Genomic DNA, 44,302 nt, shown 5'->3' with positions numbered 1-44,302 from the left:
ACCCGCGACACCCTTGTCTCTGGCTAGCACTTCCTACTGCAGAGCGTGTTCGGGACTCTAACCCTATAGTCGATTGCCATGCCCGGCGCACCAAAAAACAAAAAGGCGAATATTTCCATTCACCTTTTCAATATAATTTTAAGAATCACCTATCTGTGTAATCCAATAATTTGTGCAATCATTTATTAGCAATATTGTTCAAAAGCACCGATCAGGTTGTCAGCAATCATTTGTGCTGGTCTGCCCTCAATCTGGTGACGTTCAATCATGTGTACCAATTTACCATCTTTAAACAAAGCCATTGCTGGAGAAGACGGAGGGAAAGGCATCATATAATTTCTAGCCTGATCTACTGCTTCTTTTTCCATACCTGCAAAAACAGTAACCAATTTATCAGGATGTTTTTCGTGTGCTGCTGCTGCGCGGGCTGCCGGACGTGCGTTTGCTGCTGCACAACCACAAACAGAATTTACAACCACCAATACAGTTCCTTCGCCTTTAATCGCCTGATCTACGTCTGCTGCATTTTTTAACTCTTGAAAACCAACGTTGGTTAATTCCTTACGCATTGGCTCTACTAAATATTCTGGATACATTATCTTAGTTTTTTATTTACAATATCAATAGTACAAAAATAAGAAAATCGAATGGCATGCACCATCCGATTTATATTTTTAAGGTAAAATTAATAACCTATTTCATTCCTTTGATAAAATTATCAAACATTTCAGGGTTGGTAATCGCTCCCGCTATAATCAATATAAAGATCACAATAAATAATGCACTTAAAATAGTCGCAATCATTCCGCAGATCTTGCCTGCTTTTGCGTTTTTATATGACGACTCGGTATATAAACCCGGATTAAACTGATATTTCTTCATATCACCAGCACCTAATATCCAGGCAATTACACCAAATATCAACCCAAATATGCCGTAAAAACAACATGCGGGGATAGCTATAATACCCAATACAAGTGCAGCTGTAGCATTTGGCAAATTCTGCTGACCAAAACCTCCGCCTCCAAACTGTCCAAATGGTGGTGGCTGTTGAAAAGGCGGCGGGGTTACCGGCCCGTTCCCCAGGGGCTGAAATGGTGCAGGTTCTGACTGTTGACCTTTAGAAAGATCAATAGGTTTATTTTCTTGAGGGGTTTCCTGTTCTTCTGACATATATGTTTAGATCAATTGGTGAGTGTATATTTTGTAAATGTAATTGATTAAAATAATTACTGCAACCCCTGCAAAAACGATTTTGATCAGCTGCGCCCCAAATTTAAAGTCCAATTTTAAGTGAATCAAAGTAAATAATACCAGAAAAATAAGCGGGATTGTTGCAGGATAAAACTTAAATGATGCGGATAAATCACCTTGAAACAAAGCCAAAACGGAGCGCTGCAGGCCACAGCCCGGACAGTCAATCCCGAAATGAGTTTTAAATGGACAACTAAAAAGATGTTCGCCCAACCATTCTAAAAAGGTTTTATGCGGTCGGGCCATTTAGGTCAATTATTTTTCCTTGGCCATCTTTCCAGGCTTTATATCTTTCCAGATCTTTAAGCACCTGCCTGTATACCAGATTTAGAACGTATATGTCATCAATGAATCCCAGAACAGGCACAAAATCAGGAATTACATCAATTGGGGATAGGAAATAAATCAATCCTCCTAAAATGGCAATGATCGATCTTTTAGGGATTTCGGTATAATCGCCATTTACATAATCTTTAGATACCGCAAAAAGCAGAACCAGTTTAGTCCAAACACCTTCTAAATCTCCCTTATTGGTAACCGCCTTACCTAAAGCATCTTTGATGGTATTGCTAGCTTTGGTTTTATCACTTAAAATCACTGAGGCTTTGCTTTGCGATTTCTTAAAGAAACCTAATATTTTTTCCCTGTTCAACTTCATGGTTTAGCATATTACAAATTAACGGCCAAAAGCATCATAGTTGTGTTCCGCATATCTGGTACACGGCCTGATACTTTTTCATCTAGTTTTATTAAAGCGCTTCAATAACTTTTTGTCAAAAGCGATGGCTATCAGTTTATCATTTAGTACATCCTCCTCGTAAAGCTGTTTCTTTTTTGGATCAAATACAAACCGGGCTAGAATAGGCATTCTATCTGCATAACTTTCGTGGAGGTTAAAATTAAAAGTTTTGGAGTATCCCTGTGATGGGTCGGTTTTAGGATTGGGGCTGCTCTCAAGCATAACACCATAAGAGGTACCACCATTTTTAACAACTCTTTCGTAGAGCCCTTTGGTAAGCTGTTTACAACGAGGAGAGGTTTCTACAATTTTATAGGCAATCTGTGCTTTGTAGCTTTCTTTTACCTGGGCTTTTGATTGGTATATTGATGATCCTACAATAAAAATAAGAAGTAAAATATTTTTCATAATTGAGTAGCGTTATTCTTCGATTACTGATAAAAATTCATCGATTGTTAGCACATTAACTTTAGGAAATTCTATTTGCTTCAAGATTTTAAAGTGATGGTCATTTGTTATAATATAATCAACGTTACTACACACATAAGCATCAACATATTTATTATCATCTAAATCAGATAAAATTAGTTTCCACTCAAAATAGATGTCAACTTTTTCTACATTCTTAAGATTTAGCAACAACTCTGCAACATTACTTGCTATGAGAAAATTTGTTTTTTGTTCTAAAATTTCGACGTATTCTGAAAGAATGTTATTACTGAATGAAAATATCCACTAATTAAAGCATCAAAAATCGGCCTATATTTTGATTTTTTAGGAATTGAGACAAGAAGTACATTGATATCTAGTACAACTTTCATTAATGTTATTTTTTTCTCAAATGTTCATTCTTCCAAGATTCAATTGTACTTTCATCCCAATTGTTATCATCCCAGAGTTTATCCATCTCGTCGGATGCGGATTTAGCAAAGTATTTTGCCAACATCTCTTTAATATCATTTAGTTGAGCATCAGGCAAATTATACTGAAATAATTTCAATAGCTCTAACTGAACATTTGTTAATTTACCTGTAGCTTCCATACTTTTATTATGACCTAAAACAAATATAATCAATATATGCTAAGAAGATTTCATCATCTCCAAAATATCATCTACATACTTACGCTCATTTGCTAATCGGGGAACTTTATGCTGCCCACCTAATTTATCTTTCGCTTTTAACCAGTTGTAAAAAGTATTGGCGGGGGCATTATGTACTTTAGGACGGGCCAGTGCCATATCTTTAAACCGTTTGGCATCGTAATCTGAGTTTACCTCGCGCAGGGTTTGGTCCATCACATCCACAAATTTTTCAAAATCATCGGGCTGCTTATCAAATTCTATGATCCATTCGTGTCCGCCCGCCTTTTCATCCTTAAAGTAAATCGGCCCTGCGGTATAATCTTTTATTTCAGCACGTGTTTGCTGGCAGGCTTTAGTTAAGGCCTGTTCTGCATTGTCAATAATTACTTCTTCGCCAAAGGCATTGATGAAATGTTTGGTACGCCCGGTAATTTTTATCCGGTAAGGGGAAAGGGAGGTAAACTGAATGGTGTCGCCGATCATGTATCGCCATAAACCACCGTTTGTAGAAATAACTATTGCGTAATTTTTATGCAATTCTACCTCTCCTAGCAACAGCGCCCTAGGATTTTCGTCTCCTATATTTTCCATCGGCACAAATTCATAGAAAATCCCATAATCAAGCATCAGCAACATTTCTTCCGAATAATCCTGATCCTGAATGCCGAAAAATCCTTCTGATGCGTTATAAGTTTCCAGATAATACATTTCAGCGGAAGGAATCAACTGTTTAAACTGTTCGCGATAAGGCGCAAAATTTACTGCCCCGTGAATATATAATTCAAGGTTAGGCCAAACTTCCAATAAATTTTGCTTTCCGGTAAGTTCGAGTACTTTTTTAGCCAATACGATGGTCCAGGTTGGTACGCCTGAAATACTGGTTACGTTTTCATTAATGGTGGCTTCTGCCATTCTATCCATCTTGATTTCGTAATTGTCCATCAAAGCGATAGACATGTCGGGTGTGCGGTAATATTCTGCCCAGATAGGAAGGTTTTTGATCAGCACAGCAGATAAATCACCATAAAAACAATCTTCGTTTAACTGGTTAACCTGATGGCTCCCACCCAAAACCAAACCTTTTCCGGTAAACATCTGGTTATCGGGACGGTTATTACAATAGATGGAAAGCATATCCTTTCCCCCTTTAAAGTGGCATTCTTCCAATGACTCCTCAGAGACAGGGATAAACTTACTCCTGTCGCTGGTGGTACCCGATGATTTTGCAAACCATTTAATATCAGACGGCCAAAGGATGTTCTGTTCGCCATTAAGCATACGCTCAATGTAAGGTTTTAGGGTATCGTAGTTCTGGATCGGAACGCGCTGCTGGTATTGTTGCGGCGTTAAAATTGATTTATAATCGTACAGTTTGCCCCATTCCGTATTTTCAGCACTGTCAATCAAACTGTGGAACCACTCTTCCTGAACATCGTGCGGATATTTCATAAAAAGCTCGATCTGGTGAATCCGCTTTTTCATTAACCAGGTAAAAATTGAATTTACAATTGCCATTTTTAAATGCTAAAATTAACGGGCACGAAGCTGCCACAGATTTGCACACCTGCCCCTTGGTTAAATGGGAATACACGGAGATTTTTATACACAGTAAGCTTTATAGTTTTTGGTTTAACATTGCGATTATGCAACATGTTAATTTAAATTTTGTTTGCTGAATCTTATTAAACATCAAATTTCTTACGTTTCAATACAAAATTCGATCCCAAATATACTTTTCTCACCATTTCATTTTCAGCAAGCACTTCAGGAACGCCCTGCTCCAGGATTTTCCCCTCAAAAAGCAAATAAGCCCTATCGGTAATGGACAGTGTTTCCTGCACGTTGTGATCGGTAATTAAGATCCCTATATTTTTATGTTTTAATTTAGCTACAATGCTTTGGATTTCCTCTACCGCAATGGGATCTACCCCGGCAAATGGCTCATCCAATAAAATAAAATTAGGATTAGCGGCCAAAGCGCGTGCAATTTCAGTACGGCGGCGCTCACCTCCTGACAATAGATCGCCACGGTTTTTACGTACTTTGTGTAAGCTAAATTCGTTAATCAGTTCTTCAAGTTTATCGCGTTGCTCTTCCTTTGTCAATTTGCTCATTTCCAAAATGGCCAGGATATTATCTTCTACGGTAAGTTTTCTAAAAACAGATGCTTCCTGGGCTAAATAACCAATTCCTTTTTGCGCCCTGCGGTACATCGGATCTTCAGTAATATCTTCTTCTTCTAAAAAGATACGCCCCTCATTCGGTTTAATTAAACCAACGATCATGTAAAAAGAAGTTGTTTTCCCTGCCCCGTTCGGACCTAAAAGCCCCACAATTTCCCCTTGGCTTACGTTAAAGGAAACGTTGTTTACAACAGTACGCTGTTTATATTTTTTAACCAGATTTTCGGCTTTTAGTATCATACTTATTAGCTAAACCTTACAGGTTTTTAAAACCTGTAAGGTTTCAATTAATTAACTTTTATTCCTTTAATATTTAACTGCAAGCGTTTTTTATCACGCCACACATTTTCTTCTAACGTATAACAAACGGAAAACGGCACCCTGGGTTGTAAAAGATTTTGAAATTCTGCCAATCCAAATGCAATGCCCTCAAAAATAGGCGAATTTTGTTGTTTTATATTAATTTTTAGATGATTTTGGCCAACAGCCATGGCATGCTGTGCAAGATATACATTATGGGTAACAAATATTGGCGCCATATTTTCCGGCCCGAAAGGCCCCATCTGCGATAAAACCCGAAAGAATTTACCGTCGATCTGTGCCAGTTCAATTTCGGCATCAATCCTGATCATGGGTGTCAGCAACTCTTCTGTAATACTCGCCGATACAATTTCTTCAAATTTATCGGCAAAGGCATTTACATTTTGTTCCTGCATGGTTAAACCAGCAGCAAATTTATGTCCGCCATACTGATCTAATAAATGTGCACAACCGCTTAAAGCTTCATACAAATCAAAACCTACTACCGATCGGCACGAGCCAGCTACATGTCCGTTAGACTTGGTAAGGACAATGGTCGGACGGTAATATTTTTCTGTCAGGCGCGAAGCTACTATTCCAATGACGCCCTTGTGCCAGTTTTCGTTAAATACTACCGTGGTTTTTCTATTGATGAGGATTTCACTTTCCCCAATTAAAGCCAAAGCCTCGCGGGTAATGTCTTGATCATAGGTTTTGCGTTCGGTATTTTTAAGGTTGATGAGTTCACTTTGTTCTAGGGAATTGCTATCTACCTGGCAAAGCAGCATGGCAACGGCATGTTTGGCATGATCGATCCTTCCGGCAGCATTAATCCGCGGACCTAATGTAAAAACCACATCGGTAATAGTGTAATTTTCGGTTTTGCCCGAAACCTCCATCAAAGCCCGTAAACCTTCGCAAGGATTAGCGTTCAATTTTTTCAGCCCGTAATAAGCTAAGATTCGGTTCTCGCCTACTACAGGCACAATATCTGCCGCAATACTTACCATCACCAGATCTAAATATTGCAGATAAGTTTCTTTTGGAAGCTGATGTTTTTGTGCATAAGCCTGCGCCAGTTTAAAACCAATTCCACAGCCGGCTAGTTCTTTAAAAGGATATGCGCAGTCAGAACGTTTAGGGTCCAAAACGGCTATGGCCTGTGGAAGTTCATCTCCGGGTAAATGGTGATCGCAGATAATGAAATCGATCCCCAGGCTATTGGCATAATCAATTTTATCGGTCGATTTTATACCGCAGTCTAATGCAATGATAAGGGAGAACCCATTTTCATTGGCATAATCAATTCCGGCAGTTGAAATGCCATAACCTTCCAGATAACGATCTGGAATGTAATATTCTAAATTTTTAGTGAGCTTTGAGAAGAAACTATAAGCGAGTGCAACCGAAGTGGTGCCATCCACATCATAATCTCCATAAATCAATATCTTTTCGTGGCTGGCCAATGCGGTTTCGATACGGGCAATAGCAACATCCATATCCTTCATTAAAAAAGGATCATGAAGATGATTAAGATCTGGTCTGAAGAAACTTTTCGCCTGATCAAAATCACAGATATTCCGCTGCACAAGAATCTGTGCCAATGAACGGTCTATGTTAAGTTGTTCTGCTACTTTTGCTACTGTATCATCATCACAATCTGATGCCAGCACCCATCTTTTTTCCATTTTATACTGTCTCCGAACAGTAAATATACATTTTAATTGGATATGATGGCGCTAAACTTGAGTGCGATGCCTTACAAATCATTTAAATACAAAAAGTTAGATTTCACTTCAAATAGTGAAGATTGTTTAATCATGTCATGCTGAAAAGCCCTATCAAAATTGATTAGACCTGCCCTTATGATAAATACTAATGTTTAGATTGTTACCTTTGTACACACATCTAAAAGATTTATATTTTGCAAGTTCACACCCTATTCGAAGGAACCTATTCTGTTGACGCATCAAAGAAATTTTTGCCTTTCGATTCTGCTATACACAGTTTTAAAGACAGGCCTGCTTCATTATTCATTAATGTTCAGCCTTTTTTAGTTGAACTGAAAAACGACCTCGTACTTTTCGATACAGGTTTAGGTTTTAGTGATGACCATGGCGAACTGATTTTACACAAAAATATCCGCAATGCAGGTTTCGATCCAACTGATGTGACCAAAGTTTTAATGTCGCACTTGCATTACGACCATTCTGGCGGGATGATCCACAAACAAAGCAATGATAAAATAGAACTGAGTTTTCCTGATGCTGAATATGTAATTAACCGGGGCGAATGGGAAACGGCTTTCAGCAGCACTTCGTCATCTTACCATACCGATATTTTCGATTTCGTACAACGTAATGCACAATTGAAATTTGTGGAGGTGGATGGCGCTTTGGATGAAACTATTGCATACGAATTTACCGGTGCCCACTGTCCGAACCACCACGTTTTTCTTTTAACAGAAGGTAATCAAAAAGTATTTTTTGGCGGTGATGTTTTACCTGAACCAGAAGAGCTGGTTAAAAATTTTATCGCCAAATACGATTTCGACGGTCGCAAGGCAATGGAATTACGGAAAGAGTTTGGTAAAAGAGCAGCTGAAGAGCATTGGGAATGTTTATTCTATCATGGCAAAAGTGCAGCAACTGGTTTTGTGGATGTTATTGAAGGTGGATTTCGGATAAGATAGGTCTATTCGTTTTTACCGCAAAGCACGCAAAGAAGGAAGCGCTAAGCGCGCAGAGTTAACTTTTTACCACAAAGGGCCATGGAGAAAGACACAAAGTAAACAGAGTTAGGTGCATATTTAGTATTATTAATAAACTCTGCGCTTCTCTGTGCAAAACTCAGCGTCCTCTGTGGTTAACCTTAGCGTGATTTGCGGTTAACAAAAAAAGCCCCGGCAATCGCCGAGGCTTTCCTTTTTCCGAGACCGGAAATTATTTTTTAGCTACCAATTTAACAGACAATTCGAAGTTATCGTCAATTGCTTTGTCGCCAATGCTATCGAAGAATGATTTTGAACCGTATTTGATATCGTATTTAGTTCTGTCTACAATGATTTTACCAGCTAAAGCTGAAGCTGTTCCGTCTGCATTAACAGATACAGTTGCAGGGAAATTTAATGGTTTAGTGATACCTTTGATGGTTAAATTACCGGTTACGGTTACGTTAGCACCTGAACCTGCAACTTTAGTAATAACGAAAGTTGAAGTTGGGAATTTAGTTGTACCAAAGAAATCATCTGCTTTTAAGTGACCTTCTAATTTAGCACTGCCATCAGCATCTTTAATTGAAGTCATATCGATCACAAAAGTACCACCAGTTACGCTTTTACCGTTAACGGCTAATGTACCTGACTGTAAAGCCACTGTTCCGTTGTGAGAACCGGTTACTTTTTTACCAATCCAGGTAATGGTTGATTTTGCTACATCTACAGTATAAGTTACTGGTTTAATAGTTGTAAAAGCTGATAAAGAAACAACTGCAACTAATAAAAAAATTGAAGAGATTTTTAATTTCATTTTCTGGTTTTTTAAAATTTGATACAAATATAGATGAACAACCCATCTCTTGTTGTTGACCTATGTTAAGTTTTTTCAGTAATAATCGTATTATTTAAATCATGCTATTGACCCCGGTTATCTTTAAGGGTTTAATCGATCAAGAAAAAGTGGAAATGGACGATCCAGGCCACCACTATTCACTCTAAACCTGACAGCAGCGAAAATCCTTTTTTTTGGCACTTACCGTGAAAGATTGCTTCGTCGTTCCTTCTCGCAATGACGACAAAGAAGAGCAAACACCACAAAAAGATTGAAGTGAATGGCAGAGCTGCAGCCGCCGATGGAAAACCGACATTCATTTCCCAAAAAAAATCTGCAAGCTTTATGAAAAAAATTCATAGAACTTGCAGATGATTTATCTCAATAGAGCGCTTCGTTGCCCCTCCTCGCAATTAAGATCGGGAGTAAGTAAGGTGATGGAAAGGAAAACCTTTAACCCTCTACCTTCCCGCCTTCTACCTCACTAAGGAACTATTTCTTCCAAATAACTCTCCACCGGAGGACATGCGCAGATCAATGATCTATCACCATGGCTATCGTTAACCCGACCAACCGATGGCCAGAACTTGCGTTCTAACACATAAGGAAGCGGGAACGCAGCAACTTGACGGCTATAAGCATGCTCCCAATTGTCAGCAGTAATTACTGAAACAGTGTGAGGTGCATTTTTTAGCGGGTTATCCGTTTTATCGAAAGTTAAATTCTCTACCTGATCTATTTCATTTTTAATCGCGATCAATGCATCACAAAAACGGTCTAACTCATGTTTAGGTTCCGATTCTGTAGGCTCAACCATTAAAGTACCCGCAACCGGAAACGAAACCGTTGGTGCGTGGAACCCATAATCCATTAAACGTTTTGCAATGTCAGTTACTTCAATTCCAAAAGCTTTGAAAGCACGGCAATCTAGAATCATCTCATGTGCGCAACGGCCCTGAGCGCCTGAATAAAGCACCGGATAGTGCTGCTCTAAACGTGCTTTCATGTAGTTCGCATTTAAAATGGCATATTTGGTAGCATTCGTTAAACCTTCAGCACCCATCATCGCAATATAGGCGTGAGAAATGATCAGGATAGAAGCCGAACCCCATGGCGCAGACGAAACTGCAGAAATAGATTTTCCTTTGTCGATATCAACCACAGCATGACCTGGAAGATAAGGAACCAGGTGTTTAGCCACACCGATTGGGCCCATACCAGGACCACCACCACCGTGAGGGATACAGAACGTTTTGTGCAGGTTTAAGTGACAAACATCGGCACCAATATTGGCCGGACTTGTTAAACCCACCTGCGCATTCATATTAGCACCATCCATATAAACCTGTCCGCCGTTAGCGTGAATGGTTTCGCAGATTTCGATTATGCTTTCTTCAAACACGCCATGAGTAGATGGATAAGTTACCATTAAACATGATAAGTTGTCTTTATGTAATTCTGCCTTAGCTTTTAAATCTTCAACATCGATGTTACCATTTTCTAAAGATTTAACCACCACAATTTTCATATCGGCCATTGCAGCGGAAGCAGGGTTTGTTCCATGTGCCGAAGCCGGGATTAACGCCACATTACGGTGAAAATCGCCCCTATCGTGGTGGTAAGCGCGGATAACCATTAAACCAGCATACTCACCCTGGGCACCCGCATTTGGCTGTAAGCTCATAGCCGCGAAACCGGTAATTTCACTTAACCACTTATCCAGTTCGTTAAAAACAGAATAATAACCCAATACCTGATCGGCCGGGGCAAATGGATGAATGCGACCGAAGTGAGACCAGGTAACCGGAATCATCTCTGCCGTAGCATTTAATTTCATGGTACAGCTACCCAAAGCGATCATCGAGTGGCAAAGCGATAAATCTTTTGCTTCTAACGATTTGATATAACGCAACATTTCATGTTCAGAGTGGTGCGAGTTAAAAATCGGGTGTGTTAAATAAGCAGAAGTACGTTGCAGAGGGGCTGGAATAACCGTTTCTACATTCTCAACAACCTCTACCTGATCTCCAGCAATGCCTTTTGCTCTTGCAAAGATTTTAGCAATTAAAGTAATGTCTTGAAAAGTAGTGGTTTCATCAACCGAAATGGTCACCGTATTACCCACATAATTTAAGTTGATTTCGTTATCTAAACAATAAGCATGGATACCACCTTTTAAATCGCCCAAATCGAAACGGATGGTATCGAAATAAGCTGAATTTAGTTGCTCATAACCTAAATTTTTAAGGGTTGATGCCAAACTGATGGCTAAACCGTGTGTGCGCTCGGCAATGGCTTTTAATCCTTTCGGACCATGGTAAGCGGCATAGAAACCGGCCATGATAGCCAATAATGCCTGTGCGGTACAAATGTTTGAAGTAGCTTTATCTCTACGGATGTGCTGCTCGCGCGTTTGCAAGGCCATACGTAAGGCATAATCGCCATGGCTATCGATGGTTACACCGATAATACGACCAGGGATATTACGCTTGTATTCTTCTTTAGTTGCAAAAAATGCAGCGTGCGGTCCACCAAAACCCATTGGTATACCTAAACGCTGTGTTGTACCCACTACTACGTCAGCACCCCACTCGCCCGGAGGCGTTAATAAGGTTAAGCTTAAGATATCGGCAACTACGGTTAATTTAATATTTCGACCGTGTAAAGCTGATGCGAAAGCTTCATAATTGAAAACTTCGCCATTTCCTGCCGGATACTGAACAATTGCACCGAAAAATTCTTCGGAAGCAGTGAAATCTAGATGGCTGCCGATTACCAGCTCGATACCATAAGGATTGGCACGTGTTTTTAAAATATCGATGGTTTGAGGGAAAAGTAATTCAGAAACGAAAAACTTTTTCGCTGCCTGGTTTTTGCGCAAGCTGTATTGCATAAACATGGCTTCAGCTGCAGCTGTACCTTCATCCAGTAAAGATGCATTCGCAATTTCCATCCCGGTTAAATCGATAACCATGGTTTGGAAATTTAATAAGGCCTGCAAACGACCCTGTGCAATTTCTGCCTGATATGGCGTGTATTGTGTATACCATCCCGGGTTTTCGAATACGTTACGTAAAATTACACCTGGAGTAATGGTATCGTAATAACCCTGACCGATAAAGCTTTTGAAAACTTTATTCAACAATGAAGTTTGTTTTAAAGCACCAAGATATTCAGTTTCTGATTTCGCTGCCGGCAAATTTAGAGGCTGTTTTAACCTGATTGCCGTGGGAACAGTCTGTTCAATCAGCTCGTCGATAGAATTTACGCCAACAGTTTGCAACATTTCGGCTGTATCAGCCTCATTAGGAGCAATATGACGATTTTGAAAATCTTCCTTGTAGTGGATATTTAAGCTCATGCGGTATGAATAATAAATTTGCGTGCAAAGGTAGCAAAAATGAAGCTGTATTTCACTATCAATCAGTGTAAAAAAGGCGTCTTATTTACACCTAAAAGCGACAAAACAGATAGGATTTATAAGTAAAAAACCAGACGAAATGCATATTCAGTTTTAAGCTGTTTTTTTGATTATTTGGAAAGCGATGGCTGTGCTAAATTTATTTTGTTCCCGCCATCCGCTACAATCTTTTTGCTGCTTTTTCTTGCTGAAGTAAAGCATCTGAAGCAAAAAGGATTTCCACTACTGTTGGGTTTACAAATAAAAGGAACTGCAAAAAAAAGCCAACATGCTGGGCTAAAATTTCAAACTAACTATAGAAAACAAAAATTAAAATACTCATTTTCAACTATTTAATAAAAAAACCAAATGTAATTCATATATACATTGTTATACTATGTACTTTGTTATACCTTTACATTATGAACGAAGATTTTATTCATAAATGGATATCTCAGGTTAAAAAGGGAACCCTATCCTTTATTGTGCTCAATGTTTTAAAGGGCGGAAAGGCTTATTACGGCTATGATCTGATCAATGAGATAAAAAAGATTACGGAAATTGAAATTGCCGAAGGAACCCTATATCCGCTTATGAACCGACTTAAAGATGAAAAACTGATCATCTCGGAATGGGTTGAGCAAGAATCGGGCATCCCCAGAAAATATTACAGCATTACACCAGAAGGAAAAAACACAGTAACCAAAATGGCAGAATATTGGCATAACCTGAACAACGCTGTTTTAAAAATTACGATATGAAATTAAAAGAAATAGAATTTAACGATCAATCGGCAGAGCGGATTTATAAAGATTATCTGTATAGAATAAGAAAAGAGGTTAAAGGCCTTAATCAGCAAAACCAGGATGAAATATTGATGGAGCTGAATAGCCATATTTACGAAAACCTACAGGAACATTCCACCGGAAATGAAGTAGAAAAACTACTTAATATCCTTGAAAAATTAGGAAGACCCGAGGAAATACTCAAACCGTTGGTGGCTGACAAAAAATTGGCAGAAGCCACTAAAACATTTAATCCCATACATGTTTTTAAAGCTTTATTGCTCAATTTAACCAATGGCATATCGTACATCATATTTTTTATCCTGTACCTGTTTCTGTCTGGTTTTGTGTTTTTAATCGGTGCTAAAATATGGAACCCATCACAGGTAGGCTTTTTCTATAAACCAGGTAAGGTTTTTATAATTGGGCTTTCAAAAGGTTTGGTAAACCCTGTCGATGAGCTTCTAGGCAACTGGTTTATTCCAGCAATGGTTGTCTCCGCCGTTGCGCTTTACCTTATTATCACTCTACTCCTTAAATTAAAAAGAACCATTAACAAATAATATCATGATCAAAAAATTACCACTCTTTATATTTCTGATAATCCTAACCCATTTCAGCTTTTCACAATCATTTGATAAAGCCAAACTGGATGCTTATTTCGACACGCTTGGCAAATACAACAAGTTTATGGGAAGTGTAGCCATTGCTCAAAACGGCCATTTGATTTATAACCGCACGATGGGTTTTGCAAACATTGAAGAAAAGCAAAAAGCTAACGAGAACACAAAATATAGAATCGGATCTATTTCTAAAACCTTTACCGCGACGCTGATTTTTAAAGCCATTGACGAAAAGAAGCTCAGCCTTGATCAAACTATTCAGAAGTTTTTCCCAGACATAAAAAATCTCGATAAAATCACCATTGCGCACTTACTTTATCACCGGAGCGGTATACATGATTTTACAGATGATCAGGAGGAATTTTTGAAATGGCATACACAAGCCAAAACCGAAAAAGAAATGCTTGCCATGATCAGCAAGGGTGGTATTGATTTTGAGCCGGACACTCAATCTGATTACTGCAATTCGAACTATTTACTGCTATCTTATATTCTTGAAAAAACGTTTAAAATGCCTTATGCCCAAATATTGGACAAGTACATCGTTAAACCCCTCGCCCTGACCAACACTTTTTTAGGCAAAAAGATCAATTCTAAAAATAACGAAGCCAGCTCGTACCGTTTTGAAGGGGATTGGAAATTAGCAGATGAAACTGATATTTCGATTCCACTCGGTGCCGGAGGGATTGTTTCAACCCCGATTGATCTGGTAAAATTCAGCACAGCATTATTTGAAGGAAAAGTGATTTCTCAAAATAGTTTAGTTCAGATGAAAACCGTTAACGGCAAATACGGCATGGGTATTTTGGCTATTCCGTTTTACGATAAGGCAGGTTTTGGTCATTCGGGCAGTATAGATGGTTTCAGCGCTACATTTTCATATTTCAGCGATGGAAATATAGCCTATTCTTTAACCAGTAATGGTACGAACTTCAACAATAATTCCATTTCACTGGCCGTGTTAAGTGCTGTTTTTAATAAGGATTATCAAATTCCCGATTTTAAACCAGTTAAGCAAAGCACTACAGAATTAAATAAATATTTAGGCACCTGGGCATCAACGGCAATCCCGATAAAAATCACCATTACGAAAGACAATACAACTTTAATCGCGCAGGCCGCAGGCCAACCTGCAATAAGATTAAGCTCCAAAGGTAACCATGAGTTTATATTCGAAGATGCAGGCATCATCCTATCTTTCAACCCTACAGAAAACCAAATGATCCTGAAACAGGGTGGCAAAGAATTTAAGTTCACAAAAGAATAGATAGATTACCCCATCAATAGGCAGGTTAGTTTAATGCGGACTAATCTGCTTATTTCTGCACTTTCCATCCTTCATCTTTACTTAACTTTAATTTATAGGTTTTGGTAATGAAGTTGCTGTTTTTGTTTGCATCCTTATCAAAAGGTTCGAAATCAGTAGTGGTCATTTTAAGTGATACTGTCACCTTTGCTGTGCTGGAGTTTACCTGCGCAAAATCAACCGGTTTCTCGTCAGATAAAACATATTCTACCACTTTTACCGTTGCCCTGTCGCGATCCTGTTTCAACACCAGTGGACTCGCTTTATCGGTTAAGGTAATCTGGTAAACAAAACTGCTGTCTTTAGAAAGAAATTTCTTTTTGGCTTCTTTTAAGCTTAAGGTAACCAACCCTTTGCTGGCCAAAGATTTATATTTCCCCAGTTCGAACATATCGTTCGTACTGTTAAATTTCATCTCACCAAATTTAAACCTGGTGGTTTTATATTCCGGATTGGCTTTTAAGTAATTGGTAATGACTTCAGCTGCCTCATCCTGGTTAATGGTGGTTTTGGTTTTACACCCAGCCATGCCGATAATGATAAGGGATAAGATATAAATGGTTGTTTTTTTCATATGTAAATGCTATATGCTTTTTAAAGGTATTTATTTTTTTGCAATACAACTAATATAAACTATAGAGCAAACCAAGTGCTCACAGAGAGAAGAGTGCTCATTAAGCAATCTATATATACATAAACATTCAAAGTTTGTTTTTTGTTACTATCCTGGCCTTAGCTTTGTGTCCTCTGTGCCTAACTCCATGTTCTTTGTGGTAAAAAATAAAATTACTTCTTTTTCAAATAAATCAGGTTTGGCAAAACCATTGCCGATAAAATGACCACAACGCCAACCCACCTTAAAAATGAAACCTGCTCCTGCAATACAAAACCGGCCATCATTACGGCGACTGGTAATTCTGCCGCACTCAAAATAGAACTAATAGCAGTACCAATTCTCGGCACTCCTTCGGCATAAAACAGGGGCGGGATTACGGTGCCAAAAACAGAAATAATCAATCCCCATTTCAGTAAGCTTCCACTCAAAGCTCCATTAAACAAAAATGCAGGAGGAAAGATGATGAAAATCAAAATACAGGCACCAGTAATCATCAGCGCACTTTTCTTTAGCGGCACATATTCATTACCGATCCTACCACTCAACAACAAAAAGCCGGCATAACATAATGCAGCCAGTAAACCGAAACCAATCCCTTTTAAATCCATGCTACCCATACTGGTTTCTGCCATTCCACTGGCTAAAACTGTACCTCCCAGAACCAAAAAAATAGCAACCAATTGCAAATTAGTGGGTTTCTTTTTAAAAATGAGGTATTCCATTAAAATACTCATCCAGATAAACTGCATCAATAAAATAATGGCCACTGAATTAGGCACCAGCTTTACACATTGATAGTAAAAAATACTAACCATACCCGTACAGGTTCCTGCAATGACCATTTGCCACCAGGGTGTTTTAGCGGGCAAAGCCTTAGCTTTATAAGCTGCTGTTTGACTTTGAAAGAAAAATAACACCCATAAAATTACCGCTCCGAAAAAAGCCTGGGCACCGGTAACATCACCCAAAGTATAACCTTCGTGATAAGCCAGTTTAACAAAAGTAGAAAGGATACCAAAACTACAGGCACCCAAAAAAACAAGGAGAATTCCTTTAAGCATTATATATTTTTTATTTCAACCACAGAGGAAAAAGAGTTTTACACCGAGTTCACAGAAGCTCTGTTTGCGCTGTGTACATCTTTGTGCGCTTTGTGGTTAAACCTTAAGCGAGCTGTTGTAAGTATTTCTGAATGGTTGTTTCTAAACCTAAATAAAGGGCATCACTAATTAAAGCGTGACCGATAGAAACTTCCAACAAACCAGGAATACTTTGTGCGAAATAATGCAGGTTGTGCAGATCCAGGTCGTGGCCGGCATTTATGCCTAAGCCTAATTTATTGGCATGATGTGCTGCAGCAATATAACTCACTACTGCCTTTTCGCGATCTTCAAAATAATTATGTGCATAGGCTTCGGTATATAATTCGATCCGATCTGTTCCGGTTTCAGCTGCCCCTTCAACCATTTCTACCACCGGATCAACAAAAATAGAAACGCGGATGCCTTCCTTTTGAAAAACAGCAACCATTTCTTTCAGGTAATCTTGATGTTTGATGGTATCCCAACCATGGTTAGAGGTAATCTGACCTTCGGCATCGGGCACTAAAGTAACCTGGGCAGGTTTATTGGCCAAAACCAGGTCAACAAATTTATCTTCCTTACAATTTCCTTCAATATTAAACTCGGTAGCAATAACCGCCTTTAGATCGTAAACATCCTGGTAACGGATGTGGCGTTCATCAGGGCGCGGATGTACCGTAATTCCCTGCGCACCGAAACGTTCGCAGTCTAATGCAACCTTTACCAAATCAGGATTATTGCCTCCGCGACTGTTGCGGAGTGTAGCAATTTTATTGATGTTAACCGATAACTTTGTCATAAAGCAAAGATAAGGCTTTGCCCCTGTTAATCTTAAACCTTAAAAAAATTTGACTTTTTTTTGCTCATATTTGCTTCCTGTAAATGAACTTAAAAGAGACCACACTGTATAAAATTTTAATCGCTCTGGTTGCACTGGTTAGTGTACCTGCTCTTTTTGGGGGTATAATGGAACCAGATTCTGCACTTTATGCCTCCATAGCCAAAAACATGGTGCTACGCAACGATTGGGTGAATATTTATGTCCGTGGTGCAGATTGGTTAGACAAACCACATTTAACTTTTTGGCTGGCCGCTACTTCATTTAAAGCTTTTGGAATCACAGCCTTTGCCTATAAACTTCCTTCTTTCTTATTTGGACTATTAGGCGCATGGTATCTTTATAAACTGGCAAAAGACATTTACAATGAAAAAACAGGATTAATCAGTGCATTGATTTTTTTAAGTTCGCTGCACATCCTCATTTCTACTTTCGATGTTCGTGCTGAGGTTTATATCACCACATTTACGTTCGCAGCCATTTATCATTATTATAAAGCTCATCAGGGTTCTATCTGGCATATTGTTACAGGCTCTTTTTTCGCTGCATGCGCCATCATGATTAAAGGCATATTTGTACTCATCCCCGTTTTTGGTGGCTTTATCATTTACTGGTTGCTCACCAGACAATGGAAACAGTTGCTAAAACTCAAATGGTGGGTTGCCATCGCATTGATTTTTATTTTTATTGTCCCGGAATTATATACTTTATATACACAGTTCGACTTGCATCCCGAAAAGGTAGTATTTGGAAAAACCGGCGTATCCGGTTTAAAGTTTTTCTTTTGGGACAGCCAGTTCGGTCGCTTCTTTAACAACGGACCAATAAAAGGCAAAGGCGATCTTTCATTCTTTTTGCATACCACGCTGTGGGCTTTTTTACCCTGGTCTATCTTGTTTTACACCGCCGTGGTTAACCTTTTCAAAAAGAAAAATAGAGTAATGTTACCTGCAGCAAGCATCATGATCTGGACGAGTGCAGCCATTACCTTCTTATTGTTTTCTCTTTCGAAATTCCAATTGCCGCATTACATCCTGATTATTTTGCCACAATTCGCCATCATTACGGCTTTATATATGCAGAAATTAGAAGGTGAGCGCCTGAAAGTATTCATCACCATCCAAAATGCGCTGGCAGTTTTAATCGTGTTAATTTTATCTGCTATCGCCATCTTTTTTGGGTTCACAAATAATTATATCGCAATTGCGGTTTTGGTTATTTTATTAGCCATTTCTTTTTTAATGTTCAAAGGGCTAAAAACTGAAAACTTACTGGCCAGAAGTGCGATGATTTCTGTTGGCTTGATGATTTTTCTATCGGTATTTTTCTATCCGTCGGTGCTGAAATATGAATCGGGTATGGAAGCTGCAAATTGGCTAAAAAAGCATTATCCGGAGGCCAAAGCTTCGGTTTTAATGTACCCTGACGCTTATTCATTCGATTTTTATGCCAGCGGGGAACCGAAATACTTTTGGAGTTATGAGGAACTGGATAAATCAAAGGATATAAAAGACCTCGTGATTTACACGCCAGAATCGGAATTGGCAAAACTGAAAAATGAATATGGCGCCCAAGTGCTAAAATCGTTCGATTACTATCACATCACCAAGCTCAGCCCAAAATTTATCAATGCGCAAACGCGTTCTCAGCTATTAGAACATTTTTACCTGGTTAAATTGCATTAAAATGGATTTATTCTTCCGCATTATAAAATTTGGATTGACGGGCCTGCTCGGAATGGCCATCGATTTTGGAGCAACCTGGCTGTGCAAAGAGAAAATCAAAATCAATAAATACATCGCCAATGCCATTGGGTTTACTTTAGCCGTAACCAATAATTACCTGATTAACAGGATATGGACATTCCAGAGTACCAACAGCCACTGGGGAACTGAATTCACTAAGTTTTTAATAGTGAGTTTAATCGGCCTAGGTTTAAATACCTTTATCATCTATCTTTTCCACCAACGGAAAAACGGAACCAATTTTTATGTGGCGAAATTTTTTGCGATTGTAATCGTATTTGTCTGGAATTTTTTGGCCAATATGTTGTTTACATTTAAGTAGTTGTTAGAATATTTACCAGAAAGATCATGAAACAAATCCGATAGCAATTGGATCAGGATCAGGTCGGCTAAAGATTTTACACCACTGGCACAAACCAATGAACGAATGGCCAGTGACCTAATGAACTACCTAACTCACATTTTTGCCGATAAAGTAGAATACAACAAGCCATATTAATCCTTTAATCAGGAAGAATAAAAAACCAATCAGCCCTACCCGCTTAAACCATAATTTTAATTTTTCTTTGTTCATGGCGACGTTTGTAAAGATAATGGATTTGGCTTAAATTAGAAAGATTTTAAATAAGGAAATATGAAGTTATCTAAACCCGTGTTGCTCAGCCTTTTTTGTATCTGCTTTTTCTGCACTGAAATCTTTGCGCAAAATTTTGAAAATATTAAAAGCTATAAAGTAAATTTTGCCCTGGCAAAGCATGACAATGAGCGGTTGATTGCGCTTAGAAGCTTTTCTGCAAATAACCAAAAATACTTACTGCTGGTAAACCCTGAAACTTTGGATACCAAGGTAGATCTGGCCAGTAATTATAGCACCAGAGGTCTACAATATTCCAACGTATTTGCCATTTTTAAAAACACAGCTTATATCAAATCAATTGAAGCCGCAGCAGCCAGAGATTTGCAACTTCAGAATGCTGGCATCGATCATGCCATTCCAAAGGAAAAGGGCATCACACTAACCATCGATCTTTGTCCTTCGCATAAGGCTTTAGACAGGATTATTTTTCAATCTGTTTTCGATGAATTTAAAAAAACAGAACAGCCTGCACCATTAGCGATTTCTGTTTCCGGTAAATGGATGTTAAAACACCAGGATGATTTAAATTGGTTAAAAAGTTTAGTAAAGAATAAGGAACTGGATATTACCTGGGTCAATCATACCTACAATCACGAGGTAAATAAATTGCCATTGGCTGAGAATTTCCTGTTGGCACCCGGAACCAACCTAGATGTAGAGGTATTGGAAAACGAAAAACTGATGTTAAAAAATGGGCTAACCCCTTCAGTATTTTTCCGCTTTCCTGGACTGGTATCTGATCAAAAAATTGTTGAAAGAATCGAAACTTACGGATTAATACCTGTTGGAAGCGATGCCTGGTTAGCCAAAGGGCAACAACCTAACGCCGGCAGCATTGTCCTGATCCATGGCAATGGCAATGAAGAAATTGGAGTGAAAGATTTTATCCAGTTGCTAAAAACGAAACAGGCTGATGTGAAGAATAAGCAGTGGCTACTTTTTGATTTGAGAGAAGGCCTAGAGAAAGAATTTGAATAATACTGTGTTTAACCACAGAGGACACGAAGAAAGCACAAAGCTAGTCATTTTTCGTCATTGCGAGGAGGAACGACAAAGCAATCTTACGATTGCTAGAACTTAAGAAATAGATTGCTTCGTCAGCTGAAAAGCTTCCTCGCAATTACGAATTTACCTAACTACTACTACTTCTTAACCGGCAATAACTTTATTTCTTTTGCTTTAAAGCGGTTGTTCACAATCTCGCCGGTCACTTCTGCTTTACTTACGGCATTGCAGAAACCATGTTCGCCATGGGCGTCACCAAAATCATCGATTCCTTTTCCATCCACAAAATAAGGTTTGCCATCAATTTTAACCGCCAGTTCACAGTCTTTACCTTTCATTTTAAACTGACATTCGCCACAGGCAATATCGACCACCTGTTTGGTAATTACTTTTGCGGTTACAGCTTTTTGAGGTGCAGTTTGGGCGTTTACAGCAACTGAAAATAGACCAAGAATAAGCGCAAATATTAACTTTTTCATTGTTTTTATTTTTTCAAATGTAAGTTTTCAATAGCAAAAGAATCACAGCCCGCTGTAAAATAAACCTGATAGAAATGGAAATCCTTTTTGTGTCATTCTGAGCGTAGTCGAAGAAAAACAAAAAGATTGGAATGAATAGCAGGGCTGAAACATCCTAAAAGCACTGAACGTACGTTTTCAAAAAAATAAAGACTCATTTAACCTTTTATGGCACATCAACTTACAGTTAGCGACAACCGGTCCTGCGCCGCCCCTCTTGAAGAGGGGAATAAAAAAAGGGACATGCAATCTGCACATCCCTCTTCTTTATATCGACTTCAGACTTTCGACTGAAGACTCAGGACTAATACCTGTAAGTATCTGCTTTGAAAGGACCTTCAACCGGCACGCCGATATAATCAGCCTGGTGCTGATCTAAAACATCTAATTCTACACCGATTTTTTCTAAGTGTAAACGGGCAACTTTTTCATCTAAATGTTTAGGCAAAGTATATACTTTGTTTTCATACTTGTCAGTATTGGTCCAAAGTTCGATCTGCGCTAAAGTTTGGTTGGTAAAAGAATTACTCATTACAAAACTTGGGTGGCCAGTTGCACAACCTAAGTTAACCAAACGACCTTCGGCCAAGATGATTACATCTTTACCATCAATGGTATATTTATCAACCTGAGGTTTAATTTCCACTTTGGTATCGCCATAAGCACCGTTTAACCAGGCCATATCGATTTCGTTATCGAAGTGACCGATGTTACAAACAATCGCTTTATCTTTTAACGCCCTGAAGTGTTGCTCGCGAACGATATCACAGTTACCAGTTGTAGTTACCACAATATCAGCTTCTTTAATGGCGTTAGCTAGTTTTTTCACTTCGTAACCTTCCATTGCCGCCTGTAAAGCACAGATTGGGTCAATTTCAGTTACAATAACACGTACACCTTGTGAGCTTAATGATTCTGCAGAACCTTTACCCACATCGCCATAACCGCAAACAACAGCTACTTTACCAGCCATCATGACATCAGTAGCGCGACGGATCGCATCAACCAATGATTCGCGGCAACCGTATTTGTTATCGAATTTAGATTTGGTAACTGAATCATTAACGTTGATTGCAGGTAAATGCAACGTTCCGTTTTTCATTCTTTCGTATAAACGGTGAACACCAGTTGTGGTTTCTTCTGATAATCCTTTAATACCAGCAATCAGCTCAGGGTATTTATCGAAAACCATATTGGTTAAATCGCCACCATCATCCAAAATCATGTTTAATGGCTGTTGCTCCGGACCGAAGTGTAAAGTTTGCTCAATACACCAGTCGAATTCTTCTTCGTTTAAACCTTTCCAGGCATAAACCTGGATACCCGCAGCAGCAATTGCAGCAGCAGCGTGATCTTGTGTTGAGAAAATATTGCAAGATGACCAGGTCACTTCAGCACCCAGGGCCACCAATGTTTCGATTAATACAGCCGTTTGGATGGTCATGTGCAGACAGCCTGCAATACGCGCGCCTTTTAACGGTTGTGATGGACCGAATTCTTTACGTAAACTCATTAAACCTGGCATTTCTGCTTCGGCTAATTCAATTTCTTTACGGCCCCATTCTGCCAGTGAAATGTCCTTAACTTTGTAAGGGATGTAAGTTGTCTCTACTGATGACATAATATATTTATTTAATTGTTTTTAATCAAGAAGTTACAGGCAATGAATTTTTGTTTTGTATGCCATTTGCACACCTTTTTAAATTCCCTTTATTTCTGGCACAAAATTACATAATAGTTTGGCCATTACCAATGTCCTGAAAATTAATCGCTCACTTGAAAGTAATATTAATATCCCACATCCAAGTGACCAACAAAAAATCACGTTTATCTTTACAATGTTTCATAAAACTATGGGATAGGTGTCAGCCAGCCAAAATTCACTTTTATGTCAGAAATGTCAACCTTTATGATAGGCTCAAATGTTGGCTATCATGAAATCATATTAGCATTTACGCCTATAATTGACCCGTATTGGAAACTTGTATTTCTTTGAAATGGTAATTTTTTGCCGTAACCGACCGCGGAAGCTGAAATTAAGCGTTGAAAGCCTGATTTGTAAAAGAGCCGAAATGAAGTATACGTATACCCCAGCTCTACTAAATTAATTGTTATCCAAACCCCGCCCTGTTTTGTGTTGTAATTCATCAATACGTTTAGATGCTTCGGATTTGCTCAAACTGTCATCGAATTCCTCACCTGCTTCATCTGATAGTGTTTTAAGATATGAACCCTGGGCTCCAGTCATCGGCTCATCACCTGTAGTCCAGTCATCTGGATTTTTAACCGTATTATCTCCTTTTAAGCCGTTGGCATTTTCTTGATCGTTATTCATGTCATTGAGGTTTTAGTATTAAACTTCAACAAATGCAATTCCATCAAAGTTTGAATTATTCCGCGAAGGAATTGATTTATTGAAATATCAAAGGCGATCAATGACCAATAAATAGTAAAGAAGATGATCATTTCAGTATTACAACTAAAATCATCAATGGTTTTGGCTAGTCATTATTACATTTACAGCATTTTCAACCTTCTACGCATTACCACACTAATTTTTTTAAACTTTTTGCTCAATTCAAAAACTTGAATTCTTTCGGAGATTTCAAAACAAAACTTTGATTTACAGACAATTACTTCTTAAATTGTTGTAACCAAATTAACAGTTATGAAAAGCGTGAAACAATTACTGGACAACAAACAGGCCATCATTATTTCTGTACCCGAAAACATTTCTGTTCTGGATGCCTTAAAAGTAATGACAGAAAAAAATATCAGTGCCGTATTGGTAATGGAAGACGAACAACTTCGTGGCATTTTTACTGAACGCGATTATGCCCGCAAAATCATCCTGCAAGGGAAATCATCAAGAGATACGCTCATTAAAGAAGTCATGACCGCTAACCCTATCACCATCAGGTTGAGCGATAGTATTGATCATTGCATGGAACTGATGACCGATAAACACATCCGCCATTTACCGGTTGTAGAAAACGATGAGGTAAAAGGAATGGTATCCATCGGCGATGTGGTAAAGTTTATCATTGCCGACCAAAAACAGACCATTTCGCAATTGGAAAGTTATATTAGCGGATAGTGCTGATTTAGGTATGCGCTTGTATTAGGTCTTTTACGTTGGGCTTCAATCGGCACAACTCCGTGAATAAATTTATTTCCGTCATTTCGAGCGGAGCACAGCGGAGTCGAGAAATCTTTTAAGGCAGTTCTCCAAAGATTTCTCCACCACGGTCGAAATTACGAATTACGTTAAGCGGATTAACTATATAAAAGTCGGTGTACCCCCAATATCTGTGTAATCAACCGCGAAGCGAAAAAAAGCAACAAATCAAACCGTAGGTTACTTCCATCTCCAATCGCCAGCAATAGTGAGGGGTTCTTTTAAATTCTGTGATTCCAGGAAAGCCCTCAACTCCTCTTCGCCCTGAACACCTACCGGGATTTTCGGTGTATTGGCTAAAGCGTAAGTCAACATGGCACTATACCGTACCGTATTTTTGAGCTCCTGCTCATCAACCAGTTTGAAACTATCGCCATCTGAATGGTAAAAAGGTCCTGAGTTATTGGGCAGCTTACCACCAAAACCACCACCTGTAGGAATACCTTCCAGCATAAATGGCTGATGATCGCTGTGCAAACCTGCGCCTGCATTAAACAGATTTTTAAATCCGGTATCAATTTTTACGATAGCAGCTCCCCAGGATGTAAAAAGATCTTTCATTTCAGCTCGTGAAGTAGAAAAACCTTTCGGATCGTTAGTCATATCGTAGTTGAGCATAAACTTTACCTGGTTTAAGGTTCCGTCTTTTTTGGCCTGTTCGATATAAGCTTTAGAGCCTAACAAACCTTGCTCCTCGCCCATAAACAATACAAATTCTACCGTACGTTTGGTTTTTAGATTTAGCTTTTTAAAAGTCCGGGCCATATCCATAATGGCGAACGATCCTATTCCATTGTCGATGGCACCAGTTGCCAAATCCCAGCTATCTAAATGTCCGCCAACTACAATTTTATCTTTAGGCAACGCTGTTCCTTTAAAAGTAGCGATTACGTTTCGGGCTTTGATCAAACCTGAGAAATTCGTCATCGCGATATGCGCAATCTGCGTCTGCGATTTAATTTTCTCCTTTAAAGCCATTCCATCCTCCAAACCAATACAAACTGCAGGGATTGGAATTAATTTACCTGTCACTGATGCCGTTCCGGTTAAAAGCACCCCATCTTTTATCGTATTAATAATGATTACACCTATAGCGCCATATTTGGTAGCAATTGCGGTTTTTTCTGAGCGGTGCAAGGATTTTGTTCCGGCCGGAGAACCTGGAAGGACACCCAGATAAATCAGTGCGATTTTACCTTTAAACTTTTCCGGGTTAGCCTGATAATCTGCTTCCAAGCCATTACCTGCATCAACAATTTCACCTGTAATATCCGCACTCACCGGCGAATGCGCCAGCGTAACGGCTTTCATTTTGGTCAGGTTATTTTTATCTGCTCCAACTTCCAGGCTAATGGTTTTTCGTGCCCAGCTTTCGACTTCAAAAGGCTGAAATTTTACTTCACATCCGTATGACTTTAATAAGTCGAAGGCATATTGCTCTGCCTTTGCTCCATTTTCCGAACCTGTTAAACGGTGACCGATCGTCTCGGTTTCATATTTAAGGGTTTGATAAGCTTTTGAGTTTTGTTGTACATCAGCATTGATTTTGGTAAAAACAGCTCCAAATTTATCTTGTGCATGGGCAAATAATGTGGTGCAAAGAAGCGCGGTGGAGAAAAGGTATTTCATTAGGTTTAGTTATATCTGCTGAAAGTACAAATTTTCAATAGAGATTACCAGCTGTAACGTTTATTTTGCTTTTCTCGCATGCTTGTCATTTCGAGCGGAGTGCAATGCAGTCGAGAACGCGAAGGATCTGCGAAGCAAAATCTGTCTCGATAGATCTCTCCATTTCGCTGCACTACAGTCGAGATGACATATTTATTAATTGGAAAAATTAATTTTTAATATGATTCACTTTCTTCGGAAAAACCAAGGAAGCGACAATACTGATCACCAGAATGCTTAAAATCACTATCAGTGAATGCTCGGTGGTAAAACCCCATTTTTCCAGATAGGTATGCCCCAACATTTTCACGCCGATAAAAGCCAGTAAAAAAGCTAAACCTGTTTTTAAATAATGGAATTTATGAATAATATTTACCAATAAAAAGAACATAGACCGCAAGCCCATGATGGCAAAAATATTAGAGAAAAATACAATATAGGGATCTTTGGTTACCGCAAAAATAGCCGGAATAGAATCCACCGCAAATAAAAGATCGGTGAACTCTACAATCAATAACACCAGAAACAATGGTGTAACCATTCTTTTATGATTGATCTTAACAAAGAAGTTTTTCCCCTCGTATTTCGGATGAATGGAAAATATTTTTGAAGCCCATTTTACTACAGGATGGTTTTCGGGATCAATTTTATCGTCTTCATCCTTGCTGAAAAACATTTTAACCCCGGTAAATACCAAAAAGGCCCCAAAAACATACAGGATCCATGCAAATTTGGTAATTAATGCCGCCCCGACAAAAATGAAGATAAAGCGCATAATAATAGCGCCCAATATCCCCCAGAACAATACTCTGTGATAATATTTTTCCTCAACCGCAAATGCCGAGAAGATGAGGACAATTACAAAGATATTATCTACCGAAAGGGCGTATTCAATAACATAACCCGTTAAAAATTCGAGCCCAAGATTTTGCTTGTAAATTGCTAAACTGGCATCAAAATCATCAGGGACTAATTTAATATGGTGTTGGTGCAACGTTACAATTTCCTGCAGATGGGCAAAGTCCTTTATTCCATGTAACTGATGCCCCTCAACCAGCAGGATAAAATAAAACCCTATGGCCAGGGCCACCATAATCACGCTCATGATCCCTGCCTGTTTTAAGCTTACCACATGATCTTTCCTGCTGAATAAACCCAGGTCTAGAGCCAGAATCAATACAATAAAAAGTAGAAAACCTAAGCTAAAAAGTAATTCGTTACCCATCATTTTTTACGTTCAGTGGTATAGAGTACAAGTTGTTCTAAACCCGTTCTGGCTTCGCCTGCATCAAACCCGTGCAGTAGCTCAAATGCTTCATTTTGGTAATCCAACATTTTTTGGTTTGCATAATAAACGCCCTTATGGTTGTTTACGAAATCAATAATCTGCTGTATTTTAACCGGATCATCCTGATGATTTTTCACCAGGTTGATCATTTTTTTACGTTCTGCTTTCTCCGCCTTGTTTAAGGCATAAATCAGAGGTAGCGTTACTTTCTTCTCTTTAATATCAATTCCCAAAGGTTTTCCTACGTCATCGGTCCCAAAATCGAAAGTATCATCTTTAATCTGAAAAGCAATGCCAACTTTTTCGCCAAACAGGCGCATTTTTTCTATCGTTTCATTATCAGCACCTGCTGAAGCTGCCCCAGCAGCACAACAGGAAGCAATCAGAGAAGCGGTTTTCTGGCGGATCACATCAAAATATAAATCTTCCGATATGTCCATTCTCCGTACTTTTTCCACCTGCAACAACTCACCCTCACTCATCTGTTTTACAGCTTCTGATACAATCTGTAACAAACGGTGTTCATTATTGTTTACCGAGAGCAATAATCCTTTCGCCAGCAAGTAATCACCAACTAAAACGGCAATTTTATTTTTCCATAAAGCATTAATAGAGAAAAAGCCGCGACGCTCATAAGCATTATCCACTACATCATCATGCACTAAAGTGGCGGTATGTAAAAGCTCAACCAAAGCCGCCCCACGGTGGGTCGAATCTGTAATTCCACCGCATAATTTAGCGGCAAAAAACACGAACATCGGCCGCATTTGTTTGCCTTTTTGTTTTACAATATAATGGGTAATCCTATCCAGCAACGGTGCGTCGCTATGCATCGATTCCTTAAAGGTTTTTTCAAACGCTTTTATATCAGCAGCTATAGGTGTTTTTATCTGTTCGATCCCCGGCATTAAGTCGAAAAATTTTGATTGCAAACTTAAGCTAATTTCCCATAAAAAGGTAATCTATAGTCTTATTATTAAGGATTTGGAAAGCCACGGACAGCGATATTTAACATCTTCCCCCCTGCTATTGCCTATAGTCCTCACCCTCATGCTTCGGGCTGCGGGCTATTTGGCGCTATCAGGTTTAACGTGATGGGTAAAGTGCAGGTAAAAAACACCTCAAAGCGACAATTAATTCAGCTAAAAATTAGCTTTATTTAAATTCATATTTTACATTTAAACCAATATTTAATGGCATGAAAAAACGCTACAAAGTAATTATTGGTCTTTCGGCATTTATTATCGCAGCTTATTTGTCAGGTCCAAAACCCAAAAAACCTTTATTCAGCGAGGAGTTGACAAAAGTGCCCGATCTTGCTGATCTGGACAATTACGTAGCCAGCATCGAATCCATGCATAAAATAAAACCGGGCAACGAAGCTGAAATTGTTTGGGCCGATAAACCCCACCAACAAACCGAATATGCCGTTGTGTATTTACATGGTTTTTCAGCCTCAAAAACAGAAGGCAATCCGGTACATTTAAACTTGGCTAAAGCGCTCCATGCTAATTTATACCTTGCCCGCCTGGCCGACCATGGCATTGATACTTTGGCGCCAATGCAATATTTTACGGCCGACCGTCTTTGGGAATCCAGCAAACAGGCTTATGCCATTGGCAAAAAACTGGGCAAAAAAGTAATTTTAGTCGGCACTTCTACCGGTGGAACGGTGGCTTTAAAACTAGCGTCGACTTATCCTGAAATTAACAGCCTGATTTTAATGTCGCCAAATGTGGCCATCAATGATAAAAACGCCTGGCTTTTGAATAATCCCTGGGGTTTACAAATTGCCAGAAAAGTAGTGGGTGGCGATGAACGTAAAGTAGACGACCGCACCGACGAATACAAAAAATACTGGTACACCAATTACCGGCTAGAATCGCTGGTAGAACTGGAAGAATTTATTGAAAGCACTATGGTAAAAAGAACGTTCCAAAAGGTAAAGCAACCTGTTTTACTCCTTTATTATTATAAAAGTGAACTAGAACAGGATCCTGTAGTAAGGGTTGATGCCATGCTGAAAATGTTCGATGAACTGGGCACGCCAAATCACTTAAAAAGAAAAGTAGCTATACCCAATGCAGGGAATCATGTAATGGGCTCTTATATTACTTCGAAAGATTTGTCGGGTGTGGAAAAGGCAATTGAGAGCTTTGTAGAGCGTATGCTGAAGGTCTTCGTTCAGTAAAAAACATCATCCTGACTGTAACGCCGTGGAATGGAGAAATCCATCTAATAGATTCCCTACCGAAATTTCGGGATTGCGCTTCAGTAGAGAAGACGACCGCCCTAATTAATACAACGATATAATAAAAATTTATCTGAATCTCTCTCATCATGAAGATCAAACCAATACTACAAGAAACTTTATGGCTTGCATGCTGTATCTCATTTACAATCATTATCGGGCTACTTTTTTTTGGAAAAGCTATTTTCGAGAAAGATATAGACATTAACCTGCATGATACCTATTTTGTTATTGCGAATCAGCATCTTATTCTATGTTTTTTCACGATTTTTTCCTTTATAATCTATTTTATTAAAGAAAAAATGCATGACTTTAATCGGAAATTACCACTCGGTATCTTTTTACTCTTGGGTTTAGGCTTTAATGTATTATTAGTCAAACTGAGTTTAATTGCCACATTTTTTAATCCCTGGAAAAGTGGATGGACAGTCTATCCTCCACTATCAGTAAAAGCCAAACCAACCGAAGTTAATGCAATAACAGGATTTGCTACAACCGTTTTTACTCCATTTAATGGCCTATTGGTCATCCAAATTTTGATAATCGCATTAATGTTGCGTGCAGTCTATAAATATGGAAAATCGAAGAAAATGATTGCAGAAATTTAGCTCTATAGACTTATGAGATCCTGCCTTTTACGGCTATTGCGAAACATTATAAGATAAGTTTCTCCCCTAACTCAAAATATTCTTTACAATCATTTCAGCATGTACCCTGGAGTTTTCGATAAAAAGTTTGTGCGTATCTAAACCTCCGCAAACTACACCTGCCAGGTATAAACCCTTAACGTTGGTTTCCATGGTTTCTTCGTTGTAGGATGGACAAAGGCTTTCAGGAAGGTCGATACCGAATTTCTTCAACATCGAAAAATCTGGCTGGTAGCCCGTCATCGCAATTACAAAATCATTTGGGATGGTTTTTATTCCTTCAGGCGTTTTAATATCAACCTCACCCTCGCGTATCTCAACCAATTCCGAATGGAAAAACGCCGTAATTTCGCCCTCTTTAATCCTGTTCTGTATATCCGGGCGCACCCAATATTTAACATGTGGACCAAGTTCACCACTCCTCACCACCATGGTTACGTTTGCACCTTTACGATAGGTTTCTAAAGCCGCATCAACTCCAGAATTATTGGCACCAACCACCACTACATTCTGAAAGGCATACAAATGCGGATCTTTATAGTAGTGCGTTACTGTTGGCAGATCCTCGCCCGGCACATTCATTAACAAAGGCACATCATAAAATCCTGTGGCAACAATTACATTCTTTGCAGTATAACCTGTTTTAGAAGTCTTGATTTCAAAAACATCAGATTCGTTTTTGACCACCTGTTGCACACGTTCAAAAAGATTGATCTTTAAATCAAATTTTTCGGCCACACGACGATAATATTCTACGGCTTCGTTACGATTTGGTTTCGGGCTAATGGTTACAAAAGGCACGCCCCCTATCTCTAATTTCTGTGAAGTAGAAAAGAAGGTCATAAATACCGGATAGTTGAACAAACTGTTTACCAAGGCACCTTTCTCTATAATTACGTAACTTAAGTTTGCTCTCTTAGCTTCAATTGCACAGGCCATCCCTATCGGGCCGGCACCGATAATTAATACGTCGTAATGATTCTGATTCTTGGTCATTGTTTTATGCCTAAAAATGCAATTTGCTAATGTGGTAAATCAAAATAGTGTATTCCCCATTTATTAGGATGAGAGTTAAAGAATAGGAACTAAATCAACTCTTGCAAAAATAGACAATACAGGGTAATGACAATGCAATTTTTTATCGGGGTTGATGCTTTCAACCGCTTTACCACAACGGATTTATGCCTGTTGCAAACCATTTTAAATAAAATATACAGACATTAACATTTTGATAATAAGTATATTTGAGATATAAAACCAAATATTATGAAATTTCGTTTCAGCCTGCTGTTATTCTTCACATTAAATATGTCGGCATTTGCCCAGAAGAGCCTTTTTAACGGCAAAAATTTAGATGGCTGGCACACAGACGTTCCTGCAATGGACAGCAAGCCAGACACCATCAACCCATTTATTGTTCGTAATGGCATGTTAGTGAGTTTAGGCACTCCTGGCGGACATTTGATAACCGATAAAATTTATAAAAATTATCAATTAACCTTACAGTACCGTTTTGCCGGCAAGCCAGGCAACTGTGGCGTTTTAGTACACGTCTCAACCCCACGCGTACTTTATGGAATGTTTCCAAAATCCATGGAGGTACAGATGCAACATAAAGATGCGGGCGATTTTTGGTGCATTGAGGAAGATATCACCGTACCGGACATGGTAAACAGGCGTGGACCAAAAGAAAACTGGGGTATAAATGGCGACAAGCTACGCCGTATAAAAAACTTAACAGACGATAGTGAAAAACCAGCTGGCGAATGGAATACCATGATTATCCAATGTTTAAACAATGAAGTAAAGGTTTGGGTAAACGGCATTCTGGTAAACCATGGCACCAATTGTACTGCAAGTAGTGGTCAAATTGCTTTACAGGCAGAAGGTAGCGAAGTAGAATTTAAACAACTGGATCTGAACCCCATTAAAGCACTCTCTAAATAAGAAAAGTAATTTATCTTAATCCTTAAAACACAAACAGATCAGATAGCCAATAAAGTAAGCAAGCAGGTCATAAACAGAAAAGTAAGTCCCTAAAACAATACTCCAGAACTTATTATCCTTTAGGCCAAGCCAGTTTACATAATGAACGGCCTGTAAGAATTCGATTATAAAAGAAAAAATCAATACACCTAAAGCAAGTCTTTTGTTATTGGTTACTAAAAATATTCTGAAGAATGCATAAATTAATACCACCACCAACACATCACCGCCAAAAGGCCTGATAAAAGCATCGTGAAGATATTTAGCGATTAGAACTTCAATCAGGAATATCGCTAAAAAAATGAAGAGAAATTTTAAGTTGAACGTTAATTTCATTTATGGTCATAAAAAAGAAGTCAAGTTTTTTATCGCACAATGGCTAATAAAACTTGACTTCCTATATTAATACCGATTAATCGGGTTTTGGATTAAACACCTAGTAACAATCTTGCCGGGTCTTCTAATAATTGTTTCACACGAACCAGAAAACCAACAGACTCACGTCCGTCTATAATTCTGTGGTCGTAAGATAAAGCAACATACATCATCGGACGGATCACCACTTCACCTTTTTCAGCTACCGGACGCTCAACAATGTTGTGCATACCTAAAATAGCCGATTGTGGTGCATTAATAATCGGAGTAGACATCATTGAGCCAAATACACCACCATTTGTGATGGTGAATGTTCCACCGGTCATTTCTTCAATGGTTAATTTGCTATCGCGCGCTTTTAAAGCCAATTCCAATACCGATTTTTCAATCTGAGCCAATGTCATGCTTTCTGCATTACGGATAACGGGTACCACCAAACCTTTTGGTGCAGAGACGGCGATAGAAATATCAGCGAAATCATTATATACCAATTCATCACCTTCTATACGACCATTTACAGCAGGGAAATCTTTCAGTGCTTCGGTAACAGCCTTGGTGAAAAAGCTCATAAAACCCAAACCAACTCCAAATTTCTCTTTAAACTGATCTTTATATTTTCCGCGTAAATCCATAATCGGTTTCATGTTAACCTCATTGAAAGTGGTTAACATCGCGGTTTCATTTTTAACAGCAACCAAACGTTTTGCAACGGTTCTACGCAATGGCGACATTTTTTCACGGCGCTCTCCGCGGCTTCCTGCAGGGGCAGCAGCTGCAACCGGAGTACTGGCTTTTGGTGCTTCAGCTTTTTTACCCGCTTCTGCCTTTACAGCATCATCTTTGGTAATGCGCCCATCAACACCGGTACCTTTTACTGCAGCAGCATCAATACCTTTTTCAGCAAGAATTTTACCTGCAGCAGGCGAAGGCGTACCTGTAGCATAAGAATCTTTAGAAGTAGCTGTATCCTGAGCCTTAAGTGCTTCAGCTACCGCTGCGGGAGCCTGTGCATCAGCTTTCGGACTTTCCACTTCGGCTTTCGGACTGGCAGCTGCACCACCATCTTCAATTTTACAAACTACTGCGCCAATGGCTAAAGTATCGCCTTCGGCGGCTATGGTTTTTAAAGTTCCAGCTTGTTCTGCGGTTAATTCGAATGTTGCTTTATCCGATTCTAATTCGGCGATCACTTCATCCATTTCAACCACATCTCCGTCGTTTTTTATCCATCTTGATAAAACAACCTCGGTGATCGATTCACCAACAGGTGGAACTTTTATCTCTAAACTCATATTTTTAAAATTGTAATTTTTGTTGTTATTATGTTTTAAGATTGAAAGTTTAAAATTGTGAATTACTTAAATCCGCTACTTTAACCCCTCGGTACCTTCCTTTAATCTGCTTCTGCCATTTTTTTAGTGGCTTTTTTGGTCGCTTCCTTTACTTCTTCCTGTTTAACAGGAAGCTCAAGAGCCTTGGCTAAAATATAAGTTTGTTGGTTGGCATGTTGTTTTGCAAAACCAGTAGCTGTACTACTGCTTTCTCTTCTCGAAATTACATCAATGCCTTTTAAACCTGTTTTATACAGCTTGCGGAACAAATATGGCCATGCACCCATGTTTTCCGGTTCTTCCTGTACCCAGAAAATTTCTTTTGCATTTTTATATTTCTTCTGAATGGCTTCCATCTGATCAACCGGAGTTGGATATAACTGCTCTACACGAACCAGGGCTACATGGTTAATTTTGTCAGCCTGTTGTTTCTCCAACAATTCATAATAAATTTTACCGCTACAGAAAACAATACGCGTTACATCTGCAACTTTAGCATTTGTATCGTCAATTATTTCTTTAAAACCACCTTCGGTAAATTCTTCTAATTTAGAAACACAGGCCGGGTGACGTAATAAACTTTTTGGCGTAAATACAACCAAAGGTTTACGGAAATCGCGTTTAAACTGGCGACGTAAAACATGGAAGAAGTTTGCCGGAGTGGTACAGTTGGTTACCTGCATATTGTAATCTGCACAAAGCTCCATAAAACGCTCAATACGCGCTGACGAATGTTCTGGTCCCTGCCCTTCATAACCGTGAGGCAACAACATCACCAAACCATTTTCACGTTGCCACTTGGTTTCAGCACTTGCAATATACTGATCGACAACAATCTGCGCACCGTTAAAGAAATCACCAAACTGTGCTTCCCAAATGGTTAAGGCGTTTGGATTGGCCATGGCATACCCATATTCAAAACCTAAAACACCATACTCTGATAAGTGTGAATTGTAAATATCAAATGAAGCCTGTTGATCTGAGATATTAGCCAATGGCACATATTCTTCCTCGCTGTCTTCAAGTGTTAATACGGCATGACGGTGAGAGAAAGTACCTCGCTCCACATCCTGACCACTTAAACGAACGCGTTTACCTTCTGATAACAAAGTACCATATGCAAGCTGCTCGCCCATTGCCCAATCGAAAACTAGCGTTTCGTTTACCATTTTGGTACGCTCGGCAAATAGTTTTTCGATTTTCTTGAAGAATTTTTTATTTGAAGGTAAAGTGGTAATGCGTTTACCGATTTCCAATAACGTACTTTTTTTAACGGCTGTAACAGGTGAGGCTTCGAAATCTTTAGGTGTAGCCATCCGCAAATCCGCCCATGCACCCCCAAATTTAACTTCGCTGTTGCTGGCCACATATTCTTTAGCTTCATTTAAACGTTCCTGCAAAATGCCACGGAAATCTTTTTCCATCTCTTTTGCCAAACCAGCTTCCAGCTTACCTTCCTTCGTTAGCTGATCAATATATATTTCCCTTGGGTTAGGGTGTTTTTCGATCGTTTTATATAGTAACGGCTGCGTAAATTTAGGTTCATCAGACTCGTTGTGCCCGAAGCGACGATAACAAAGAATATCAATAAAAACATCGTTTTTATATTTCTGACGGTATTCCATGGCTAAATTAATGGCATAAACCAGAGCTTCAGGATCATCACCATTCACATGAAAAACGGGAGATAACGTTACTTTAGCAATATCGGTACAGTAAGTACTGGTACGGGCATCTTTATAGTTGGTGGTAAAACCAATCTGGTTATTGATTACCAGGTGAATGGTACCTCCTGTTTTGTAACCTTCCAAACCAGCCATCTGGATTACTTCATAAACAATACCCTGTCCGGCAACTGATGCATCACCGTGAATCAAAATCGGTGCTAAACGGCTGTTGTCGCCACCATATTTAAAATCTATTTTAGAGCGGCTCATGCCTTCTACCACGCCATCAACCGTTTCTAAGTGCGATGGGTTAGGACATAAACTTAAGTGAACGCTTTTGCCCGAAACGGTTGCAACATCTGTAGAATAACCCAAATGGTATTTAACGTCACCACCGTATGGGGTATCAGGGCTGTAACTTTTGCCTTCAAACTCGGCAAAAATATCTTTGTATGTTTTTTGCATGATATTGGCCAGTACGTTCAAACGACCGCGGTGTGCCATACCAATTACAAATTCTTCAATTCCCAGTTCAGCACCTTTTTCAATTACCGAATCTAAAGCAGGGATTAAAGCTTCTGCACCTTCTAATGAAAAACGTTTTTGACCCAAGAATTTTGTACCCAGGAAATTTTCGAAACTTACCGCTTCGTTTAATTTCCGGAGAATACGTTTTTTCTCATCAATAGAGAAGTTAGGCGTATTACGTGCACTTTCCATTTTTTGCTGAATCCAGTTCAACACTTCTGGTGTACGTAAAAATTTAAATTCGGCTCCGATAGAACCAGCATATGTTTGTTTTAAAAAGGCTACAATGTCCTTCAATTTTGCTGCACCGATACCAATCTCCACGCCAGAGTTGAAAACAGTTTCCAGGTCGGCATCTGATAATCCAAAATTTGCCAGATCCAGGGTTGGTAAATGTTTACGCCGTTCGCGCACAGGATTGGTGTGCGTGAATAAGTGACCGCGGCTACGATAGCCATCAATGAGATTTAAAACATTAACCTCTTTTAAAAAGTGTTCCGGTGTTTCTGCGGTTCCTGCAGGTGCCTCAGATCCCCTTCCAAAATCAAAACCTTCGAAAAATTTCTGCCAACCAAACTCAACAGATGATGGATCTTGCTGGTAGGATTGATATAAAGACTCTATATATTCGGCGTTTGCGCCGTTAAGATAAGATAATTTATCCATTATTAACTATTTACTATAAGCATTACAAAATTAGAATTTTACCTTATATAAACGGCAAAAATCTCGATTAAAATAAATGAGCGGGCTTTAAATTTGCAAGTGCGTAAATGAACCAGCCAGTTATACAAAATATGGGCAGAATCTGTTAAAATTCAATTACCCAAATGCGATCATTTAACAGCCAGCAATTTTAAATTCAATCCTCACAACTATGATGCCCAAGTTATGGAGTAGTTGCCTTTTGGGTCGAGATTTTTGATATTTTTATCCAGATCGAAAACACTTTTAGATTTTTGATCATTACCTACACCGGCAACATTGGCCCAATTGCCCCAATTACTCGCAGGATTATAATCAATCAATTTTTCTTCAAAATAGGCAGCACCTAAAACCCAGCTTACCTCTAAATTATTAATCAGGTAAAGCGCTGCTGTCTGGCGGGCTATGTTCGAAATAAAACCCGTTTGGTTTAATTCGGTCATCACTGCATCTACTACTGCAAAGCCAGTTTGCGCATTGCGCCATTTATTAAAATTCTCCTGTTCATTTTCAACATCAACCAAGCCCTGGCTGCCAAATCCATCAGGGCTAAAGAACGTATTGCCATACTTTTTGAACATGAAACGGAAATAATCTCTCCACAGCAGGCCTAATAAAATATGATTAAACATGGCTTTAGTATTGGGCACACTTTCCATCTTTTTAATTTCCCAGTAAACTTTGCGCGGCGACAGGCTTCCAATGGCCAACCAAGCGGAAAGTTTAGAAGCAAGAATTAAATTCTTTGTTGTTGCAGCTTGTTGCATAGCCAAAATTACCTTTTGAAGATGAACCAAACCTTCAGCTTCCCCACCTTTAAACTCAAAATCAGCACGCTGGTCCTTTTGCTGTGGCAGAAGATTGAGATCTTCCAAAGCCGGTAATGTACCCCAGTCAATCACTTCTGCTACATTGATCCGATCTGGCGCCGCAAAACAGGGTTTGATCATCGAATCACGCTCAATTTTCTTTTTAAACTGGTTAAAAGCATCAGGAATATCCTTAATAGGAAAAGGCAAATCTTCTTTATTATATAAGGTATGACCAATAAAATGTTTCAGGTTGACACGTAATTTCCAGAGTGCATTTTCTACAAGTGTAGAAATATGTGTTTCTTCCCGTGCTACTTCGCGGTGATGGTAAACTTCAGTAATCTCATATTCCTGAACAAGCTGAGGAATAATATCTTCGGGCTTACCTTCAGCAATCAGTAAATTTCCGCCAATCTGTTTTAAAGCATTGCGCAAGCCCAAAACACTTTCTAAAATAAACTGCGCTCTGATATTACCTGTTTTTAAACTCCCGTACTTGGTTTCGCCAAAAGAACGGTGATCTAGAATGTAAACAGGTAAAATCGCATCAGATTTAGCAATCGCTTCCACCAGCATTTCGTTATCATGCAAGCGAAGATCATTTCTAAACCAGACTAAAATTTTTTTGGACATCTTTTATCGAAAAGGGTATAAGAACGCTTTACAAATTTATCTTATTTTTATTCTTCATCCAACGGCTAAGTAATTCTTTACAAATAGGAAACAAAAGAATTAGAACCAGCTTAATGCATTTTAGGCGCCTCAACCAAACCCTTTTGTATCTTTGGTGTTTAAAAAATATGGCAAAAAAGATTCTGATTACCGGCGCTACAGGGCTTGTGGGCACTGAACTGAAAAGACGCTTGCTAAACAAGGCTTATGTGGTGAATACGCTTTCGCGGAAGAAAGATAACGATGCAAACAATTTTGTATGGGATGTTTATAAGGGAACTATTGAGGCTGACTGTTTAAATGGTGTAGATGCCATTATCCATTTAGCGGGCGAGCCGGTTGCCGATAAAAAATGGACCGATGAACGCAAAAAACAGATTATCGACAGCCGTGTAAAATCGACAGAATTACTCTTTGAAACCATAAAATCTAAACCAGGTCTTCAGTTGAAATCGTTTATCTCTGCTTCAGCAGTTGGTTTTTATGGCGATTGCGGGGATGAGATTTTGACGGAAGAAAGTCCGAAAGGATATGGCTTTTTAGCAGATTGTTGTAAGCTTTGGGAAGATGCCGTAGATGAAGGCAAAAAACTGAGCCTTCGGATTGTAAAACTTCGTACCGGGATTGTGTTGAGCAATGATGGAGGTGCATTACCCCAATTGGACAAACCCGTAAAATTATTTGTTGGAGCCGGTTTAGGCACCGGAAAACAATGGACACCCTGGATACACATCGACGACATGGTTGAAATGTATATCGAAGCCATCGAAAACCTGAAAATGGAAGGATGCTACAATGCCTGCGCACCTTTTCCGGTAACCAATGCCGCCTTAACCAAAGCCATTGCCAATCAGCTCCACCGCCCGTTCTGGCCAATAAAAGTCCCTAAAAAAGCATTGGAATTATTATTGGGCGAACGCGTAGATGCCGTTTTGATGAGCAATAACACCTCCGCACAGAAGATTTTGGACGCAGGATTCAAATTTAAATTTACACATTTGGAAGATGCTTTGAAGGAGCTGTATAGTTAAATTAGCGGACTATAATTGTTCGAATGGATTAATTGTTTTATTATTAACTGCGGGTTGCCGATTGAAAATTCTATTAATGGTTAATCCGTCAACCGCCCATCTCTAAACGCTCAGACATCCAGATTCTATTAATAGCTTATAATAAATGACTCCAATATCTATTCACTGGTTCCGCCGCGATCTACGTTTAGCAGACAATGCTGCTTTATATCATGCGCTGAAAGGCGATCATCCGGTTTTGCCACTTTTTATTTTTGACAAGAACATCCTGGAAAAACTACCAAAAGATGATGCACGTGTAACCTTCATTTATGAAACCATTGAAGCACTAAAAAAAGAACTTCAGCAGCAGGGATCGGATTTACTAGTAAAATACGGGAAACCCGAGAAAATATGGCCGGAAATTTTAAAGGAATACCAGGTTAAAGAAGTGTATACCAATCATGATTATGAACCCTATGCCCGAGAACGTGATGATAACATGGCCGAGTTTTTAACCAGCGAAGAAATTGTGTTTAAAACCTATAAAGACCAGGTTATTTTTGAAAAAAACGAAATCTTAAAAGCTGATAAAACACCTTACACCGTTTTTACCCCTTTTTATAAACAGTGGCATGCCAAACTGAATGACTTTTATATAAAGCCTTATCCAACTAAAAAGTATTTTAAAAACCTGCTACAAACCAGGCACCTGTCAAGCCCGGGCTTAAAAGAAATGGGCTTTGAAAAGAGCAAGTTTGATTTTCCGAAATTAAATTATAAAAAGAAGCTTGATGATTATGCAAAAGAACGCGATTTCCCTGCACTTGATGGCACTACACACATTGGCCTGCATCTGCGTTTTGGAACCTTAAGCATCCGCAAGGCCGTTAAAGATGCATTGGAAGCAAAATCGAATGTCTGGCTGTCGGAACTGGCCTGGCGGGAATTTTACATGACTATAATCTGGCACTTTCCCTACGCTGCTTTCGATTCGTTTAAAAAACAATACGATAAAATTAAGTGGCGCAACAACGAGGATGAATTTAAGGCCTGGCGCGAGGGCAATACAGGCTACCCGATTGTTGATGCAGGCATGCGCCAGCTGAACCAGACCGGATGGATGCACAATCGTGTACGGATGATTGTGGGCAGTTTTCTAAGCAAACATTTACTGATCGACTGGCGCTGGGGAGAAGCCTACTTTGCCGAAAAATTACTGGATTATGAAATGGCCAGTAATGTTGGTGGCTGGCAATGGGCCGCAGGATCAGGGAACGATGCAGCACCTTATTTCAGGGTGTTTAACCCCGAACTGCAAACCAAAAAATTTGACCCTAAACTGGAATATATTAAAAAGTGGGTGCCAGAATTCGGCACAAAAAAATATGCCCAACCAATAGTTGAGCATACTTTTGCAAGGGAAAGGGTTTTAAAAGTTTTTAAAGAAGCGTTGGGTTAATAATAAATAGTTGGTGCATCAGGAACACCACCAGTAGTAAACCGGGCAGTGCCAACAACTGCGCTACATTCATCTAGGAAAGACGGCATGTTATATATTATAGGACCGGTTACACCTTGGAGAGCCTGAAAACTACCATTAAATCCAACTGGCACAGTATTGAACCTAGTACCAAATGACAAATTACATCCATTTGAATAATAATCTGTTTCATTTGATCTCCAACCTCCAAAAGTTTTTTTTAGTTCCTGGAGTACGACAAAATACAAACGTGATGAGCCATACGTTATTACATGTTCTGATGGGGTATATTCATACCACAATTCAACATATAAACGTCTTTTATTATCGCCATTATAAAATAGTTTCTGGGATAACATGCCATTATTAAAGGTTTGTCCTGGTGGCGGTGCAAGAGAAAGCGCATTCTTAGTAGCCATCAGCATTCTTTTTATAGGAACAACTGTTACATTGGAAGTACTTTTCAGTTCAGATTCATTTTTTTGCACGCCTGTATAAAGCATTAGACTGTTTTCTTTCGTATACTTCCGAAATTGATCTCCAACTTTAAATTCGCCCTTTGTGTTCATAAAAATGGCAGAATATGGTGTCCCAAATTTAAAAGTAATTGAGCTGTCCGCCTTTATCGTGATCATTTCAGAATACTTTTTTTGAAATAATCTAAAGGCATCAGAATCATTTACTGTTGCGTACTCTTCTTGAATTTTATTGTACAAATTTCTATAAGAGGTAAACCCCTTGAATGAATTTTCCCATTCATCTAATTGTTTGGGACTATAATTCGAAACGATAGTTCCGATTGAATCAAAAGCTTTTTGATCTCTGAACTTTAAATATCCGTTTTCAATACTTACAGCATTTGTTGAAAGGTTTTCTTCTTGATATCCGACATTAGCATCCTTTTTACAGGAAACTATTGAGATACTAGCCAGCATAGGTAGTATTAAGTAGTGTAAATTAAATTTATTTATCATAATTAGATTGTATATTTTCCCTTACATACCAAACATACACCTAAAAAATAAGTCAAGAAAATTAAAAGCAAAAAAAAATGCCCGACCAATGGTTGGGCACTTCATAATAACTAATAGGTTATCTAATTCGTAACCTTTACAATTTCTATATCGAAATCTAAAGGTCTCCCATTAGCTAAATCAGAAGGTATAATCAGACGAAGTTTTCCACCAGCCGTCACCTTACCAGGTAAAATTATTTGCCATCCTTTATATAAGTCGCTTAAAACACTGCTAAAACTTCCATCTGTAATAGTCTGCAACACCGTTCCATCAAGATATCTTACTGTATAATTGGCAACTATTGTAGATGTCAGGCTAATGGCATCCGTTCCAGTTCCAGGTGTAATAATGCTATAACGAGCTCTTGAAGGGCCTTTAATTAGCGTCAAATTATTATTAGCAATAAATTTGTTGATTTCCAATTCATCAATCTCATGTCTCTTCGATTCGTTGTACATCACTAAATCAACTATAATATTTTCATTTGAACCTATATTTAAAGCGCTCAATCCATTTTTACCAAAAGCTAAATGCGATGGCATAATTAAAGTAGCTTTCCCACCTCGATTCAATTTTGACAATACTTCTCTTACAGGGGCAAAAACATAATTTACAGTATTACTATTGATCATGAATTGATCCGTATATCCTAAATAAGTACCTAGGATCATTAAATCAGAGGTTTGCTGTAAAACTTGCCCTGATAATGTTTTGAAAGTATAAGTATAATAAACCGAATCCTGATTTGCGACCTTACTGCCCGTACCCTGTGTATTGATTTTAAAATAATAACCTTTAGTCGGATCTTTATCGAAATTAAGATTATTTTTTTTCAAGTAGGCTTGAATAGCTGCATCATCTGTGCTTTCAATAGACTCATATTCTTTTTTGCATGAGCTGAAAACGACGGTTACCAGTAAAATTGCGAATAGGCCAAGTTTAGTAAATTTGTTCATTTATTATTGTACGTCTGTAAGTGTTATAGTCAAGTATATCATAGAAGAATATGCTTAAACTTAACCATCATCCGCAAAAATAAGCTTTTAATGTGGTTGCAACAATTTTTAACCTATTTTAACAATTGTTGCACTTAAAAAACAGACTTATCGTGAAAATCAAAATCGCTGCTTTGGTCTTTCGCCTTTAATCTTATGCTTATTGTACGTTTGATAGTTGGATGTTAAAATCCAACACCGAATTTCCGGGGATAGGGCCTACCGAACTACTGCCATAGCCCAAACCCGGTGGAACAATCAATCTGATTTCGCCACCTTTCTGGATTTTAGGAATGCCTATTCTCCAGCCCTGGATTAATTCTGCCAGATTAAAGGTCTGTTCTTTTCCGCCGCCATTATCAAATACACTTCCATCTAACAACCTGCCTTCGTATTTAATGGTGATTTTGGTATTACCCGGATAAGTAAACGAACCCGAACCAGGTTTAATGATCTGATAATATAAGCCAGAGTTATCTCTAACGGCATTTATATTATTTTTTTTGATGAAATCGGTAATCTGTTTTTCCGGATCTTCATCCTTTTTACAAGATGAAACTGCAGCTACACATAAAAAGAGTATGGTGAGGAATCTAAATTTAATCATATGCGAAAATATGATTTTTATACCATAAAGCTATTTTTATGTTTTTTTGATGTATCGTCTTTTAGGCTTCATTTTTATGAAAGAGACATCCTAATAGAGAGATCGTCATTGCGAGGAGGCTTCTTCAGCCGACGAAGCAATCTTTAAGAAAGCATCATTAATTAGCATGATAGATTGCTTCGTCGTGCCTCCTTGCAACTACGATTTTTCTGGAGTCTGTGAAAATGTTGGGATAGGTATTTGCACCCAAACAGAATAGATGTTTCTTGCCAAAGCATGTTATGGATCGCTGCAAAATAAAAAAGGGTTTAAGGTTCAGGTGATGTACCCAATCCTTAAACCCTCCGCCTTTCAGCCTTCTAACTTAAAAGGTATATTTATTTGCCTCAATCAGTTGTTGCGCAACTCTTTGACGGGCAT

Annotated in this window: 44 protein-coding genes (1 of these 44 running past the window's edge); 13 read left to right on the top strand and 31 right to left on the bottom strand. The window is 38.8% G+C overall.

The features are described from left to right. Positions 1-185: 185 nt before the first annotated feature. From ACIQXP_RS21100 to recJ, 10 genes are all read right to left on the bottom strand, one after another. Positions 186-596, bottom strand: a complete 411-nt coding sequence (locus ACIQXP_RS21100) for a BrxA/BrxB family bacilliredoxin (protein WP_025145566.1) — start codon at positions 594-596, stop codon at positions 186-188. A 97-nt stretch (positions 597-693) separates the two neighbouring features. After that, positions 694-1,173 carry a CCC motif membrane protein gene (locus tag ACIQXP_RS21095; RefSeq protein ID WP_387507536.1) on the bottom strand — a complete coding sequence of 160 codons (480 nt, stop codon included), beginning with the start codon at positions 1,171-1,173 and terminating at the stop codon, positions 694-696. 6 nt (positions 1,174-1,179) lie between these two features. Continuing rightward, positions 1,180-1,500: a DUF2752 domain-containing protein gene (locus tag ACIQXP_RS21090; protein WP_367117530.1), complete on the bottom strand. Its 321-nt coding sequence runs from the start codon at positions 1,498-1,500 to the stop codon at positions 1,180-1,182. Continuing rightward, positions 1,484-1,912, bottom strand: coding sequence for a YkvA family protein (locus tag ACIQXP_RS21085; RefSeq protein WP_293743176.1), 429 nt, complete (start codon positions 1,910-1,912; stop codon positions 1,484-1,486). Before ACIQXP_RS21085 ends, ACIQXP_RS21090 begins: the two co-directional genes overlap by 17 nt. Before the next feature lie 78 nt (positions 1,913-1,990). Further along, positions 1,991-2,401, bottom strand: coding sequence for a hypothetical protein (locus ACIQXP_RS21080; protein WP_387507532.1), 411 nt, complete (start codon positions 2,399-2,401; stop codon positions 1,991-1,993). Positions 2,402-2,413: 12 nt separating this feature from the next. Next, the gene (locus ACIQXP_RS21075) at positions 2,414-2,704 is read right to left on the bottom strand and encodes a PIN domain-containing protein (RefSeq protein ID WP_367117531.1); all 291 of its coding nucleotides are present in this window, start codon (positions 2,702-2,704) and stop codon (positions 2,414-2,416) included. Positions 2,705-2,819: 115 nt separating this feature from the next. Beyond that, positions 2,820-3,035, bottom strand: coding sequence for a hypothetical protein (locus ACIQXP_RS21070; RefSeq protein ID WP_293743174.1), 216 nt, complete (start codon positions 3,033-3,035; stop codon positions 2,820-2,822). A gap of 39 nt (positions 3,036-3,074) precedes the next feature. After that, positions 3,075-4,592, bottom strand: coding sequence for a GH3 auxin-responsive promoter family protein (locus tag ACIQXP_RS21065; protein ID WP_293743173.1), 1,518 nt, complete (start codon positions 4,590-4,592; stop codon positions 3,075-3,077). A gap of 167 nt (positions 4,593-4,759) precedes the next feature. After that, on the bottom strand, positions 4,760-5,500 hold the full coding sequence (gene lptB, locus ACIQXP_RS21060; RefSeq protein WP_090502159.1) for an LPS export ABC transporter ATP-binding protein: 741 nt from the start codon (positions 5,498-5,500) through the stop codon (positions 4,760-4,762). Between the two features lie 47 nt (positions 5,501-5,547). Beyond that, entirely contained in the window at positions 5,548-7,248 is a 1,701-nt protein-coding gene (gene recJ / locus ACIQXP_RS21055) for a single-stranded-DNA-specific exonuclease RecJ (protein WP_387507527.1), read from the bottom strand. A gap of 236 nt (positions 7,249-7,484) precedes the next feature. Here recJ and ACIQXP_RS21050 point away from each other — a divergent pair, with 236 nt between their 5' ends. Further along, a complete protein-coding gene (locus tag ACIQXP_RS21050; protein WP_387507525.1) occupies positions 7,485-8,252 on the top strand; it encodes an MBL fold metallo-hydrolase in 768 nt (255 codons plus the stop codon). Between the two features lie 250 nt (positions 8,253-8,502). On the opposite strand, the gene ACIQXP_RS21045 is transcribed toward ACIQXP_RS21050, so the two are convergent. Both ACIQXP_RS21045 and gcvP read right to left on the bottom strand, forming a co-directional pair. Continuing rightward, positions 8,503-9,087, bottom strand: coding sequence for a YceI family protein (locus ACIQXP_RS21045; protein WP_387507521.1), 585 nt, complete (start codon positions 9,085-9,087; stop codon positions 8,503-8,505). A 505-nt stretch (positions 9,088-9,592) separates the two neighbouring features. Beyond that, positions 9,593-12,469: an aminomethyl-transferring glycine dehydrogenase gene (gcvP, locus tag ACIQXP_RS21040; protein ID WP_387507518.1), complete on the bottom strand. Its 2,877-nt coding sequence runs from the start codon at positions 12,467-12,469 to the stop codon at positions 9,593-9,595. A 461-nt stretch (positions 12,470-12,930) separates the two neighbouring features. Between gcvP and ACIQXP_RS21035 the strand changes: the two genes are divergently transcribed. From ACIQXP_RS21035 to ACIQXP_RS21025, 3 genes are read left to right on the top strand one after another with little or no spacing between them, the layout of a single operon-like run. Further along, complete coding sequence (locus tag ACIQXP_RS21035) at positions 12,931-13,269, top strand: PadR family transcriptional regulator (protein ID WP_387507516.1); 339 nt, start codon at positions 12,931-12,933, stop codon at positions 13,267-13,269. Beyond that, positions 13,266-13,856, top strand: coding sequence for an HAAS signaling domain-containing protein (locus ACIQXP_RS21030; protein ID WP_387507514.1), 591 nt, complete (start codon positions 13,266-13,268; stop codon positions 13,854-13,856). Before ACIQXP_RS21035 ends, ACIQXP_RS21030 begins: the two co-directional genes overlap by 4 nt. 4 nt (positions 13,857-13,860) lie before the next feature. Further along, positions 13,861-15,183 (top strand): serine hydrolase domain-containing protein, encoded by a 1,323-nt coding sequence (locus tag ACIQXP_RS21025; RefSeq protein WP_387507511.1) that lies wholly within the window; start codon positions 13,861-13,863, stop codon positions 15,181-15,183. Between the two features lie 49 nt (positions 15,184-15,232). Here the strand turns inward: ACIQXP_RS21025 and ACIQXP_RS21020 are convergent, their stop codons facing one another. The 3 genes from ACIQXP_RS21020 to ACIQXP_RS21010 all read right to left on the bottom strand — a co-directional run bounded on the left by ACIQXP_RS21020 (position 15,233) and on the right by ACIQXP_RS21010 (position 17,719). Beyond that, a complete protein-coding gene (locus tag ACIQXP_RS21020) occupies positions 15,233-15,796 on the bottom strand; it encodes a hypothetical protein (RefSeq protein WP_387507509.1) in 564 nt (187 codons plus the stop codon). Positions 15,797-16,008: 212 nt separating this feature from the next. Beyond that, positions 16,009-16,899, bottom strand: a complete 891-nt coding sequence (locus ACIQXP_RS21015) for an EamA family transporter (RefSeq protein ID WP_293743165.1) — start codon at positions 16,897-16,899, stop codon at positions 16,009-16,011. 103 nt (positions 16,900-17,002) lie between these two features. Continuing rightward, positions 17,003-17,719: a pyridoxine 5'-phosphate synthase gene (locus ACIQXP_RS21010; protein WP_293743164.1), complete on the bottom strand. Its 717-nt coding sequence runs from the start codon at positions 17,717-17,719 to the stop codon at positions 17,003-17,005. A gap of 83 nt (positions 17,720-17,802) precedes the next feature. Here ACIQXP_RS21010 and ACIQXP_RS21005 point away from each other — a divergent pair, with 83 nt between their 5' ends. Together ACIQXP_RS21005 and ACIQXP_RS21000 are read left to right on the top strand one after the other, a co-directional pair. Then, positions 17,803-19,443, top strand: coding sequence for an ArnT family glycosyltransferase (locus tag ACIQXP_RS21005; protein WP_387507505.1), 1,641 nt, complete (start codon positions 17,803-17,805; stop codon positions 19,441-19,443). A gap of 1 nt (position 19,444) precedes the next feature. Continuing rightward, positions 19,445-19,825 (top strand): GtrA family protein, encoded by a 381-nt coding sequence (locus ACIQXP_RS21000; RefSeq protein ID WP_090986641.1) that lies wholly within the window; start codon positions 19,445-19,447, stop codon positions 19,823-19,825. Positions 19,826-19,954: 129 nt separating this feature from the next. Here ACIQXP_RS21000 and ACIQXP_RS20995 read toward each other — a convergent pair whose 3' ends face one another. Beyond that, positions 19,955-20,077, bottom strand: a complete 123-nt coding sequence (locus ACIQXP_RS20995) for a hypothetical protein (protein ID WP_280525536.1) — start codon at positions 20,075-20,077, stop codon at positions 19,955-19,957. Between the two features lie 60 nt (positions 20,078-20,137). On the opposite strand from ACIQXP_RS20995, the gene ACIQXP_RS20990 reads away from it, so the two are divergent. Then, positions 20,138-21,118 carry a polysaccharide deacetylase family protein gene (locus ACIQXP_RS20990; protein WP_293743162.1) on the top strand — a complete coding sequence of 327 codons (981 nt, stop codon included), beginning with the start codon at positions 20,138-20,140 and terminating at the stop codon, positions 21,116-21,118. Between the two features lie 164 nt (positions 21,119-21,282). Here ACIQXP_RS20990 and ACIQXP_RS20985 read toward each other — a convergent pair whose 3' ends face one another. From ACIQXP_RS20985 to ACIQXP_RS20975, 3 genes are all read right to left on the bottom strand, one after another. Continuing rightward, the gene (locus ACIQXP_RS20985) at positions 21,283-21,624 is read right to left on the bottom strand and encodes a DUF6370 family protein (RefSeq protein WP_293743161.1); all 342 of its coding nucleotides are present in this window, start codon (positions 21,622-21,624) and stop codon (positions 21,283-21,285) included. Positions 21,625-21,967: 343 nt separating this feature from the next. After that, the gene (ahcY, locus tag ACIQXP_RS20980; protein WP_293743160.1) at positions 21,968-23,284 is read right to left on the bottom strand and encodes an adenosylhomocysteinase; all 1,317 of its coding nucleotides are present in this window, start codon (positions 23,282-23,284) and stop codon (positions 21,968-21,970) included. Between the two features lie 483 nt (positions 23,285-23,767). Beyond that, the gene (locus ACIQXP_RS20975; protein WP_205058576.1) at positions 23,768-23,998 is read right to left on the bottom strand and encodes a DUF3072 domain-containing protein; all 231 of its coding nucleotides are present in this window, start codon (positions 23,996-23,998) and stop codon (positions 23,768-23,770) included. A 333-nt stretch (positions 23,999-24,331) separates the two neighbouring features. On the opposite strand from ACIQXP_RS20975, the gene ACIQXP_RS20970 reads away from it, so the two are divergent. Then, positions 24,332-24,760 (top strand): CBS domain-containing protein, encoded by a 429-nt coding sequence (locus ACIQXP_RS20970; protein ID WP_293743159.1) that lies wholly within the window; start codon positions 24,332-24,334, stop codon positions 24,758-24,760. A 261-nt stretch (positions 24,761-25,021) separates the two neighbouring features. Here ACIQXP_RS20970 and ACIQXP_RS20965 read toward each other — a convergent pair whose 3' ends face one another. From ACIQXP_RS20965 to ACIQXP_RS20955, 3 genes are all read right to left on the bottom strand, one after another. Next, entirely contained in the window at positions 25,022-26,470 is a 1,449-nt protein-coding gene (locus ACIQXP_RS20965) for a M20/M25/M40 family metallo-hydrolase (RefSeq protein ID WP_387507499.1), read from the bottom strand. A gap of 208 nt (positions 26,471-26,678) precedes the next feature. Further along, positions 26,679-27,734: a TerC family protein gene (locus ACIQXP_RS20960; protein ID WP_387507541.1), complete on the bottom strand. Its 1,056-nt coding sequence runs from the start codon at positions 27,732-27,734 to the stop codon at positions 26,679-26,681. Continuing rightward, positions 27,734-28,705: a polyprenyl synthetase family protein gene (locus tag ACIQXP_RS20955; protein ID WP_387507496.1), complete on the bottom strand. Its 972-nt coding sequence runs from the start codon at positions 28,703-28,705 to the stop codon at positions 27,734-27,736. Before ACIQXP_RS20955 ends, ACIQXP_RS20960 begins: the two co-directional genes overlap by 1 nt. Before the next feature lie 290 nt (positions 28,706-28,995). On the opposite strand from ACIQXP_RS20955, the gene ACIQXP_RS20950 reads away from it, so the two are divergent. Then, positions 28,996-29,988 (top strand): alpha/beta hydrolase, encoded by a 993-nt coding sequence (locus ACIQXP_RS20950; RefSeq protein ID WP_387507493.1) that lies wholly within the window; start codon positions 28,996-28,998, stop codon positions 29,986-29,988. A 149-nt stretch (positions 29,989-30,137) separates the two neighbouring features. Then, positions 30,138-30,656 (top strand): hypothetical protein, encoded by a 519-nt coding sequence (locus ACIQXP_RS20945; RefSeq protein WP_387507490.1) that lies wholly within the window; start codon positions 30,138-30,140, stop codon positions 30,654-30,656. Positions 30,657-30,722: 66 nt separating this feature from the next. Here the strand turns inward: ACIQXP_RS20945 and ACIQXP_RS20940 are convergent, their stop codons facing one another. After that, entirely contained in the window at positions 30,723-31,691 is a 969-nt protein-coding gene (locus tag ACIQXP_RS20940; RefSeq protein ID WP_387507488.1) for a YpdA family putative bacillithiol disulfide reductase, read from the bottom strand. A 270-nt stretch (positions 31,692-31,961) separates the two neighbouring features. Here ACIQXP_RS20940 and ACIQXP_RS20935 point away from each other — a divergent pair, with 270 nt between their 5' ends. Beyond that, on the top strand, positions 31,962-32,642 hold the full coding sequence (locus ACIQXP_RS20935) for a 3-keto-disaccharide hydrolase (protein ID WP_293743153.1): 681 nt from the start codon (positions 31,962-31,964) through the stop codon (positions 32,640-32,642). 15 nt (positions 32,643-32,657) lie between these two features. Here ACIQXP_RS20935 and ACIQXP_RS20930 read toward each other — a convergent pair whose 3' ends face one another. The 4 genes from ACIQXP_RS20930 to ACIQXP_RS20915 form a co-directional block, all read right to left on the bottom strand. Continuing rightward, on the bottom strand, positions 32,658-33,017 hold the full coding sequence (locus ACIQXP_RS20930) for a ribosomal maturation YjgA family protein (protein ID WP_387507486.1): 360 nt from the start codon (positions 33,015-33,017) through the stop codon (positions 32,658-32,660). A 92-nt stretch (positions 33,018-33,109) separates the two neighbouring features. After that, entirely contained in the window at positions 33,110-34,348 is a 1,239-nt protein-coding gene (gene odhB / locus ACIQXP_RS20925; RefSeq protein WP_293743151.1) for a 2-oxoglutarate dehydrogenase complex dihydrolipoyllysine-residue succinyltransferase, read from the bottom strand. Positions 34,349-34,449: 101 nt separating this feature from the next. Beyond that, positions 34,450-37,248 carry a 2-oxoglutarate dehydrogenase E1 component gene (locus ACIQXP_RS20920; protein ID WP_387507482.1) on the bottom strand — a complete coding sequence of 933 codons (2,799 nt, stop codon included), beginning with the start codon at positions 37,246-37,248 and terminating at the stop codon, positions 34,450-34,452. 209 nt (positions 37,249-37,457) lie between these two features. Then, the gene (locus ACIQXP_RS20915; RefSeq protein ID WP_387507479.1) at positions 37,458-38,732 is read right to left on the bottom strand and encodes a DASH family cryptochrome; all 1,275 of its coding nucleotides are present in this window, start codon (positions 38,730-38,732) and stop codon (positions 37,458-37,460) included. Positions 38,733-38,899: 167 nt separating this feature from the next. Here ACIQXP_RS20915 and ACIQXP_RS20910 point away from each other — a divergent pair, with 167 nt between their 5' ends. After that, a complete protein-coding gene (locus tag ACIQXP_RS20910) occupies positions 38,900-39,802 on the top strand; it encodes a TIGR01777 family oxidoreductase (protein ID WP_387507476.1) in 903 nt (300 codons plus the stop codon). 145 nt (positions 39,803-39,947) lie between these two features. Then, positions 39,948-41,243: a cryptochrome/photolyase family protein gene (locus ACIQXP_RS20905; protein ID WP_387507473.1), complete on the top strand. Its 1,296-nt coding sequence runs from the start codon at positions 39,948-39,950 to the stop codon at positions 41,241-41,243. Here ACIQXP_RS20905 and ACIQXP_RS20900 read toward each other — a convergent pair. The 4 genes from ACIQXP_RS20900 to ACIQXP_RS20885 all read right to left on the bottom strand — a co-directional run. After that, positions 41,240-42,238, bottom strand: coding sequence for a hypothetical protein (locus ACIQXP_RS20900; protein WP_387507470.1), 999 nt, complete (start codon positions 42,236-42,238; stop codon positions 41,240-41,242). The two genes, ACIQXP_RS20905 and ACIQXP_RS20900, sit on opposite strands and share 4 nt — an antisense overlap. A 122-nt stretch (positions 42,239-42,360) precedes the next feature. After that, positions 42,361-43,236, bottom strand: coding sequence for an FKBP-type peptidyl-prolyl cis-trans isomerase (locus ACIQXP_RS20895; RefSeq protein WP_387507468.1), 876 nt, complete (start codon positions 43,234-43,236; stop codon positions 42,361-42,363). Between the two features lie 199 nt (positions 43,237-43,435). Then, entirely contained in the window at positions 43,436-43,882 is a 447-nt protein-coding gene (locus ACIQXP_RS20890; RefSeq protein ID WP_387507466.1) for an FKBP-type peptidyl-prolyl cis-trans isomerase, read from the bottom strand. A gap of 364 nt (positions 43,883-44,246) precedes the next feature. Continuing rightward, positions 44,247-44,302: the final stretch of an acyl-CoA dehydrogenase family protein gene (locus ACIQXP_RS20885; RefSeq protein WP_387507464.1), read on the bottom strand. Its footprint extends 1,738 nt past the window's final position; the window shows 56 of its 1,794 coding nt (coding positions 1,739-1,794); its start codon lies off the right edge, out of view; the stop codon is at positions 44,247-44,249.

Origin of the sequence: Pedobacter suwonensis (assembly GCF_044762335.1) — a bacterium.
In the GTDB taxonomy this organism is placed as follows: Bacteria; Bacteroidota; Bacteroidia; order Sphingobacteriales; family Sphingobacteriaceae; genus Pedobacter.
Note: the sequence above shows the minus strand (reverse complement) of the source record. Positions and strands in the feature narration are given on the sequence as shown.

Bases quoted from the DNA above. Each gene is read 5' to 3' on its own strand.
- ACIQXP_RS20915 (WP_387507479.1), bottom strand. From the start codon at position 38,732: ATGTCCAAAAAAATTTTAGTCTGGTTTAGAAATGATCTTCGCTTGCAT.
- gcvP (WP_387507518.1), bottom strand. From the start codon at position 12,469: ATGAGCTTAAATATCCACTACAAGGAAGATTTTCAAAATCGTCATATT.
- ACIQXP_RS21015 (WP_293743165.1), bottom strand. From the start codon at position 16,899: ATGCTTAAAGGAATTCTCCTTGTTTTTTTGGGTGCCTGTAGTTTTGGT.
- ACIQXP_RS20985 (WP_293743161.1), bottom strand. From the start codon at position 21,624: ATGAAAAAGTTAATATTTGCGCTTATTCTTGGTCTATTTTCAGTTGCT.
- ACIQXP_RS20945 (WP_387507490.1), top strand. From the start codon at position 30,138: ATGAAGATCAAACCAATACTACAAGAAACTTTATGGCTTGCATGCTGT.
- ACIQXP_RS21090 (WP_367117530.1), bottom strand. From the start codon at position 1,500: ATGGCCCGACCGCATAAAACCTTTTTAGAATGGTTGGGCGAACATCTT.
- ACIQXP_RS20970 (WP_293743159.1), top strand. From the start codon at position 24,332: ATGAAAAGCGTGAAACAATTACTGGACAACAAACAGGCCATCATTATT.
- ACIQXP_RS21095 (WP_387507536.1), bottom strand. From the start codon at position 1,173: ATGTCAGAAGAACAGGAAACCCCTCAAGAAAATAAACCTATTGATCTT.
- ACIQXP_RS21005 (WP_387507505.1), top strand. From the start codon at position 17,803: ATGAACTTAAAAGAGACCACACTGTATAAAATTTTAATCGCTCTGGTT.
- ACIQXP_RS20960 (WP_387507541.1), bottom strand. From the start codon at position 27,734: ATGGGTAACGAATTACTTTTTAGCTTAGGTTTTCTACTTTTTATTGTA.
- ACIQXP_RS21085 (WP_293743176.1), bottom strand. From the start codon at position 1,912: ATGAAGTTGAACAGGGAAAAAATATTAGGTTTCTTTAAGAAATCGCAA.
- recJ (WP_387507527.1), bottom strand. From the start codon at position 7,248: ATGGAAAAAAGATGGGTGCTGGCATCAGATTGTGATGATGATACAGTA.
- ACIQXP_RS21020 (WP_387507509.1), bottom strand. From the start codon at position 15,796: ATGAAAAAAACAACCATTTATATCTTATCCCTTATCATTATCGGCATG.
- ACIQXP_RS21025 (WP_387507511.1), top strand. From the start codon at position 13,861: ATGATCAAAAAATTACCACTCTTTATATTTCTGATAATCCTAACCCAT.
- ACIQXP_RS20955 (WP_387507496.1), bottom strand. From the start codon at position 28,705: ATGCCGGGGATCGAACAGATAAAAACACCTATAGCTGCTGATATAAAA.
- ACIQXP_RS20900 (WP_387507470.1), bottom strand. From the start codon at position 42,238: ATGATAAATAAATTTAATTTACACTACTTAATACTACCTATGCTGGCT.
- ACIQXP_RS21030 (WP_387507514.1), top strand. From the start codon at position 13,266: ATGAAATTAAAAGAAATAGAATTTAACGATCAATCGGCAGAGCGGATT.
- odhB (WP_293743151.1), bottom strand. From the start codon at position 34,348: ATGAGTTTAGAGATAAAAGTTCCACCTGTTGGTGAATCGATCACCGAG.
- ahcY (WP_293743160.1), bottom strand. From the start codon at position 23,284: ATGTCATCAGTAGAGACAACTTACATCCCTTACAAAGTTAAGGACATT.
- ACIQXP_RS20905 (WP_387507473.1), top strand. From the start codon at position 39,948: ATGACTCCAATATCTATTCACTGGTTCCGCCGCGATCTACGTTTAGCA.
- ACIQXP_RS21000 (WP_090986641.1), top strand. From the start codon at position 19,445: ATGGATTTATTCTTCCGCATTATAAAATTTGGATTGACGGGCCTGCTC.
- ACIQXP_RS20920 (WP_387507482.1), bottom strand. From the start codon at position 37,248: ATGGATAAATTATCTTATCTTAACGGCGCAAACGCCGAATATATAGAG.
- ACIQXP_RS20895 (WP_387507468.1), bottom strand. From the start codon at position 43,236: ATGAACAAATTTACTAAACTTGGCCTATTCGCAATTTTACTGGTAACC.
- ACIQXP_RS20890 (WP_387507466.1), bottom strand. From the start codon at position 43,882: ATGATTAAATTTAGATTCCTCACCATACTCTTTTTATGTGTAGCTGCA.
- ACIQXP_RS21010 (WP_293743164.1), bottom strand. From the start codon at position 17,719: ATGACAAAGTTATCGGTTAACATCAATAAAATTGCTACACTCCGCAAC.
- ACIQXP_RS20940 (WP_387507488.1), bottom strand. From the start codon at position 31,691: ATGACCAAGAATCAGAATCATTACGACGTATTAATTATCGGTGCCGGC.
- ACIQXP_RS21100 (WP_025145566.1), bottom strand. From the start codon at position 596: ATGTATCCAGAATATTTAGTAGAGCCAATGCGTAAGGAATTAACCAAC.
- ACIQXP_RS20930 (WP_387507486.1), bottom strand. From the start codon at position 33,017: ATGAAATTAACGTTCAACTTAAAATTTCTCTTCATTTTTTTAGCGATA.
- ACIQXP_RS20995 (WP_280525536.1), bottom strand. From the start codon at position 20,077: ATGAACAAAGAAAAATTAAAATTATGGTTTAAGCGGGTAGGGCTGATT.
- ACIQXP_RS21070 (WP_293743174.1), bottom strand. From the start codon at position 3,035: ATGGAAGCTACAGGTAAATTAACAAATGTTCAGTTAGAGCTATTGAAA.
- ACIQXP_RS20965 (WP_387507499.1), bottom strand. From the start codon at position 26,470: ATGAAATACCTTTTCTCCACCGCGCTTCTTTGCACCACATTATTTGCC.
- ACIQXP_RS21080 (WP_387507532.1), bottom strand. From the start codon at position 2,401: ATGAAAAATATTTTACTTCTTATTTTTATTGTAGGATCATCAATATAC.
- ACIQXP_RS21035 (WP_387507516.1), top strand. From the start codon at position 12,931: ATGAACGAAGATTTTATTCATAAATGGATATCTCAGGTTAAAAAGGGA.
- ACIQXP_RS20975 (WP_205058576.1), bottom strand. From the start codon at position 23,998: ATGAATAACGATCAAGAAAATGCCAACGGCTTAAAAGGAGATAATACG.
- ACIQXP_RS20935 (WP_293743153.1), top strand. From the start codon at position 31,962: ATGAAATTTCGTTTCAGCCTGCTGTTATTCTTCACATTAAATATGTCG.
- ACIQXP_RS20990 (WP_293743162.1), top strand. From the start codon at position 20,138: ATGAAGTTATCTAAACCCGTGTTGCTCAGCCTTTTTTGTATCTGCTTT.
- ACIQXP_RS20950 (WP_387507493.1), top strand. From the start codon at position 28,996: ATGAAAAAACGCTACAAAGTAATTATTGGTCTTTCGGCATTTATTATC.
- ACIQXP_RS21045 (WP_387507521.1), bottom strand. From the start codon at position 9,087: ATGAAATTAAAAATCTCTTCAATTTTTTTATTAGTTGCAGTTGTTTCT.
- lptB (WP_090502159.1), bottom strand. From the start codon at position 5,500: ATGATACTAAAAGCCGAAAATCTGGTTAAAAAATATAAACAGCGTACT.
- ACIQXP_RS20910 (WP_387507476.1), top strand. From the start codon at position 38,900: ATGGCAAAAAAGATTCTGATTACCGGCGCTACAGGGCTTGTGGGCACT.
- ACIQXP_RS21065 (WP_293743173.1), bottom strand. From the start codon at position 4,592: ATGGCAATTGTAAATTCAATTTTTACCTGGTTAATGAAAAAGCGGATT.